57 protein-coding genes (2 of these 57 cut by a window edge) are annotated in these 55,477 nt (G+C 61.4%); 34 read left to right on the top strand and 23 right to left on the bottom strand.

What is annotated here, in order from left to right:
- From tusB to cobA, 12 genes are all read left to right on the top strand, one after another.
- Positions 1 to 77: the 3' end of a sulfurtransferase complex subunit TusB gene (tusB, locus tag AB3X39_RS00580; protein WP_369415404.1), read on the top strand. Its footprint begins 220 nt before the window's first position; only the last 77 of its 297 coding nucleotides appear in the window; the start codon falls outside the window, past its left edge; its stop codon occupies positions 75 to 77.
- A gap of 89 nt (positions 78 to 166) precedes the next feature.
- A complete protein-coding gene (locus AB3X39_RS00575; protein ID WP_369415403.1) occupies positions 167 to 502 on the top strand; it encodes a TusE/DsrC/DsvC family sulfur relay protein in 336 nt (111 codons plus the stop codon).
- A gap of 78 nt (positions 503 to 580) precedes the next feature.
- Positions 581 to 1,315, top strand: coding sequence for a respiratory nitrate reductase subunit gamma (locus AB3X39_RS00570; RefSeq protein WP_369415402.1), 735 nt, complete (start codon positions 581 to 583; stop codon positions 1,313 to 1,315).
- Between the two features lie 23 nt (positions 1,316 to 1,338).
- Positions 1,339 to 2,868: a sulfate reduction electron transfer complex DsrMKJOP subunit DsrK gene (gene dsrK, locus AB3X39_RS00565; RefSeq protein WP_369415401.1), complete on the top strand. Its 1,530-nt coding sequence runs from the start codon at positions 1,339 to 1,341 to the stop codon at positions 2,866 to 2,868.
- Positions 2,869 to 2,897: 29 nt separating this feature from the next.
- Positions 2,898 to 4,847, top strand: coding sequence for an NAD(P)-binding protein (locus AB3X39_RS00560; protein WP_369415400.1), 1,950 nt, complete (start codon positions 2,898 to 2,900; stop codon positions 4,845 to 4,847).
- A gap of 71 nt (positions 4,848 to 4,918) precedes the next feature.
- Positions 4,919 to 5,326 (top strand): hypothetical protein, encoded by a 408-nt coding sequence (locus AB3X39_RS00555; RefSeq protein WP_369415399.1) that lies wholly within the window; start codon positions 4,919 to 4,921, stop codon positions 5,324 to 5,326.
- Positions 5,323 to 6,063 (top strand): sulfate reduction electron transfer complex DsrMKJOP subunit DsrO, encoded by a 741-nt coding sequence (gene dsrO, locus AB3X39_RS00550; RefSeq protein ID WP_369415398.1) that lies wholly within the window; start codon positions 5,323 to 5,325, stop codon positions 6,061 to 6,063. The genes AB3X39_RS00555 and dsrO overlap by 4 nt, the downstream gene beginning before the upstream one ends.
- A 12-nt stretch (positions 6,064 to 6,075) precedes the next feature.
- A complete protein-coding gene (nrfD, locus tag AB3X39_RS00545; RefSeq protein WP_369415397.1) occupies positions 6,076 to 7,257 on the top strand; it encodes an NrfD/PsrC family molybdoenzyme membrane anchor subunit in 1,182 nt (393 codons plus the stop codon).
- Positions 7,258 to 7,305: 48 nt separating this feature from the next.
- Positions 7,306 to 8,325: a glycosyl transferase family protein gene (locus AB3X39_RS00540; RefSeq protein WP_369415396.1), complete on the top strand. Its 1,020-nt coding sequence runs from the start codon at positions 7,306 to 7,308 to the stop codon at positions 8,323 to 8,325.
- A 21-nt stretch (positions 8,326 to 8,346) separates the two neighbouring features.
- Entirely contained in the window at positions 8,347 to 9,885 is a 1,539-nt protein-coding gene (locus AB3X39_RS00535; RefSeq protein ID WP_369415395.1) for a cobyrinic acid a,c-diamide synthase CobB, read from the top strand.
- On the top strand, positions 9,882 to 10,244 hold the full coding sequence (locus AB3X39_RS00530) for a HesB/IscA family protein (protein WP_369415394.1): 363 nt from the start codon (positions 9,882 to 9,884) through the stop codon (positions 10,242 to 10,244). Before AB3X39_RS00535 ends, AB3X39_RS00530 begins: the two co-directional genes overlap by 4 nt.
- Complete coding sequence (gene cobA / locus AB3X39_RS00525; RefSeq protein WP_369415393.1) at positions 10,244 to 11,032, top strand: uroporphyrinogen-III C-methyltransferase; 789 nt, start codon at positions 10,244 to 10,246, stop codon at positions 11,030 to 11,032. The genes AB3X39_RS00530 and cobA overlap by 1 nt, the downstream gene beginning before the upstream one ends.
- Here cobA and AB3X39_RS00520 read toward each other — a convergent pair whose 3' ends face one another.
- Together AB3X39_RS00520 and AB3X39_RS00515 are read right to left on the bottom strand one after the other, a co-directional pair.
- A complete protein-coding gene (locus AB3X39_RS00520) occupies positions 11,033 to 11,740 on the bottom strand; it encodes a response regulator (RefSeq protein ID WP_369415392.1) in 708 nt (235 codons plus the stop codon).
- On the bottom strand, positions 11,737 to 12,840 hold the full coding sequence (locus AB3X39_RS00515) for a sensor histidine kinase (protein ID WP_369415391.1): 1,104 nt from the start codon (positions 12,838 to 12,840) through the stop codon (positions 11,737 to 11,739). Before AB3X39_RS00515 ends, AB3X39_RS00520 begins: the two co-directional genes overlap by 4 nt.
- Before the next feature lie 221 nt (positions 12,841 to 13,061).
- On the opposite strand from AB3X39_RS00515, the gene AB3X39_RS00510 reads away from it, so the two are divergent.
- Genes AB3X39_RS00510 through AB3X39_RS00485 form a run of 6 tightly spaced genes read left to right on the top strand, consistent with a single transcriptional unit; the run spans position 13,062 to position 19,969 of the window.
- Positions 13,062 to 15,977: a molybdopterin oxidoreductase family protein gene (locus AB3X39_RS00510; protein WP_369415389.1), complete on the top strand. Its 2,916-nt coding sequence runs from the start codon at positions 13,062 to 13,064 to the stop codon at positions 15,975 to 15,977.
- A complete protein-coding gene (gene soeB / locus AB3X39_RS00505; RefSeq protein WP_369415388.1) occupies positions 15,974 to 16,705 on the top strand; it encodes a sulfite dehydrogenase subunit SoeB in 732 nt (243 codons plus the stop codon). The genes AB3X39_RS00510 and soeB overlap by 4 nt, the downstream gene beginning before the upstream one ends.
- Before the next feature lie 15 nt (positions 16,706 to 16,720).
- Entirely contained in the window at positions 16,721 to 17,650 is a 930-nt protein-coding gene (locus tag AB3X39_RS00500; RefSeq protein WP_369415387.1) for a dimethyl sulfoxide reductase anchor subunit family protein, read from the top strand.
- Positions 17,651 to 17,655: 5 nt separating this feature from the next.
- Positions 17,656 to 18,615 (top strand): sulfite exporter TauE/SafE family protein, encoded by a 960-nt coding sequence (locus AB3X39_RS00495; protein WP_369415385.1) that lies wholly within the window; start codon positions 17,656 to 17,658, stop codon positions 18,613 to 18,615.
- Positions 18,616 to 18,644: 29 nt separating this feature from the next.
- Entirely contained in the window at positions 18,645 to 19,058 is a 414-nt protein-coding gene (locus AB3X39_RS00490) for a hypothetical protein (RefSeq protein WP_369415384.1), read from the top strand.
- Between the two features lie 38 nt (positions 19,059 to 19,096).
- Positions 19,097 to 19,969, top strand: coding sequence for a universal stress protein (locus tag AB3X39_RS00485; protein ID WP_369415383.1), 873 nt, complete (start codon positions 19,097 to 19,099; stop codon positions 19,967 to 19,969).
- On the opposite strand, the gene AB3X39_RS00480 is transcribed toward AB3X39_RS00485, so the two are convergent.
- The 6 genes from AB3X39_RS00480 to AB3X39_RS00455 all read right to left on the bottom strand — a co-directional run bounded on the left by AB3X39_RS00480 (position 19,887) and on the right by AB3X39_RS00455 (position 24,737).
- Positions 19,887 to 20,636: an OmpA/MotB family protein gene (locus AB3X39_RS00480; protein ID WP_369415382.1), complete on the bottom strand. Its 750-nt coding sequence runs from the start codon at positions 20,634 to 20,636 to the stop codon at positions 19,887 to 19,889. The genes AB3X39_RS00485 and AB3X39_RS00480 overlap by 83 nt on opposite strands.
- A 4-nt stretch (positions 20,637 to 20,640) precedes the next feature.
- Complete coding sequence (locus AB3X39_RS00475; RefSeq protein WP_369415381.1) at positions 20,641 to 21,792, bottom strand: hypothetical protein; 1,152 nt, start codon at positions 21,790 to 21,792, stop codon at positions 20,641 to 20,643.
- A gap of 121 nt (positions 21,793 to 21,913) precedes the next feature.
- Positions 21,914 to 22,750 carry a prolipoprotein diacylglyceryl transferase family protein gene (locus AB3X39_RS00470; protein WP_369415380.1) on the bottom strand — a complete coding sequence of 279 codons (837 nt, stop codon included), beginning with the start codon at positions 22,748 to 22,750 and terminating at the stop codon, positions 21,914 to 21,916.
- Between the two features lie 97 nt (positions 22,751 to 22,847).
- The gene (locus AB3X39_RS00465) at positions 22,848 to 23,966 is read right to left on the bottom strand and encodes a YeeE/YedE family protein (protein WP_369415379.1); all 1,119 of its coding nucleotides are present in this window, start codon (positions 23,964 to 23,966) and stop codon (positions 22,848 to 22,850) included.
- Positions 23,967 to 23,971: 5 nt separating this feature from the next.
- On the bottom strand, positions 23,972 to 24,427 hold the full coding sequence (gene dsrE2 / locus AB3X39_RS00460) for a sulfur carrier protein DsrE2 (protein WP_369415378.1): 456 nt from the start codon (positions 24,425 to 24,427) through the stop codon (positions 23,972 to 23,974).
- A 79-nt stretch (positions 24,428 to 24,506) separates the two neighbouring features.
- Positions 24,507 to 24,737 (bottom strand): sulfurtransferase TusA family protein, encoded by a 231-nt coding sequence (locus AB3X39_RS00455; RefSeq protein ID WP_369415377.1) that lies wholly within the window; start codon positions 24,735 to 24,737, stop codon positions 24,507 to 24,509.
- Positions 24,738 to 24,936: 199 nt separating this feature from the next.
- Between AB3X39_RS00455 and AB3X39_RS00450 the strand changes: the two genes are divergently transcribed.
- From AB3X39_RS00450 to AB3X39_RS00435, 4 genes are all read left to right on the top strand, one after another.
- Entirely contained in the window at positions 24,937 to 25,689 is a 753-nt protein-coding gene (locus AB3X39_RS00450) for a DUF3050 domain-containing protein (protein WP_369415376.1), read from the top strand.
- Positions 25,686 to 26,063: a S24 family peptidase gene (locus AB3X39_RS00445; RefSeq protein ID WP_369415375.1), complete on the top strand. Its 378-nt coding sequence runs from the start codon at positions 25,686 to 25,688 to the stop codon at positions 26,061 to 26,063. The genes AB3X39_RS00450 and AB3X39_RS00445 overlap by 4 nt, the downstream gene beginning before the upstream one ends.
- A gap of 33 nt (positions 26,064 to 26,096) precedes the next feature.
- Positions 26,097 to 26,453: a hypothetical protein gene (locus AB3X39_RS00440; RefSeq protein WP_369415374.1), complete on the top strand. Its 357-nt coding sequence runs from the start codon at positions 26,097 to 26,099 to the stop codon at positions 26,451 to 26,453.
- Between the two features lie 129 nt (positions 26,454 to 26,582).
- Positions 26,583 to 26,939, top strand: a complete 357-nt coding sequence (locus AB3X39_RS00435) for an ArsR/SmtB family transcription factor (RefSeq protein ID WP_369415373.1) — start codon at positions 26,583 to 26,585, stop codon at positions 26,937 to 26,939.
- A 32-nt stretch (positions 26,940 to 26,971) separates the two neighbouring features.
- On the opposite strand, the gene AB3X39_RS00430 is transcribed toward AB3X39_RS00435, so the two are convergent.
- The 5 genes from AB3X39_RS00430 to AB3X39_RS00410 form a co-directional block, all read right to left on the bottom strand.
- Positions 26,972 to 27,436: an OsmC family protein gene (locus AB3X39_RS00430; RefSeq protein ID WP_369415372.1), complete on the bottom strand. Its 465-nt coding sequence runs from the start codon at positions 27,434 to 27,436 to the stop codon at positions 26,972 to 26,974.
- A 36-nt stretch (positions 27,437 to 27,472) separates the two neighbouring features.
- On the bottom strand, positions 27,473 to 27,763 hold the full coding sequence (locus tag AB3X39_RS00425; protein ID WP_369415371.1) for a metal-sensing transcriptional repressor: 291 nt from the start codon (positions 27,761 to 27,763) through the stop codon (positions 27,473 to 27,475).
- A 61-nt stretch (positions 27,764 to 27,824) separates the two neighbouring features.
- Positions 27,825 to 31,190 (bottom strand): efflux RND transporter permease subunit, encoded by a 3,366-nt coding sequence (locus AB3X39_RS00420; RefSeq protein WP_369415370.1) that lies wholly within the window; start codon positions 31,188 to 31,190, stop codon positions 27,825 to 27,827.
- Between the two features lie 4 nt (positions 31,191 to 31,194).
- Entirely contained in the window at positions 31,195 to 32,301 is a 1,107-nt protein-coding gene (locus tag AB3X39_RS00415; RefSeq protein ID WP_369415369.1) for an efflux RND transporter periplasmic adaptor subunit, read from the bottom strand.
- An 81-nt stretch (positions 32,302 to 32,382) separates the two neighbouring features.
- Positions 32,383 to 32,532 (bottom strand): hypothetical protein, encoded by a 150-nt coding sequence (locus AB3X39_RS00410; RefSeq protein WP_369415368.1) that lies wholly within the window; start codon positions 32,530 to 32,532, stop codon positions 32,383 to 32,385.
- Between the two features lie 71 nt (positions 32,533 to 32,603).
- Between AB3X39_RS00410 and AB3X39_RS00405 the strand changes: the two genes are divergently transcribed.
- Both AB3X39_RS00405 and AB3X39_RS00400 read left to right on the top strand, forming a co-directional pair.
- Positions 32,604 to 33,647: an extracellular catalytic domain type 2 short-chain-length polyhydroxyalkanoate depolymerase gene (locus AB3X39_RS00405; protein WP_369415367.1), complete on the top strand. Its 1,044-nt coding sequence runs from the start codon at positions 32,604 to 32,606 to the stop codon at positions 33,645 to 33,647.
- Positions 33,648 to 33,680: 33 nt separating this feature from the next.
- Entirely contained in the window at positions 33,681 to 35,027 is a 1,347-nt protein-coding gene (locus tag AB3X39_RS00400) for an acetyl-CoA hydrolase/transferase family protein (protein ID WP_369415366.1), read from the top strand.
- Positions 35,028 to 35,042: 15 nt separating this feature from the next.
- Here the strand turns inward: AB3X39_RS00400 and gatA are convergent, their stop codons facing one another.
- On the bottom strand, positions 35,043 to 36,560 hold the full coding sequence (gatA, locus tag AB3X39_RS00395; protein ID WP_369415365.1) for an Asp-tRNA(Asn)/Glu-tRNA(Gln) amidotransferase subunit GatA: 1,518 nt from the start codon (positions 36,558 to 36,560) through the stop codon (positions 35,043 to 35,045).
- A 28-nt stretch (positions 36,561 to 36,588) separates the two neighbouring features.
- Positions 36,589 to 36,888, bottom strand: coding sequence for an Asp-tRNA(Asn)/Glu-tRNA(Gln) amidotransferase subunit GatC (gene gatC / locus AB3X39_RS00390; protein ID WP_369415364.1), 300 nt, complete (start codon positions 36,886 to 36,888; stop codon positions 36,589 to 36,591).
- Positions 36,889 to 37,122: 234 nt separating this feature from the next.
- On the opposite strand from gatC, the gene AB3X39_RS00385 reads away from it, so the two are divergent.
- From AB3X39_RS00385 to rodA, 5 genes are read left to right on the top strand one after another with little or no spacing between them, the layout of a single operon-like run.
- Positions 37,123 to 38,166 carry a rod shape-determining protein gene (locus AB3X39_RS00385; protein ID WP_369415443.1) on the top strand — a complete coding sequence of 348 codons (1,044 nt, stop codon included), beginning with the start codon at positions 37,123 to 37,125 and terminating at the stop codon, positions 38,164 to 38,166.
- A gap of 21 nt (positions 38,167 to 38,187) precedes the next feature.
- Positions 38,188 to 39,114, top strand: coding sequence for a rod shape-determining protein MreC (gene mreC, locus AB3X39_RS00380; protein WP_369415363.1), 927 nt, complete (start codon positions 38,188 to 38,190; stop codon positions 39,112 to 39,114).
- Between the two features lie 9 nt (positions 39,115 to 39,123).
- Complete coding sequence (mreD, locus tag AB3X39_RS00375) at positions 39,124 to 39,642, top strand: rod shape-determining protein MreD (protein ID WP_369415362.1); 519 nt, start codon at positions 39,124 to 39,126, stop codon at positions 39,640 to 39,642.
- A complete protein-coding gene (gene mrdA / locus AB3X39_RS00370; protein ID WP_369415361.1) occupies positions 39,639 to 41,687 on the top strand; it encodes a penicillin-binding protein 2 in 2,049 nt (682 codons plus the stop codon). The genes mreD and mrdA overlap by 4 nt, the downstream gene beginning before the upstream one ends.
- Entirely contained in the window at positions 41,684 to 42,844 is a 1,161-nt protein-coding gene (gene rodA / locus AB3X39_RS00365; protein ID WP_369415360.1) for a rod shape-determining protein RodA, read from the top strand. Before mrdA ends, rodA begins: the two co-directional genes overlap by 4 nt.
- Here the strand turns inward: rodA and AB3X39_RS00360 are convergent.
- Together AB3X39_RS00360 and AB3X39_RS00355 are read right to left on the bottom strand one after the other, a co-directional pair.
- Positions 42,841 to 44,289, bottom strand: a complete 1,449-nt coding sequence (locus tag AB3X39_RS00360; protein ID WP_407068945.1) for a sensor histidine kinase — start codon at positions 44,287 to 44,289, stop codon at positions 42,841 to 42,843. The genes rodA and AB3X39_RS00360 overlap by 4 nt on opposite strands.
- Before the next feature lie 81 nt (positions 44,290 to 44,370).
- Positions 44,371 to 45,042, bottom strand: coding sequence for a response regulator (locus tag AB3X39_RS00355; protein ID WP_369415358.1), 672 nt, complete (start codon positions 45,040 to 45,042; stop codon positions 44,371 to 44,373).
- A gap of 171 nt (positions 45,043 to 45,213) precedes the next feature.
- On the opposite strand from AB3X39_RS00355, the gene recA reads away from it, so the two are divergent.
- Positions 45,214 to 46,263: a recombinase RecA gene (gene recA / locus AB3X39_RS00350; RefSeq protein WP_369415357.1), complete on the top strand. Its 1,050-nt coding sequence runs from the start codon at positions 45,214 to 45,216 to the stop codon at positions 46,261 to 46,263.
- Positions 46,247 to 46,780 (top strand): recombination regulator RecX, encoded by a 534-nt coding sequence (recX, locus tag AB3X39_RS00345; protein WP_369415356.1) that lies wholly within the window; start codon positions 46,247 to 46,249, stop codon positions 46,778 to 46,780. The genes recA and recX overlap by 17 nt, the downstream gene beginning before the upstream one ends.
- Here recX and AB3X39_RS00340 read toward each other — a convergent pair whose 3' ends face one another.
- The gene (locus AB3X39_RS00340) at positions 46,781 to 48,388 is read right to left on the bottom strand and encodes a M48 family metalloprotease (RefSeq protein WP_369415355.1); all 1,608 of its coding nucleotides are present in this window, start codon (positions 48,386 to 48,388) and stop codon (positions 46,781 to 46,783) included. It lies immediately after the preceding gene.
- A 31-nt stretch (positions 48,389 to 48,419) separates the two neighbouring features.
- On the opposite strand from AB3X39_RS00340, the gene moaC reads away from it, so the two are divergent.
- Complete coding sequence (gene moaC / locus AB3X39_RS00335) at positions 48,420 to 48,932, top strand: cyclic pyranopterin monophosphate synthase MoaC (protein WP_369415354.1); 513 nt, start codon at positions 48,420 to 48,422, stop codon at positions 48,930 to 48,932.
- Here the strand turns inward: moaC and AB3X39_RS00330 are convergent.
- From AB3X39_RS00330 to AB3X39_RS00310, 5 genes are all read right to left on the bottom strand, one after another.
- Positions 48,882 to 50,537, bottom strand: a complete 1,656-nt coding sequence (locus AB3X39_RS00330) for a PglL family O-oligosaccharyltransferase (protein ID WP_369415353.1) — start codon at positions 50,535 to 50,537, stop codon at positions 48,882 to 48,884. The two genes, moaC and AB3X39_RS00330, sit on opposite strands and share 51 nt — an antisense overlap.
- A gap of 252 nt (positions 50,538 to 50,789) precedes the next feature.
- Positions 50,790 to 51,242 (bottom strand): pilin, encoded by a 453-nt coding sequence (locus tag AB3X39_RS00325; protein ID WP_369415352.1) that lies wholly within the window; start codon positions 51,240 to 51,242, stop codon positions 50,790 to 50,792.
- Positions 51,243 to 51,404: 162 nt separating this feature from the next.
- Positions 51,405 to 51,872, bottom strand: a complete 468-nt coding sequence (locus AB3X39_RS00320; protein WP_369415351.1) for a pilin — start codon at positions 51,870 to 51,872, stop codon at positions 51,405 to 51,407.
- Positions 51,873 to 52,116: 244 nt separating this feature from the next.
- On the bottom strand, positions 52,117 to 53,760 hold the full coding sequence (gene groL / locus AB3X39_RS00315; RefSeq protein ID WP_369415350.1) for a chaperonin GroEL: 1,644 nt from the start codon (positions 53,758 to 53,760) through the stop codon (positions 52,117 to 52,119).
- Between the two features lie 36 nt (positions 53,761 to 53,796).
- Positions 53,797 to 54,087, bottom strand: coding sequence for a co-chaperone GroES (locus tag AB3X39_RS00310; protein WP_369415349.1), 291 nt, complete (start codon positions 54,085 to 54,087; stop codon positions 53,797 to 53,799).
- Positions 54,088 to 54,310: 223 nt separating this feature from the next.
- On the opposite strand from AB3X39_RS00310, the gene AB3X39_RS00305 reads away from it, so the two are divergent.
- Together AB3X39_RS00305 and AB3X39_RS00300 are read left to right on the top strand one after the other, a co-directional pair.
- Complete coding sequence (locus tag AB3X39_RS00305) at positions 54,311 to 54,931, top strand: TetR/AcrR family transcriptional regulator (protein WP_369415348.1); 621 nt, start codon at positions 54,311 to 54,313, stop codon at positions 54,929 to 54,931.
- 50 nt (positions 54,932 to 54,981) lie between these two features.
- On the top strand, positions 54,982 to 55,477 hold the 5' end (the start) of the coding sequence (locus tag AB3X39_RS00300; protein WP_369415347.1) for an acyl-CoA dehydrogenase C-terminal domain-containing protein. 1,343 nt of this gene lie beyond the right edge of the window; 496 of the gene's 1,839 nt are visible here — the first part of the coding sequence; it begins with the start codon at positions 54,982 to 54,984; its stop codon lies off the right edge, out of view.

Here is a 55,477-nt window from a genome sequence, read left to right as displayed (position 1 = left end):
AGGGCGTCGAAGGCGTTGATTACGGCGGCTTTGTCGATCTGGTGGCCGAGCATCCCAACTGTCAATCTTGGTTGTAAGGCGGCCTGAGTCGGCGCCTCGCAATCTTGTTCGTTGCAACCCTGCACCTCCCCCCATTCCAACATTTCCCCATTTACGGAGACCATCCATGGCCACGATCGAAGTCAACGGCAAAAGCTACGAAACCGACGAAGAGGGTTACCTCGTCAATTTGGCCGAGTGGAATGCCGATGTTGCGAACTACATCGCCGGCACGGAGAGCATCGCCATGAGCGACCAGCACTGGGAAGTCATCAACTTCCTGCGCGGCTATTTTGATGAATACCAGATCGCCCCAGCCGTGCGCGTGCTGACCAAGGCCATCGGCAAGCAACTGGGCCCGGAAAAAGGCAACAGTCAGTACCTGTACGAACTGTTCCCTTACGGCCCAGGCAAGCAAGCCTGCAAGATCGCCGGTCTGCCCAAGCCGACCGGCTGCGTCTAAAAAAGACGCCCTCATCGTGCCGGCTGGGATCCCAGCTCGGCATGCCCATCCTTTCCTCTGCTTTTGCGGCGCTCAGTGATGACCTTCGCCAGTTATGCCTTCGCCGGTCTTTTCCTGCTGGCCACCTTGGTGCTCGTGGCCGCCTTGGCGTACCGGGTTGCCGATTACGTGCGTACTCCCGCGCCGCTGAAGATTCCGACCACACCTGCGCCGACCACAGCCAGCGGGGTGGTGTGGCGCATGGCGCGCGAAGTGCTGCTGTTTGAGAGCCTGTTCAAGTCAAATCTCTGGACTTGGGCGGCGGGTTGGTTGTTCCATGCGGGTCTGGCTTTGGTGTTGGTGCGACATCTGCGCTACGTCACCGAGCCGGTGTGGAGCTGGGTGGCCTTGATGCAAGGCCCGGGCATCTTGGCCGGTCTGGCCATGGTGGCTGGCTTGATGGGCTTGTGGCTGCGCCGCGTGGCGGTGGAGCGCATTCGCTACATCTCGACGCCCTCGGATCACCTGATGCTGGCGCTGTTGCTGGGCATCGGTTTGTCCGGTTTGGCGATGAAGTTTGTGGCGCACACCGACATCGTGGCCGTCAAACAATTCTTCCTAGGCCTGATGCGCCTGAGCTTGCAGCCCTTGCCGGCCGATGGGGTGCTGTACCTGCATTTGGGTCTGGTGGGCGTCTTGATGTTGATCTTCCCCTTCAGCAAGTTGCTGCATGTGCCGGGCATCTTCTTCTCGCCCAGCCGCAATCAGGTCGATAACCCCCGCGAAGTTCGGCATCAGGCGCCTTGGGCTGCCTTGCTCGACAACAAGCGCTGAAGACGAAAGAGATTTCTGCTGCCATGGCCACCAACCCCGTCAAAGCGCCCGATCTGCGCCCCTATCCCAGCGTGCCGGCACTCTTGCCGGGCTCGATGAGCGGTGTCGTGCCCTATGTGGCTAACGACAAGATCCAAGAAGCCATCGGTTTTCCCGGCCACTTGGAAGAAGGCTGGGAGCAACGGGCGGTGGCCAAGATGGGCGAGTTGCTGCAGAAGTACCGCTCGCTCAAGGTCTACTTGGACGCGTGCGTGCATTGCGGGGCTTGTTCGGACAAATGCCACTACTTCATCGGCACCCAGGACCCGAAAAACATGCCGGTGGCGCGTCAGGATTTGATGCGCAACGTCTATCGGCGCTACTTCACCCCCGCTGGCAAGTATTTCCCCAAGCTGGTGGGCGCCCAGGATTTCACCAAAGAAGTGCTGGACGATTGGTTCAAGTACTACCACCAGTGTTCGGAGTGTCGGCGCTGTTCGGTGTTCTGCCCCTATGGCATCGACACCGCCGAAATCACCATGGCGGCGCGCGAGATTCTTGATTCGATCGGCTACGGCCAGAAGTATTCGAACGAGATCATCGGCAAGGTGCACCGCATCGGCAACAACTTGGGTCTGCCCGGCCCGGCGCTCGAAGACACCTTGCTTGGCTTGGAAGAGGACGTGAAGGAAGAAACCGGTGTCGATGTCCGCTATCCCTTGGATGCCAAGGGTGCTGAGGTGCTGCTGGTGACGCCCTCGGCCGACTTCTTTGCCGAGCCTCATGTGGACAGCCTGATCGGCTACGGCAAGGTGTTTCACGCCGCTGGCATCAGCTGGACGCTCTCCAGCAAGGCCAGCGAGGCCGGCAACTTTGGCATGTTCATCGGCAATTACGATCAGCTGCGCAACATCGCGCTGCGGGTGCGCGAAGCGGCCCTTGATCTGGGCGTGAAGCGCATCGTCGTGGGCGAGTGCGGTCACGCATGGCGCGTCGCCTACAGCTTCTGGAACACGCTGGTGGGCATCGGCGCAGGCGGCAAGGATCCGTTTGCCATCGAACTGCAAAACCAGCTTGATCACCGCTACAAGCAGCCGATGCACATCTGTGAGCTGACCTGGGACCTGATCCAGCAGGGCCGGCTCAAGTTCGACAAGGAAAAGAACGACCACCGCATCATCACCTTCCACGATTCCTGCAACGTCGCCCGCGCTTCACGCATGGGGGATATGGCCGGCGGACAGTTTGAGATCCCGCGCAACATCATCCGCACCGTGGCCAACCACTACGTGGACATGCCTGCGGACACCACCCACGAGCGCACCTTCTGTTGCGGCGGTGGTGGCGGTCTGCTGACCGACGAGCTGATGGATTTGCGTGTCAAAGGGGCCTTGCCGCGCATGGAAGCGCTCAAGCACGTGGTCGATGAGCACGGCGTCAATTTCATGGCCACCATCTGCGCGATCTGCAAGGCGCAGTTCACCAAGGTGCTGCCGTACTACGGTCACAAGATGAATCTGGTGGGCGGGGTGCATCAACTCGTGAGCACCGCGATCCGCCTCGGCGAGCATTGAACCGGGCAGACCCGGACGGAGACAAAGCCATGTCAGACAAACCTGAAAACACCGCACCGTTGAATTTCCGCCGCTACAAGGATGGCGATACCAAGATCAAGTCTTGGCGGGACCAAATCTTTCAAGCGAGCCATTCGCACAAGTGCCCGACCTACATCCAGTCCACACCGCCGTGCCAAGGCAGTTGCCCGGCCGGGGAAGATATCCGGGGTTATCTGGCCATCGTGCGCGGTACCGAGAAGCCGCCGACTGGGCTGACGTGGCAGGAATACGCTTGGCGGCGCCTCACCAGCGCCAACCCATTCCCCTCGGTGATGGGCCGGGTGTGCCCGGCGCCGTGCGAGAGCGGCTGCAACCGCAATGAAGTCGAGGACCACGTCGGCATCAACTCGGTCGAGCATTTCCTGGGTGAATACGCCATCGCCAACAAGTTGGGGTTTGTGAAGCCCGAGACCCGCACGGATCGTAAGGTTGCGGTGATCGGCGGTGGGCCGGCGGGGCTGTCGTGTGCCTATCAGCTGGCGCTCAAGGGTCATGCGGTCACGATCTTCGACGATCACGCCTACCTCGGCGGCATGATGCGCTACGGCATTCCGGGCTTTCGTACCCCACGTGACGTCTTGGACGCTGAAATCCATCGCATCCTTGATCTCGGGGTCGAGACGCGTTTGAACTGCCGCATCGGCACCGACGTGACGATGGAACAGATCCGTGCTGAGTTCGACGCCGTGTTCCTTGGCATGGGTGCCCAAGCGGGGCGTTCGCTGCCGATCCCTGACGGGACAGCGGCCAACGTGGTGCCGGCCACGGCGTTCTTGCGTGCCTTCAACGACGGACGCTTGCAACACGTGGGCAAGCGCGTGGTGGTGGTGGGTGGTGGCGATACCTCGATCGACGTGGCCACCGTGGCGCGCCGTCTGGGTCATATCGAGCACGCCAAGCCGACCGATTTCGACGACGTCATCGGCGGGCGCATGGCGCACGACGTGGCCGAAGTTTCGGCCAAGCAAGGCTGCGACGTGGTGCTGACGTCCTTGTTCAGCGTGGACAAGATGCAGGCCAATAAGCATGAAATTGAGCAGGCCAAGGCCGAAGGCATCGAGATTCGGGGCGGTTTGGTGCCGGTCGGCTTGGTGCGGGACACCACAGGGCGGGCGACCGCTTTGCGGGTGGCGCGCTGTGAAGCCAAGATGATCGGTGCTCGTCTGGACATCAAAACCCTTGAGGGAACGGAGGAAGACATTCCCGCCGATCTGATCGTCTCAGCCATCGGTCAAGCGGTGGATTTCACGGGCTTGGAAATGTTTGACGCCGGCAAGGGCGGTGTGGCGACCGATCGCAACTACCAAGTTCAGGGCCATAAGGGTGTGTTTGCCGGTGGAGATGCACTGCGCCCCCACTTGCTGACCACCGCCATCGGTCATGGTGCGATTGCTGCGGATGGCATTGAGCGCTTTTTGGCCGGTGAAGAGCAGGGCAAACGGCCCAAGATCGACGTCCACGTCTTCGATTTGCAACGCAAGATGGTCGAGAAGGGTTTGCCGTTCAACGAAGCCCACGGTCCGATCCTCGGGACCGACAAAGCCGACATCGGGATCCACAACTTTGACAACCGCTCGGAGCGCTACGTCATCCCGCATGACGAGCTGTATCTGGGCCACTTCAACAACACGCCGCGTCTGCAGCGCAGCATCACTACGCTCGATAAGGAAAGCGCGCTCGGCAATTTCGAGGAACGCCTTGATCCGCTGAGTGAAAAGCAAGCCGTTGAAGAGGCCAAACGCTGCATGAGCTGCGGCATGTGCTTCGAGTGCGACAACTGCGTGGTGTATTGCCCGCAGACGGCGGTGTTCCGCGTCCCCAAAAAGCAGGCCACCTTGGGCCGCTACGTGGCGACCGATTACAGCAAGTGCATCGGTTGCCATATCTGTAGCGACGTCTGTCCGACGGGCTACATCCAGATGGGTCTGGGCGAGTAAGCCGAGGGGGTGGTGTGGAAAGCGTGAGCAGCAGCATCAGAGCCGGCGGCCTTCGGGCGAGTCGCCGAATCATGACGGGGGTGTGGAGTCTTGGTCTGCTCCTGTCGGCGGCCGCCGCCTTTGGCCAAGATCCGAGCCCGAGCTTGGCGTCAAGCCGGGTGCCGTCTCCGCATGTGGACGCGGCTCAAGGCGGAACTTGTATCCAGCCGCCGGCGGTGATGCGGCGCACGCACATGGAGCTGCTCAAGCACCAACGCGACCGCAGCGTGCGTGAAGGACATCGGGAGCCGAAGCTCAGTCTGAACGCCTGCATCGATTGCCACGCCAGTCGCAGCAACGCGTCGGTGCTGGGCTCTGAGCAGAATTTCTGCCAAGGCTGCCACAGCTACGCCGCCGTGACTTTGGATTGTTTCGAGTGCCATAACCCCAGGGCTTCGGCCAAGGGTGCCTTGGCTGCTGGGACAGGAGTGAAACCATGAGCTCATCCAATCCGTCGCGTCGCAGCGTGGTGGCGGCCGGCGCCACCGCTTTGGCTGGGGTGGTGATTGCCCCGGGGATCCGCTTGATTGATGTGGCTCAGGCCAGCAGTGGAGCTCCGACCGAGGGCAGCCGCAGCGTGCGCTGGGGCATGTTGATCGATGCCTCGCGCTGCGATGCCGGTTGCGACGCCTGTGTGCAGGCCTGTGACAAGGAAAACGCCTTGCAGTCGGCCGTGCCGATCAAGCAGCGCCCGCAATGGATTCGCAAGATCACCTTGCATGAGGTCAAAACCGAACGCCAAGTCAACTTGCCGATGATGTGCCAGCACTGCGCTGAGCCACCATGCGTCGATGTCTGCCCGACTGGGGCTTCGTTCAAGCGTGCTGATGGGCTGGTGTTGGTGGATCGGCATCGTTGCATCGGTTGCCGCTACTGCATGATGGCCTGCCCCTACAAGGCGCGCTCTTTTGTGCATGAGCCCTTGGCCGATCAGAATCCAGCCGTGCCGCGCGGCAAAGGCTGCGTCGAGAGCTGCACGATGTGTGTGCACCGCATCGACCAAGGCGGCACGCCGGCTTGCGTCGAAGCTTGTGCCAAGGCTGGGCATGCCGCCATCTTGTTTGGTGATCTCAACGATCCCCAAAGCGACATCGCCCAGCGTGTGCGCAGTGTGGCCAGCACCCAAGTTCGGGCCGATTTGCGGCTCGATCCGGGTGTGCGTTACCAAGGCCTTTGAGGGAGACCCACGATGTTTCAACGTTTGCAAACCTCTCCTCGGCTGGAGCTGCGCGCCTTTTTCGGGCTGCTCGCCCTCGGTGGCTTGGTGGTGCTAGCGGGTCTGTGGGCCGCCCATGGCATGGAAGAGCACGGGCATGTCATCACCGGCATGAACAATCAGATCGTCTGGGGCCTGCCGCATGTGTTCGCGATTTTCATGATCGTGGCGGCCTCAGGTGTACTCAACGTGGCTTCCGTCGGCTCGGTCTTTGGTCAGCCGATGTACAAGGCGCGGGCCCCGCTGTCCGGCCTGATGTCGGTGGCGTTGCTGGCGGGCGGCTTGATGGTGCTGCTGCTGGATCTGGGTCGGCCCGAGCGGGTGATCGTGGCGGCCACGAACTACAACTTACGTTCGATGTTTGCTTGGAACGTGGTGCTTTATTCGGGTTTGTTCACCTTGGTGGCGATCTACATGTGGACCATGTTGGAGCGACGCATGCATCGTTGGTCCAAACCCGCTGGGATCGCCGCTTTCATCTGGCGCTTCATCTTGACGACCGGCACGGGCTCAATCTTCGGTTTTCTGGTTGCACGCCAAGCCTATCAATCGGCGGTGTTGGCGCCGATGTTCATCGTCTTGTCGCTCGCTTGGGGCTTGGCCTTGTTCCTGCTGGCGCAGTGGGTGGTGTATCGCTGGAACGGGCGTGATTTGCCCGAAGAGGTGCAACGCCGTTTGGTGCGTCTGCTGACGGTGTTTATCTCGGCCAGCTTGTATCTGGTCGCGATTTATCACGGCACCAACCTGTACTGGGCCCGGCAAGCCGCCTTTGAGCGCTTCATCTTGCTCGAGGGCGGTGGGTTGACGCTGCTCTTTTGGCTCGGTTTTGTCATGGTTGGCAGTGTGCTGCCGTTGGCCCTGCTCTGGCTGCGCAGCCGATGCACCATGGCGGTGATCGTGGCTTGTCTGGGCGTGGTGCTGGGGGCCTTGGCTTTGCTGTACGTCTTTATCATCGGCGCTCAGGTCTACCCGCTGGATATCTTCCCGGGCTTCACGCTGCAGAGCACGTTCATGGACGGTCAGATCGACGTCTACACACCCACTCTGCGCGAGGCGCTGCTCGGTGTGGGTGGCTTGGGGATGGCCTTTGTGCTGGTGGTGCTGGGTTCGCGGTTGTTTGCGGTGTTGCCGGATGACCGCCACGCCAGTGTGTAACCAGCGTGTGATTTGACGTAGCCACGTCCCGAGATATATCGAGGTTTCATGGAAGAACATCCCTTCGCGGGCTATATCCGCGCCCTGGGTAAAGGGCCGCACGGCAAAAGGGCGCTGAGTTTCGACGAAGCGCGCCGCGCCATGCAGATGATTTTGGCGGGCGAGGTGCTGCCGATTCAGCTCGGCGCATTCCTCACGCTCATGCGGGTCAAGATCGAGACGCCGGCTGAAATCGCCGGTTTGGCCCAAGGGGCGCGGGACGCGATCGGGCTGCCGGCTCACCTCGGCCCACATCCGGCCGCTGTGCGTCTTGATTGGTCGGCCTACGCGGGCAAGCGTCGGCAGTTGCCGTGGTTTGTGCTCTCCGCCTTGCTGCTGGCGTCGCACGGTTTGCCGGTGTTGATGCACGGCACCGACGGCTATCAGGCCGACCGGGTGTTTGTGCCGCAAGCGCTCGAAGCCTTGGGTTTGCAGCCGGTGACGTCGCTGGAAGAGGCCAGCGCCGAGCTCGGGCGCTGCGGTTTTGCCTTCATCTCGCTGCGCCATTTGCAGCCGATGCTGCATGAGTTCATGGGCTTGAAGCCCATCATCGGGCTGCGCTCGCCGATCCACACCGTCGTGCGGCTGCTGAACCCCTTGCAAGCGCCGGCGATGCTCCAAGGCGTGTTCCATCCCGGGTATCACGACGTTCACCAAGAAGCCACGCGCTTGCTCGGTCAGCCGCTGGCCTGTGTGGTCAAGGGTGATGGCGGTGAAGCGGAGCGCAATCCCGATAACCCGTGTCGCGTCAAGTGGACCGTGGGCCAAGAGCAGTTCGACGAGGAATGGCCGGCGCTGTTCTCCACCCGGCACCCCAAGGACGAAGACATGAGCGTTCAGCGCTTGGCCGCCCTGTGGCGCGGTGAGTCCGAGGAAGAGTACGGTTTGGCGGCGGTGCTGGGCACGGCGGCGATCGCGCTCAAGGCCATGGGCGAGGCCGACAGCATCGAGGCGGCGCAGGCCCGTGCGACGGCGCTCTGGCAGCATCGGCCGATGGATTGGTTGGCCCATGCGGCCACCCGAGGCTGAGTGAGCGCAGGGGCTGAAGCCATGAGCGATCTTCATGCTTTACCCCGCGTCCTGATCTCGGCCGCCCACAAGTCTTCGGGCAAGACCACCCTCAGCCTTGGCTTGTGCGCGGCTTTGCGGGCCCAAGGGACGGTGGTGCAGCCCTTCAAGAAAGGCCCGGATTACATCGATCCGATGTGGCTCGGGCGGGCCGCTGGTCGGCCTTGCTACAACCTCGATCCGCACTTGATGAGCGCGGACGAGATCCGCGCCTTGGTGCTCAGCCGCTGTGTGGCGGGGGGGGGCGATTTGGCCCTGATCGAGGGCAACAAAGGCTTGTTCGACGGTTTGGCGCTCGACGGTAGCAACAGCAACGCGGCGCTCGCCCATCAGTTGGCGGCGCCGGTGGTGTTGGTGATCGATGCGCGGGGCATGACACGCGGTATCGCGCCCTTGTTGTTGGGCTACCAAGCCTTTGATCCGGCGCTGGCGCTGCGGGGGGTGATCCTGAACCGGGTGGGTGGTTCTCGTCATGAGTCCAAGCTGCGCGCGGTGATCGAGCATTACACCGACATGCAGGTGTTGGGCGCGGTGCCCGAAGATCCGCGTCTGGCGATGACCGAGCGTCATTTGGGCTTGGTACCGGGCAACGAGGCCGAGGAGGCCGACGCCGTCATCGCCCGCATTGCCCACGGCGTGGCTGCCAGCGTGGATCTGGCGGCGTTGCTGGCGTTGGCCCGAAAAGCTGTGGATGTCGCCCCGAATGCCCCCGCATGGTCGTGGTCCGGCTTGATCCAAGCGGCTGAAACGGCCCCGGCGACCAAGCTGCGTCGTGATCTGCGTATTGGTGTGGCCATGGACCGTGCCTTTGGTTTTTATTACCCGGACGATGCCGAGGCTTTACAAGCGCTTGGGGCCGAACTGGTGCCTTTTGACACCGTGAACGACACCAACTTGCCGCCACGGCTCGACGGCCTGTTCATCGGTGGGGGGTTTCCGGAAACCTCGGCCCATGCGTTGGCGGCCAATGCCGGCTTGCGCAGTCAGATCCGCCAAGCCATCGAAGCGGGTCTGCCGACTTACGCTGAATGCGGCGGCCTGATGTATCTGGCGCGCGGTTTGAGCGTCGATGGTCAGCGTCATCCGATGGTGGGGGTGATTCCGGGCGAGGTCGAGATGCATGCTCGTCCCGTGGGACGTGGTTATGTGGCCCTTGAAGCCAGCGCCGATCACCCTTGGGGCGTGCCGCAGGGGACGGCGGTTCGAGCCCATGAGTTTCATTACTCCAGCTTGCACTTGGCCGGGCCGGGGCCGACGCTCGAACACCCGGTGCGCTTTGCTTGGCGGATGCGTCGCGGTCACGGCATCGACGGTCAACAAGATGGCTTGGTCATCCACAATCTGCTGGCTTCGTACAGCCATTTGCGTCGGGTGGGTGGTTGCGACTGGCCGCTTCATTTCATCGCCAAGGTGCAGCAAGTTCGGGACGAGCGCGCTCGGGCTGAGCTCCTTGGCCCTTCGTTGTTCTCTCATTCGGCATCTCTTGCCTCTTTGGTTTCGCTGGAAGGAGCCCTTTCATGATCACTTTGACACCCGCTGCAGCCCGACAGATCCACGCGGCCTCGGAACAAAACACCATGGACGAGGGACTGGCCCTGCGGGTGGCGGCCCACATGGCGCATGACGGCTCAATCGAGTTCGGCATGGGTTTTGACGAACAGCGCGACGGTGACCATGCCTTTACCGACAAGGGGGTGAACTTGCTGGTCGGCAAGCCCAGTCAAGTTTTGCTTTCGGGCACGGTGCTCGACTTTGTCGAAGTCGAGCCCGGTGATTTCCGTTTTGTCTTCGAGGCGGGCGCTTGTGATGCCAGCGCTGCGACACCGTCCTCGGGAGGCGCTTGTGGCAGTGGTGGCTGCCAACGCTGCGGAGGTGCTTGATGACGAACAGCACGACGAACAGCACGATGGGCGAAGTTTTCTTGGTCGGCACCGGCCCGGGTGACCCGGATTTGTTGACCTTGCGGGCGCTGCGCTGCATGCAAGCGGCCGACGTGGTGCTCTACGACAACTTGGTGTCCGAGCCGATTCGGGCCCTTTTGCCCGAAGGCATTGAGCGCATCTATGTGGGCAAAGAGCGCGCCAACCACACCATGCGGCAGCAGTCGATCAACGAGCTGATGGTGGAGCTGGCCAAGAAGGGTCGGCGGGTCCTGCGGCTCAAGGGCGGCGACCCCTTTGTGTTCGGGCGTGGGGGCGAGGAAATCGAAACCTTGGCCGAGAACGGCGTGCCTTTTCAGGTGGTGCCGGGCATCACCGCCGCGTTGGGCGTGGCGTCGTATTGCGGCATTCCGCTCACGCACCGCGACCACGCGCAATCGGTAACCTTCGTCACCGGCCATTTGAAGGACGGTTCGATGGATCTGGACTGGATCGCCTTGGCACGCCCACGTCAGACGGTGGTGATCTACATGGGGCTGCTGGGCTTGCCGGTGCTTTGTGAGCAGCTCATTGCCCATGGCCGGCCGGCCGAGACGCCCGCTGCGGTGATTCAGCAAGGCACGCAGCCGAGTCAGCGGGTCGTGACCGCGACTTTGGGCACCTTGCCCGATCGGGTCAAAAACGAGGGGTTGGAGCCTCCGACTTTGATCATCGTTGGCGAGGTAGTGAGCCTGCACGACAAGCTCAAGTGGTTTCGCCCGGATCAAGCCCTCGATCAGCGCCTTTGATCAGAGCGGATGGTGATGGCTGGGTGGGGGACGCGGCGCGTCATGCAAGGGCGTGACCCCGTGCTCCACGGCGTAGACCGCCGCTTCCACGCGCGACGACAGATTCAGCTTGGCCAGAATGTGGCGCACGTGCAGCTTGACGGTGTCGTGGCTGATGTCGAGAGACTTGGCGATCGCCTTGTTGCTGCGCCCGCTGGCGAGGTATTGCAGGATCTCGCTTTCGCGCTCAGTCAGGCGCACCGCCTTGTTTTTGCTGGTGTCATGCTGGCCGTGACGCAGCAGGTTCGAAAGCTTGGCCGACATGGCTGGGGCCACGACCATCTCACCTCGGGCGCAGCGTTGGATGGCCGAGATCACATCGTCCGGATCCATGTCTTTGAGCAGATAGCCCCGAGCGCCAGCGCGTAGCGCTTCGCCCATGTCTTCTTGGGAGTCGCTCATGGTCAGGATCAGCACGGGGGTTTCAAAACCCTCGCTGCGGATGCGGCGCAGCAGCGACAAGCCGTCAAGCATCGGCATGCGCAGGTCCATGACGATCAAGTCAGGTTGGCGTTGTGTTAGCAGAGCCAAGGCCTCGTGCGGATCCCCGGTGGCGCCCAGAACGTTCATGCCGGCTTGGGCTTGCAACAGTTCGGTCAAGCCACGGCGGCACAGACTATGGTCGTCGATGAGAATCAGACTCAACGGGGCTTGGGGGGGAATCATCATGAGGTGTGGTCCACCAAAGCCAAGCGATGAGCGTTGGCCGGGATGAGCAGGCGCAGCCACGTGCCCCCTCCCGTTTGTACACGGCGGCCCATTTCGAGTTTGGCGCCGATGTGGTGGGCTCGCTCCAGCATCAAGTGCATGCCGTAACTGACCGAGGCGGCTTTGTCCTCTGGCAGACCCACGCCGTCGTCTTCCACGTGGATGCAGCACACCCCTTCGGGCTCCTCGGTGATCGTGATCCAACCGCTGCGCGCTTGAGCGTGCTTGACGATGTTGCTCAGCGCTTCGCGCACGATATGGAAGACCTGTCGTTCCTGTTCTGGATGCAGGCGCAAGTGCGGACTTTGGTTGTCGAGATGCAGTTTCAGATCGGAGAGTTCGTCGAGTTCTTCGATCACTTGGCGCAGCGCGACATCCAAACCGCGCGGATCCATGCTGGTGCGGAAATCGGTGATCAGCTCCCGAACACGGGTATGGGCCTCGGCCAAGGAGCTGTCGATGTCATCGATATAGCGTTCGGTCTGGCGGGTGTCTTGCTTGTTCAGGGCACCGCGCAGCATACGGGTGCGCATGCGCAACCAAGTCAAGGATTGGGCCAAGCCGTCGTGAACTTCGCCGGCCAGCATTTGACGTTCGCGGGTCAGGCTGTGATGGAGCACTTTCTCGGACAGGATGGCGTTGTCGATGGCCAGTCCCATCATGTCGCCCAAGGCGGGTAGCAGCAGCGACAAGGCTTCGGGGACCACGCCGTCGTGGTCGAAAAAGAGATTCAAAACCCCGCAAGGGATATCGCCATGGTGCAGGGGCAGCACAAAGATGCGTTCTTCGGCGGCATGGTGCAGATCCCGGGCACAGGCACAGGCACTGGGGGCGCTGCGGGCGGTGTCGTGGGTAAGGACGTCTTGGCAGACCCGGCAGTCATCACCGCCTCGCATGTGGTTTTGCAATTGAAGGCCTGCCGGGACGCCCACGGCGGCGATGAGATGCAGGGTGCCATCTTCGGGTTCGAGCATGCGCAAAGCGGCTGCCCGGGCTCCAGAGAGACTGACCACCGCGCGCAACAAGCGTTCAACCGGGACACGGAGATCCGGAGTATCCATAAATCACTACCTTGTGATGGTTTGAGCCGCCAACGACACCAGCCGCCGGATTCTCCGCATGAACACGATGGTTCCGCAATGTGGCTAACCCAGCCTACCCAAATGGGTAGGTTGTCAGGCTGCCCGTGACGGGCATAGACGCTGTGACAGCCTCTTGCGCCTAATGAGTGCCATTTCCCGGGTTTGTTTCTTCCTGCCGAAGTTTTTTCGAGCGTCACGCTATGCCCCTGCACGATCCGATCACACCGCCCTTGCCTGACGCGCAAACCGAGGTGAAAACCACCACTTGTTACATGTGCGCTTGCCGCTGTGGCATTCGGGTGCATTTACGCAACGGTGAGGTGCGCTACATCGAGGGCAACCCCGATCACCCGCTCAACAAAGGCATCCTTTGCGCCAAGGGCTCGTCGGGGATCATGAAGCAGTACTCCCCGGCGCGGCTGACCCAGCCACTGCGGCGCAAAGCAAGTAGCGAGCGCGGCGCGGGCGAGTTTGAGGCCATTTCTTGGGATGAAGCTTTTGACATCCTCGACAAGAAACTGACCCATTTGCGCGCCACCGATCCGAAGAAATTTGCGCTCTTTACCGGCCGCGATCAGATGCAGGCGCTCACCGGCTTGTTTGCTCGCCAGTTCGGCACGCCCAACTACGCAGCGCACGGCGGTTTTTGCTCGGTCAACATGGCTGCCGGGATGATCTACACCATCGGCGGCTCGTTCTGGGAATTCGGCGGGCCCGACTTGGAGCGCGCCAAGCTGTTCGTGATGATCGGCACTGCCGAGGACCATCACTCCAATCCGCTCAAAAGCGCCCTTGGGCAGTTCAAGCGCAACGGTGGCAAGTTCATCGCCATCAACCCGGTGCGCACCGGCTACGCCGCGATTGCGGATGAATGGGTGCCGATCAAGACTGGCACCGACGGGGCCTTGATGCTGGCCATCATCCACGAGTTGATTGCGCTGGGCCTGTATGACCGCGAGTTCTTGGTGCGCTACACCAACGCTGGTCAGCTGGTGAATCTGGACAAGGACAGCGATGAATTCGGCTTGATGATGCGCAACCCCGCAGGCGACATCATCAATCCGCTGCGGCCACACAACTTCTATTGGTGGGACCGGCATGGCGACAAGCCGGTGGCCGATCACACCGAAGGGGCCGATCCCAACTTGCTGGGCCATTTCATCATGCCCGATGGCACCGAGGTCAAGCCGGCTTTTCAATTGCTGGCCGATCGGGTCAAGAGCTGCACGCCTGAGTGGGCTGAGAGCATCACCGGGATTGCCGCTGACACCATTCGGCGCCTTGCGCATGAGATGGGCATCACGGCGCGCGATCAGAAGATCGAGTTGCCCATCGCTTGGACGGACTGCTGGGGCAAGAGCCACGCCACGGTCACGGGCAATCCGGTGGCCTTCCATGCCATGCGCGGGCTGGCAGCGCATTCCAACGGCTTTCAGACCATCCGTTCGCTGGCGATCCTGATGTCGCTGCTCGGTACCATCGATCGCCCGGGCGGCTTTCGCCACCGGGCGCCGTACCCACGTGCGGTGCCGCCCAACGCCCGGCCGCCCAAGGGGCCCGCTTCGGTCAAGCCCAACACGCCCTTGGACGCGCCACCCCTCGGCTGGCTCGAGTCCCCAGAAGATCTGTTTGTCGATGCGGCGGGTGAGCCTGTCCGGCTGGACAAGGGGTTTTCGTGGGAGCACCCGCTGTCGGTCCACGGCTTGATGCACAACGTCATCACCAACGCTTGGCGTGGTGATCCGTACCCGATCGATACCTTGCTGCTGTTCATGGCCAACATGGCGTGGAACTCCAGCATGAACACCTCGGCGGTGCGGCGTATGTTGGTCGATAAGCGGGCTGATGGCAGTTACAAGATCCCGTTTTTGGTGGTGTGCGACGCCTTCCATTCCGAAACCACCGCCTTTGCGGATCTGGTGCTGCCTGACACCACTTATTTGGAGCGCCATGACGTGATGTCGATGCTGGATCGGCCGATCTCGGAATTCGAAGGTCCGGTCGATTCGGTGCGCATCCCGGTGGTGCCCCCCAAGGGGGAATGCAAGCCTTTTCAAGAGGTCTTGATTGAATTGGCTGGGCGGCTCAAGTTGCCCGCCTTCACCACCCCAGAGGGTGGGCGCAAGTACAAGGACTATCCCGACTTCATCGTCAACTACGAAACGGCTCCGGGCTCGGGCATCGGTTTTCTGACCGGATGGCGCGGCAAGGACGGCGAGAAGGCGATGCGGGGTGAGCCCAACCCGCAGCAGTGGGAACGCTACGCCGAGAACAATTGCGTCCATCACCACCATCTCCCGCCGGCGTTGCAGTACATGCGCAACTGGAACCGCGACTACATGCAGTGGGCCCAGAGCGTGGGCATCCGGCGCGACAACGATCCGATCACCATCCATCTGTATTCCGAGTTTTTGCAGCGCTTCCGTCTCGCCGCCGAAGGCAAAACCCAAGGCAGGCAGCCGCCAGATCACTTGCGTGAGCGGGTGGCAACCTATTTCGATCCACTGCCTTTTTGGTATGAGCCGCTGGAAATGCGGCAGACCGATGCCACCGAATACCCGCTCAACGCGGTGACCCAGCGACCGATGGCGATGTACCACTCGTGGGATTCGCAAAACGCTTGGCTGCGCCAGATCCACGCCCACAACGCCTTGTTCGTCAACACCCGCACGGCCTTGGATCAGGGCATCCAAGATGGGGATTGGATCTGGGTCGAGTCGCCGTGGGGCAAGGTGCGTTGCTTGTGCAAGCACTCCGAGGCGGTTGAGCCGGGGACGGTCTGGACTTGGAACGCCATCGGCAAAGCCAAGGGCGCGTGGTCGCTCAGCCAGGACGCCAACGAGTCGCAAAAAGGCTTCTTGCTCAATCACTTGATCAGCGAAGAGTTGCGCGCTGATGATCAAGGACGACGTTTTTCCAACTCTGATCCGGTGACCGGCCAAGCGGCTTGGTACGACGTGAAGGTCCGCATCTGCAAGGCGGATGCTGAAAACCCGCTGCAAACGTGGCCGCAGTTTGACGCCCAGCCGAGCTATCCCGGCATGACGCAGGTCGTGCCGACGTGGCGCGCTTGGTTTGCCGGCAGCAGCAAAAACCGCGAAGGAGGCGCGCAATGACCCAACTGGCGCTCGTGATCGACCTGAACGTCTGCGTCGGCTGCCATGCCTGCGTGACCAACTGCAAGCAGTGGAATACCTCCGGCGCCGCTGGCCCGCTGGTCGATCAGAACCCCTACGGCAAGGACCCAACAGGCACTTTCTTCAACCGGGTGCAGACCTTCGAAGTCGGCGAGTTCCCGAACACCCAGACGGTGCACTTTCCCAAGTCCTGCCTGCACTGCGAGGATCCGCCCTGCGTGCCGGTCTGCCCGACCGGTGCGAGCTACAAGCGCAAGGAAGACGGCATCGTCTTGGTCGATTACGACAAGTGCATTGGCTGCAAATACTGCTCGTGGGCCTGCCCCTACGGCGTGCGTGAACTTGATGAGCAGCGCCAAGTGATGACCAAGTGCACGCTGTGCGTCGACCGAATCTACAACGAGGCCTTGCCGGAGGCTGAACGCAAGCCTTCGTGCGTGCTGGCTTGCCCGGCGGGTGCGCGGCTGTTTGGCGATGTGCACGATCCAGCCTCAGAGGTTTCGACCGCCATCCGTGAGCGCGGCGGCTATCCCTTGATGCCTGAGGCGGGCACCCAGCCGTCCAACCACTATCTGCCCCGTCGCAAGACGGTGATTCCGATCAAGGCGGATCAACTTTTGCGTGCCGACAACCCCCTGCATCTCGACGGTCACGCTCCCGCTCTTACGGGCACCGGGGCGCCTCTGGACGCCGATTGGGAACATTGAAGCGAGAACTCTGCGATGCATCCTGCGTTTTCTGTGGTGTTGCTCACCACCTTGATCGGTGCCGCCCAAGGCCTGATGTTGGGTTTGGTGGGGATCGAATCTTTGGCCCGATTGCGTGCCGATGTCTTGCCCCACGCTTTCTTGATCGGGGGCAGTGGCCTTGCGTTGGTGCTGGCGGGCTTGGGTTTGCTGGCCTCTTTTTTCCATTTGGGCCACCCGGAACGCGCTTGGCGGGCCATCGCTGGCTGGCGTACCTCGTGGTTATCGCGTGAGGTGATCGTGCTGCCGGCCTTCATGGGCATGACGGCGCTTTACGGTTTTGCCCATCACGTGGGTCTGGGGCCCACCTTGGGTTTGGGTGCGGTGGTGGCCCTGCTGGCGCTGCTGCTCTTTGTGTGCACCGGCATGATTTATGCCGCCGTGAAAGTCATCCGTGAGTGGGCCAGCGTTTGGACGGTGATCAACTACACCGTGCTTGGGATGACGTCAGGGTTGTCGCTTGCTGCGGCCTTGGCCGCTTTCACAGCGCCCGTGCTGGTGCCCGGACTCAGTGCTGCGGCCTTGGCCAGTTTGTTGCTCGGGGCCTGTACACGGGCGGCCTCCCTGTGGCGCAATGCGCATCTGAAGCCCAAGAGCACGCTTCAAAGCGCTATCGGCGTGCGGCACCCTCGGATTGTGCAAAAGAGCCAAGGCTCGATGGGCGGCTCGTTCAACACACGCGAGTTTTTCCACGGGCGACCGAGGGCTTTTGTCCAAGGGGTGTTTTGGTCAGCGGTTTTGGCGGCGTTCGTGCTGCCAGCGCTGCTCTTGGGCAGCGGCATCACCTCCGCCGCTGGCTTGGTGATGATCTTCGGGGTGCAGTACGTGGGTTTGCTGGCCGAGCGCTGGTTCTTTTTCGCTCAAGCCAATCACCCGCAAAACCTCTACTACCAATCGGTGGCCTGATGACGATGCCGTCACGTCCTCTGGGTTGGGGTCTGCTTGGTGTCATGGCCGTTCTAGCGTTTACCAGCTCGGCGGCCGTGGCGGCCGTGGCGGCTGTGAGCGTGCTATCGACTGCTGATGGATCTTGGTGGCTTTGGCCGCTGGGCTTGTTTGTGGTGTGCTTTTTGCTGGGGATCGTGGCGGTGCCTGCGGGGGTGGGTGGCGGCGTGCTGTTCGTGCCGATCGTTGGTGGCTTCTTCCCGTTTCACCTTGATTTTGTGCGCGGCGCAGGTTTGCTGGTGGCGTTGGCCAGCGCGTTGGCTGCGGGGCCTGATCTGTTGCGCGGCGGCTTGGCGAGCTTGCGATTGGCCTTGCCGCTGGCCCTGCTGGCTTCGGTCAGTTCCGTGGTGGGGGCTTTATGTGGGTTGTCCGTGCCAGCTGCTACGGTCAACATCCTTCTCGGCGCGACCGTGCTTGGGATCGTGCTCTTGATGTGGATGGGCAAGAAGGATGATGTGCCCCATCGACACGATCAAGACGCCTTCTGGCGTCCTCTGAATATTGCGGGCCTTTACCATGATTTTGCGCGTGGGAAGGATGTGGCATGGCGAGCTTCAAATATAGGGTTGGGCATCGTTTTATTTGCAGGGATTGGTTTTCTCGGCGGCTTTTTTGGGGTTGGGGCCGGCTGGGCCAATGTGCCGGCCCTGAATCTGGTGATGGGGATCCCCATCAAGGTTGCTGCTGCCACCAGTGGTTTGATCTTGGCCTTATCGAGTTCGAGTGCCACATGGTCGTATCTCAGCGCTGGTGCAATCATGCCGATCATTGCGGTTCCTGCTGTGGTTGGCATGATGCTGGGTGCCCGGATCGGTGTTCGATTGCTGACCGTTTTGGGCGCCTCCCGGATTCGACAAATGGTGATGGGCTTGCTGCTCTTTGCCGGGCTACGCGCGCTGTTCAAGGGTTTGGGTGTTTGGGTTTAAGCAACCGATAGGTCAGGAAGGGTCCAGAGATGAAGAAAAACGTATATGCCTCCCCCGAGCAATTACGCTATGCCGACATCTTGGGGCGAGGGACGTTGATCGGACTGTTGGGTTTGGTGGTGCTTTTTGGCCTGTACACGATGGGCTGGATCACACCACATGTGCCTCTAGAGCAGCTGCCACAGCTTTGGAACTTGCCGGTACGTCGTTATCTGGCTGCCACCGGACAGGCCCCGGGATGGGACTGGCTGCACTTGATTCACCGAGGCGATGTGATCAATTTGCTGGGCATCGCTTGGCTGGCGAGCGTTTCCTTCCCGGCCTTGCTGGCGATCTTGATCATGTCTGTGCGGCGGGGTGATCGTGCTTTTGCGCTCATGGTTGCGCTGGAGATGGGGGTGCTGGCCTTGGCCGCATCCGGTATCTTCGGTGGCCCACATTGAGGGGGATTATCCTTGCCGATCTTCAGGAGTCCGGAGCGATGAGTCACCCCTTCATGCGTCCTTTGCTGGCAACGGAACATACCGAGTACGACGAGGGTGCTGAGCGTTTAGCCATCGCCTTGGCTGGACGCTGCGGGTTGGATTTGCGCGTGGTCATCCCGGTGGTCAGCAATCCAGAATACGAAACCATCGCACCCTTGCTGGCCGCACAAATTGAGCACGAAGCAGCGATCAAGCTCCGTGCCATCCGCGCGCGCGGTGAAGAAGCGGGCCTCACCCTTGAAACCGTCGCCAGACGCGGCGAGGAGCCGTGGCGTGAGATCGTCGCCGAAGCTCAGTTGTGCGGCGCCGATCTGTTGATTACTCGCCGGCGTGGCCGACGGGGTGTGTTGGCCAACCTGTTGGTGGGCGAGATGGTGAGCAAGGTGGCGGCGCATGCGCCGTGCTCGGTGTTGATGGTGCCGCGCACCGCCCGCCTTTGGTCAAAGCGCGTCTTGGCGGCGGTGGATGGCTCAGCGGTGTCGGCCAGTGTGGGCCGCGCAGCGGCGGGTATCGCCGCTGCTTGTGGGGTGCCGGTGAGTTTGTTGGCGGTGCTGAGCGATGAACGCGATGATGAACGTGCTCGTTTGCAAGCCACCTTGGATCAGGTCCGGGCGTGGATGGTGCGGGATCATCCCGGGCTTGAGGTGAACGCTGAATGGCTGATGGGTCGTGCCCATGAAGTGATCTTGGCCCAAGCTCGGGCGAGCGGCGCTGATCTGATCGTCATGGGCCGACGGGGTGAAACAGCCTTGGAGCGTGAGCTGCTGGGACGTACTGCCGAGCGGGTCACGGGGCTAACGGAGGGAGCGGTGCTGTTGGTGCGGTATGGATCGCACATTGACCAAAATCCACGTTCGTCGGTGTGGTGAGTACGGGATGTTGTTCGCCGACGCCAAAAAACTCCAAGCGAATCTCAACCCGGCGGCTTTCTTCCGCTGTTTTCTTGCCGTCGTTGAAGGAATATCCCCCGACGACAAACAGATCGCGCACCTGGAGTTTTTGCGAGTCGCTCAAAAGGGCCTCGCCTTTCTCGGCAAACAAGGCGCACAGCACCCGCTGGCTGCGTTGTAAGCTGAGGTTGATGTTGCTCAGATAGGTGCCGGTGGTGTCGGTATAGCCCTCAATCACGATTTTTTTCAGCAAACCCCGACTCTGTGGCGCATCGGCCAGGTTGAGTATTTCGGCGGCGAACTGGCGCAGCACCCCTTCTTGACTGGGGCTCAGCGTGGATTGCGCAAAAGGGAATCGGGCCCGTTCACCGAAATTGACGATATGCCGACCTTTGTCCACCTGCACGCCTTCGTGCTCGTCGAGGGATCGGCTCAGCTCATCCATGAATTGGCTCAAGGCTTGGGCGTGTTTTTTCTCTTTCTTCTCTTGGTCGTTGATGGGTTTGGTGATGACCAGCAAAGCGGCCATCATGGCCACCATGAAGAGCACCATCAAGGCGGTCATCAGGTCGGAAAACGAGATCCAGAAGGGCTTTTCGGCTTCTTCCCGACCTCGGCGTCGAACCGCAACGTGGGTGTTGAACATGATCTCAGACGCGGTTTTTATCGACAGCGGCTGGACCCAGATCACCCAGCGAAGTTTGCAGGCGCTGATGGGCCTCGGTTTGAACGGCGACTCGGTGACGCAGGTTTTCGATAAAGGCCTGATGCTGGGCGTTGATGATTTCTTGGCGAGCGTTCATTTTTTCCAGCGTCTCAGAAATACGCTGGCCAAAGCCCGACATCACATCACTCAGCATCTCCGTGCTCACGCCTTGGGACTGCTGGCTGCTGACGGCCACGGTCAGCGCATCGAGAGAGCTTTTGAGGTTCACCTGCAAGCTGCGATCAATCGAGTGGCTGATGCCAGAGCCACTTTTCTCGGTGGCTTCGATTTGCTGGCGGATGAATTCTTTCTGGTGATCCAGCAGTTGTACGTTGTATTCACGCGTGACCTTGATTTGGGTGATGGTTAATTCACGCAAGATATTTTTAAGGTCATGGATCAACGCATCTTTAAGTATTTTGGATTGGTGCGCTGAATCTTCAGAAGCTTTGACCAAGCGTGCTAAATATTCTTCGCCAGCACCCGATTCAAACTGAGCATCGATGAAGTTGGCAATTTCATCGGTGATGCGATACATGGACGATAAAAGCAGTTTCTCAAGGAATGTCACCACCATCGCTATACTGATGGCCGCCGCCGAAACATTGAAGGCATCCCCCACCGATTTGGTCAGGGCTTTGAGGCCTTCCTGCATTTTTTCGGGGTCACCGGGGTTGAATTTCTCCAGCCCATCGATCAGGCCGAAGAATGTGCCGATGATGCCGATGCCGGTGAAAATCCCTGGGAGATGCTTGAAGAATTCGGTGCTGAGGCGGCTGTCGATGACGGCTTGGGTGTTGAAGTAAACCTCAGCGGGCACCGTGGCGCGATAGCCAACGATCTTGGGTTGACCATCCCAGTCTTCGCGTACTTTATGCAAGGAGTCCGCATACTCTTTCCAGATATGGGCCATTTCAGCATCTGCCGAAAAGATCTTGCGCAACTCACCCGGATGGGTTCTGCCTTCGATTTTTTTCAGTTGTTGCCAGATTTGCCACAGGCGTAACCAATGCAACACACCTGGCAAAAAGAAAAGACCGAGGAAGACAGCCGCAAGGACAAAAAGACTGACGGCGGTGACAACAACGATCAACATGACACGGGTCATTCCCTGGATTCGAGATATTTCATTATCCCGAGTCAAAGCGGCGCTGCGTGTCGCGTCCCCGGTAGTTGTTGCACAAGTTGACGACTGAACCGAAAACCGGCGAAGAGTTTCAGGGGTGAGCGTGCATTGTGCGCAGTTGATGCTCCAAGGCAACACCCGATAAGTCGCCCATGTGGCGATCGATCAGCTTGCCATGGGCGTCGAAATAGACCGTGGTGGGCAGGCCTGCTGAACCCAAAGCGGGCCCGAAGCTGGATATCGGATCCAGCAGCACGGTGTCGAAGTTCAGACCATGCTCGCCCAAAAAGCGTTGTACGGTGGCGGCATCTTCGCCTTGGTTGACCAAGATGAAACGCCACTCCGGGTGCCGCAGTTGCGCGTCGGCAAAGGCTGGCATCTCACGCCGGCACGGCGGGCACCAACTGGCCCAGAGGTTCAGCACCACCGGGCGCGGATCGGCGCTGCGTAAGGCCGCAAGCTCAGCAGGGCGCTGGTCGAGTTGGCGCAGCTTGGCCCAAGGCAGGGCGTCGAGTTGTTCGGGCGTGCCCAAGGCGCTCAAGGCTGTCAGCGCACCCCAGACAAAGGTGCCGCTGCTCAAGCCGCCCAGCAAAGGGCGACGTAGTGAGGCATGGCGCCAAGCAAAGCCCAGCACCACCAGCATGCTGACGCCCAAGCCGGGCAGGATCAGCAAGCCCCCATCGCGCAGATTGAGGATGTCGATCGGCGCTTGCAGGTAGCGCTCGGGTGTTGTGGCGATGAAAGCGAGGCGAGCGGCCAGCAGACCCACCCCCAGTGCGGGCCAAAGGACCCGGCCCAAATCGGGCCGCGCTTGGGCGGGAGATCGCCACCAGCGCTGCTCACCCACCCACAACGTGGTGATCAGTGCGACCAGCGCGATCAGTGGAGCCACCGGCAGGGCCAAGGGACCGATTGCGATTGAAATCAAGGCGAACCTCCTTCCCAGACGAGAAACCCGCCGGTGCTCCATGAGCGCGCGGCGGGTGGACCATGCGGGACGGTGATCTGGCTGCGCAGCCTTCGCCTCAGTCGTCCTTCATGGCTTGCCAATACTCCCACTTTACCGTCAAGGCGGCGCCACCGACGATGGCCAAGAAAGTGATCATGGAGCCGATGGAGAGCGTTGAGACGCCGCTGATGCCTTGGCCGACCGAACAACCCATGGCGGTGACGCCGCCAAAGCCCATCAAGATCGCGCCGATCAGATGGCGGCCCAGATCGCTGGCATTGGCAAAGCTTTCGATGCGGAAGTTGCCCGTGCTCAGCGCGTGGGCAGCTGAACCGGCAATCACACCCAAGGCGGTGGCGATGCCGAAAGTCACGATCTTGGTGGTGTCGCTCCAGAACATCAGTAGCTCCACCGTGTAGGCGTAAGGCGCGATGAAGCTCATCGATTCGGCTTTGCCGCTGGTGGTGCCGATGAAGGCTTCTTGGAGGGTTTCGGGGTGTTCGGCCACGAAGCCCATGTGCCCGGTCACGTACCAGCCTGCAGCGGCGATCAGGCCAATCATCAGACCACCCAAGAGCGGCTCGGCCCGGCGTGCTTGCGGGTGGGCCAAAGCGAAAAGCACCGTGCCGCCGCCGATCACGGCCATCAAGGCCATGAGCATGCTGTTGCGACTCATGCTCATGGCTCCACTGAGGACCGAGGCCAAATCTTGCGGCGTGCTGAGGGTGATGGCCACACTGTCGAGCCACTGCACCCGCCAGACGCCAAACAGGCCCTTGAGCGTCATGTAGGCGGCCATGGCCACAAAGACGAACACCACGATCGACTTCAGGTTGCCGCCACCGATGCGGATCAGGGTTTTGCTGCCGCAACCCCCCGCCAACGTCATGCCGATGCCAAACAGCAAGCCGCCGACGATGTGTGACAGCCAAACCAGTTTCGGCGCGGTATAAATGGTTTTGCTGGCATCAAACAGACCCGCCAGTTGCAGGCTCCCTGTGACGAGCACCGCCACACCGAGGGCCAGCAGCCACATACGCATGCGAGTCCACATTTGCATGTTGACGATGTCGGCCACCGCACCCATGGTGCAGAAATTAGTGCGGTTGGCGACGTAGCCGAACACGGCGCCAAGGCCAGCACCCCACCAAGCGATGGTGGAGGCGGCAACGAGTTGAGCTTCAGCAGCGGCCATGGGGATCAGACGAACAGACAGATATCGGTCTTGCCGGCGAATTCCATGAACATGGACGCGCCGCCGTATTCGACGTTGGGAATGAATTCAGCCTTGTCGAACTCGAACAGATCCACGGTCATCTGGCAGGCGATGAACTTGACATCGGCCTCAAGGCACAGATCACGCAACTCTTCGAGCGAGGCCACGCCCTTGTCCTTGATCTTCTTTTTCATCATCGCCGTGGCCATGGTTTCCATACCCGGCAGCATCTGCACCATCACCGGCATCGGGATCGGCATGGGCATGGCCGGATTGGCCAGCGGGCTGATTTTGACGTCCGAGAGATCTTTGCGCAGGAGTTGTAGCCCGTAGAAAGTGAAGAACACCTGCACTTCATAGCCCAGTGCGGCGGCCGTGGACGCAAGGATGAAGGGCGGGTACGCCATGTCGAGCGTGCCTTTGGTGGCGATGATAGCCATGCGTTTCGGTTCCACGGGCGGTCTCCGGGTTGTTGTGTGGTCCAGGGCGAATCAGAGCAAATCGGCGTGTTCAGGGGCCTCAGCCGCCTTTGCGCAGATAGAAAACAAAGGCGCTGCCAGCAGTTTCACTGGCAACCAGCGGATTGCCGGTTTGGTTGGCAAAGGACTCCATGTCCTTGATGGCGCCAGCGTCGGTGGCGATGACCTTCAGGATCTGGCCTGGGGTCATGTCGTTGAGCGCCTTGCGGGTCTTGACGATGGGCAGCGGGCAAGACAGTCCGCTGGCATTCAGTTCCTTGTCGTGGTTCATCGAGAGCTCTCCGTTGCAGAAAATTCGGGGGTGCGATTGAAGCCGTGATGGCTCCATCGTCCGGCCATGATTGGGCGCGGAGTGGTCCATGGACGTCTATTACCGCCATGGGGGATGGCGTGCTAGCCCATCCGGGGGATCTTGGCTGCGTCGCATCCCGCCACAATCACTGCGGACTTTTCGAAGGATGTCTGCACCCATGACCGATTTAGCGCTTGCATCTCACCCGCTTTATGGCCGTTTGAGAACCGTGACCGATGTGCGGCGTTTCATGGCCTGCCATGTGATGGCGGTCTGGGATTTCATGTCGCTGGTCAAATCCTTGCAGGCGGTCTTGGCGCCAACCGCTGTACCGTGGATGCCTCCGGTGGGTGGTGACCCGGAGTTGCGGCGGTTCATCAACGCCTTGGTGCTTGAAGAAGAATCAGATTGGGCCGATCCGCAAGGTCTGACGCACGGCAGTCATTTCGAACTCTATCGCCGCGCCATGCAGGAAATCGGGGCTGATCCGGCACCCATGGATCGTTTTTTGGTGGAGGTGCGGCGGGTGGGGATTGATGCGGCTTTGCTGAATGGCGAGATGCCGGCGGCGGGGCGGCGTTTTGTGCGTAGCACCTTTGATGTGATTGCCACGGCCAAGCCTCACGTGATGGCTGCTGCATTGGCCCATGGGCGTGAGCAAGTCATTCCACCGATGTTTCGCGCCGTGCTGGCCGAGATCGGCGTCGGGGAAGAGGTGGCGCCGACTCTGCATTTTTATCTTCGCCGGCATATCGCCTTGGATGAAGATTTTCACGCCCCGATGGCGCTGCGCATGGTCGAGCATCTCTGCGGGTCCGACCCCCAGCGTTGGGCCGAGGCTGAGGTTGCTGCGACCGATGCCTTGCAGGCGCGGGTGCGTTTTTGGGATGAGATTGCCGTTTATGTCGATGACAAAGGAGCCCGTGTATGAGTGCATCAGCGCGTCGCATCATTCCGATTCAACCGCTCAGCGAGCCTGCACCTGACGAAGGTGCTTGCAGCAGCGGGGAGTCCTTTGCCCTGCGGGTGCTGGGAGACTCCATGTTGCCGGAGTTTGCCGAAGGCGACATTGTGATCATCGAGCCCGAGGGAGTGGTGCGCGAAGGGGCCTTTGTGTTGGCTGAAACCGCAGAGGGCTGGACCTTGGGTCAATTGGCACGCGCCGGTGACACTGATTGGTCGTTGACGGTCCTCAATCCAGCCTACCCGAGCTGGCCTTTGGCCTCATTTGAAGCCATTGCCGGTGTCGTGATTCAGAAGGTCAAACCGGGCCGGCGGCGTCAGACGCGTTGGTATGTCGAATAATCAGCCGGTGCTGATGATTTCAAGGAGTTTTCGATGCGACTTTTTACGGGCTTTGTTTCGACCGTCGTGACCATGATGGTCGCCGTTGGCAGCGGCGGCTCGGCCATGGCGCAGACCGAACCAGCTCAAGGTGTGTCGATGTTCAAGACCGCCGATCTCAAACACGGTGAGCATCTGATCGATGAGCTGGCCTGCGATGAATGCCACGCCCGTCGTGTGGGGGGCGATGGTCACGCCATCTATCGACCCAAGGGCCGGATCAACAGCCCGGCGGCGCTGCGCGGCATGGTGCAGTACTGCGCGACCCAACTCAACCACCCGTTGTTCCCGGAAGACGTGCTCGATATCGCTGCGGTGTTGCAACGCGATCACTATCGATTCAAGGATTGATGCGGATCAGGGGGTCGCGCAATATCGTCAACCGCCTTTCTGCGTGACCGTGCTTTCCTAAGATCTTTATCAGTTAGTGCGCATAAAATCGACACCAAACAATTTCGATGATCCATCAAAGGTTTGGCCATGACACCCAAGACTGCCGAGGACGTGGTGTTCGACTCGGTCGCCGAGTTGTTCTCCATCCTCTCCACCCCGATTCGCCTCAAGATCATCAGTGCCTTGTGCAACGGTGAGAAGAATGTTTCACAACTGTTGTGTGAGATCGACACCACCCAGCCGAACATGTCGCAGCACTTGGCCACGCTGTATCGCGCCGGGGTGCTGGGTCGGCGGCGCGATAGCACGCAGATCTACTACAAGCTGCAAAACGAGCGTGTCGCGTCTCTGTGTCGTGCGGTGTGTACCCAAGTCGCCATTGAGTTTGAGCCGGGCTCACCGGTCAAAGTCGGTGAGCGTCTAGCGCCCATGGTGGCGCGCTGACACCACCCACCACCACCGGGGGACTCCCATGCTTAGGCGGGGGGGAGACTGCCGTGCAGGTGGGCACCGCTGAGGTCATACACCGCCACGGTGACCGGGATGCCTTGACGGATGCTTTCTGTCACGGTGCAGAACGCTTCAAATTGCGCCAGCACCCGATCAAGGTGTTGGAGGCTGGCGGCCTCAACACCCAAGTGCAGCTTGGCGTGAATCCCCAAAACACGTAGACGCTTGTCGGCATTGCGACCGACTTCTGCGGTCACTTCGGTGCGCAGGGGATCGGGGTTTTGTTTGTATTTACGCAAGGCAAACAGCAGCGAAGCTGAGAGGCAGTTGCCCACAGCCGTGGCCAGCAGTTGAACCGGTGACGGGCCCAAACCTTGGCCTAGCGGTGCAGGTTCATCGACGCGCAAGGGGGCCACATCGCCGCCAAACTGAACGTCGAACTGATAGTCATGCTGCTGCGCGAGCGTGATGGTGACGATGGGATCACTCACGGTGGATGGCTTTCTTCGAGGAAGGGTTTCAGAGGCTCAGCGGACCTTGCCAAGGAGCGTTTGCACGTCTTCCAGCATGGGTGCCAATTGGCTGAGTTGTGGGCTGGACTGACCCAACTGGCTGGTCAGCTCTTGTTGCATGTAGCAAACGGTCATGCGCACATAGGCGCTATCCAAGGCCTTGCGCACGGCCGCCATCTGGCTGGCGACATCCAAGCAGGCTTGGCCTTCTTCGATCATGCGTTGAATGCCGCGCAGCTGGCCTTCGGCGCGCTTGAGCCGATTGAGCAAGTCCTGACGGCTGGCCGTGTCTTCGATGTTCACCATGGGGCAATCCTGGAGCGTTCTCATACGCGTGTGACGAAATAGTGCCCGCATTGTCCTCGCTTCAGCTCGGTGTGGAACGTTCGCTGGCGTCCTTGCGATACAGGGCGTAATACAACACCGGAATCACGATCAGCGTGAGCAAGGTCGAGACCAAGATGCCGAAGATCAGCGAAATCGCCAAGCCGTTGAAGATCGGGTCGTCCAAGATGAAGAAGGCGCCGGTCATGGCGGCCAAGCCGGTCAAGGCAATCGGCTGCGCCCGCACCGCTGCGGACTGCACCACCGCGTCTTTGAAGGCCATGCCTTCGCGCACTTGCAGCTCGATGAAGTCCACCAACAAGATGGAGTTGCGCACGATGATCCCGGCCAGCGCGATCATGCCGATCATCGACGTGGCAGTGAACTGGCTGCCCAGCAAGGCGTGGCCCGGCATCACGCCGATGATGGTCAGCGGAATCGGCGCCATGATGATCAGCGGCGTCAGGTAGCTCTTGAACTGCGCCACCACCAAGAGATAGATCAGCACCAAACCGACGGCGTAGGCTGCACCCATGTCGCGGAAAGTGTCGAAGGTGATCTGCCATTCGCCGTCCCACTTGAGGGCGTACTGGCGGTACGGGTCGCTGGGCTGGTGGATCCAGTATTCGCCCAAGCTGCCGCTGTCGGGCAAGGCCGCTTCAGCCAGATGCGCGCGGATGGCGAACAGGCCGTAAAGCGGTGAATCAAGGCGTCCGCCCATATCGCCCATGACGTAGCTCACGCCTTGCAAGTCCTTGGTGAAACGCGGCTTGTCGATCACGCTGGTTTCGACGCGCACCAGCTCAGACAGGGGCACCAAGCGGCTGGAGCCGTCGGCCAACGTAGCGCGCATCGGCAGGGCCAGCAAAGTGTCGAGTCCCACTTGGGATTCACGCGGCAGTTGCAGGCGCACGGGCACCGGCACCTTGGACTGATCGTCGTGCAGGTAAGCGGCGTCCATGCCCGAGAGCGCCCCTTGCACCGTCTGGGCGATGGCGGCCACCGAGATGCCCAGCGATTCAGCCCGCTGGCGCTGGATGCGCAGGAAAGCGCGCGGGGCATCTTCCTTGTTGCTGGTGTCAGTGCCGATGATGTCGGGCGTGGCGCTGAAGGCCTTGGCCACGCGGTCGGCAAGTTGTTGGCGACCGGCCTCGTCAGGGCCGTAGATTTCAGCCACCAGCGGGCTCATCACCGGCGGGCCTGGTGGCACTTCCACCACCTTGACGCGCGCGCCGTGGGCCACACCGATCTTTTCCAGCTCGGGGCGCAAGCGCTGAGCGATGGCGTGGCTCTTGTCGTGGCGATGGTGTTTGTCCACCAAATTGACCTGCAAATCGCCTTGCTCGGCTTCGCTGCGCAGGTAGTACTGGCGCACCAAACCGTTGAAGGTGATCGGGCTGGCCGTGCCAGCGTAGGCTTGCAGATCGCGCACTTCGGGCTGCTTGGCCAGCAACGCGCCCAAATCTTGCAAGGTGGCCGCCGTGGCTTCCAGCGGTGTGCCGGCCGGCATATCGACGATGACTTGGAATTCGCTCTTGTTGTCAAAGGGCAGCATCTTCAGCACCACGCCGAAGATAGAGCCGGGCATCAGCGTCAGGCTGACCGACAGCAGCATCGCGCCGGCAATGCCTACGCCGAGCAAGCGGCGCTTGCGCTGGCTGTCCAGAAACGGTGTGAGCAAGCGGGTGAAGATCCGCGCCAAGCGTCCTGGCTTGGCGGTATGAACGCCGTGACTGCCGCTGTGACCGTCGCCGTGATCGCCATGCGCCCCCGCGTGATCCTTCATCAACCGGCCAGCCAGCCACGGAGTGATCGAGAAGGCAATCGCCAGCGAGATCGCCATGCCGAGGCTGGCGTTGATCGGGATCGGGCTCATGTAAGGGCCCATCAGCCCCGAGACAAAAGCCATCGGCAGCAAGGCCGCGATCACGGTCAGCGTGGCCAAGATGGTGGGGCCGCCCACTTCATCGACCGCCCCGGGGATCAGCTCCTTCAAGGAGCGACCCGGGTGAAGCTGCTGATGGCGGTGGATGTTTTCCACCACCACGATGGCGTCATCGACCAAGATGCCGATGGAAAAGATCAGCGCAAACAGCGAGACGCGGTTGAGCGTGAAACCCCAGGCCCAGCTGGCAAAGAGTGTGGCCATCAAGGTCAGGATCACGGCGGCCCCGACGATCACCGCTTCGCGCCGGCCCAAGGCCAAGCCGACCAAGAGGATCACCGAGCCGGTGGCAAAGGCCAGCTTGCTGATGAGCTTGTTGGCTTTTTCAGCGGCGGTTTCGCCGTAGTCCCGCGTGACGCTGACTTCGATGTCGGCCGGGATGACGGTGTTGCGCAGTTCATCAAGGCGTGCGCGGGCTGCCCGCGAGACATCGACCGCGTTCTGGCCCGGCTTCTTGCTCAGGCTCAGGGTCACGGCCGGATGCACGCCGCCCCCTGCCACGCTGCTTGCTGCGCCGCTGGCCGCCTCGCCTGCTGCATAGGCCGCGCCGGGGGTGAACCAGACTTGTTGTTGCAGCTGGGCCGCGCCCTTGTCGATCTGAGCCACTTCGCGCAGGTAGACCGGGTGACCGTTGTTCACGCCGACCACCAAATCGCCCACGTCTTCCGCGCTGCGCAGGAACTCGCCGGTCTCGACCGTGAGCATGCGGGCGTTGCCGCCTTCGGGCTGGAGCACCGCGCCCGCCGGCATGCCGAAGTTGGCTGAGCGCAGGGTTTGAGTCAGGCGCAGCACATCGACGCCGCGTTCACGCAGGCGTGAGGGGTCAAGGCTGACTTGCACGGCTTGGCCGGGGCCGCCGATGGTTTGCACTTCGCGGCTGCCGGGAATGCGCTTGAGTTCGGCCTCGACCGTGCGCGCCACGCGCTCCAAGTCGAGCGCCGAGGCGGTGTCCGAGGCGTTGTCGCGGTGCCAGAGGGTCACGCTCAGCACCGGCACGTCGTCGATCCCTTTGGGCTTGACGATCGGGGTGAGGGTGCCCAAATCACGCGGCAGCCAGTCTTGATGGGCGTTGAGCACGTCGTAGAGCCGCACCAGCGCTTCGGTGCGCGGCACGCCGACTTGGAACTGCACGGTCAGCACCGCCAGACCCGGACGGGCCACCGAGTAGGTGTGCTCGATGCCGGCGATCTGCGCCAGCACCTGTTCAGCCGGGCGGGCCACCATCGCTTGGACATCACCGCTGCTGGCCCCGGGGAAGGGGATCAGCACGTTGGCCATGGTCACGTTGATCTGCGGTTCTTCTTCGCGCGGCGTGACCAGCACGGCGAACAGGCCCAGCAGCAGCGCCAGCAGCGCCAGCAGTGGCGTGGTGGCGTTGGACTGGAACATCCGGGCCATGCGGCCCGAAAAGCCCAAAGCCATCTTGGTGCGTTGCCCGTGGTTGGAGGAAGGGGTCGTTGTCATGATCTCAGGGCGCAGGCACAGCGTGGGTCAAACCAGCACGGATGGGATCGCGGGCAATGCGTTCCCCGGCTTTGAGGCCAGCCAGCACCTCGATGCCCGCCTGACCTTGATCGGCCCCGGTGCGCACGGCGGTGAGGGCAAAGTGGCCTTCACGCACCACGTAGACCGCGCTCAGCTCGCCGCGTCGCAGCAAGGCGTCCGCCGGGATCAACAGCCGCGCAGCGTTGCGATCTGCTGCGGGGGTGGGCGCACCGGCAAAGCGCACACGCACCGTTTGGCCGGGCTGCATCGTGCCAGCGTCGGTGAGCGGCAAACGCCATTCCATGGTCTGTGCGATCGGGTCGGTGCCCGGCAGGCTTTGCACCGACTTCGGTGCCACCCAGCGACCGTCGGGCAAACGGAGCTGGATCTGCGTGGCGTGCTTGGCGGCTTCTTGGCGGGAAGCGCCCACTTGCACCACGGCGCGCAGCGCGCCGGGCACGTACAAGGTCAGGATCGGCCGGCCGGGGGCGGCCAAGTCACCTTGGTCCAGATGGGTGGCGAGCACCACGCCGTCAAAGGGCGCGTTGACTTGGGCAAAGCCCCGTGCCAAATGCGCTTGGCTTTGCGAGGCCTGTGCGCCCTTGAGACTGGCCTCAGCTGCTTTGAGCTGGGCTTCGGCTTGATCAAGCGCGCCTTGGCTGATGTAGCCCTGGCGGTGCAGATCGCGGGTGCGCTGGGTTTGGAGCTGGATGTTGTTCAGCTCGGCTTGGGCTTGGGCCACGCCGGCTTCGCTGCGGCTCACGCCGGTTTGGGTGTCGCGTTCATCGATGCGAGCCAGTTTTTGTCCGGCATGCACCCGGTCGCCAGCGCGCACCGCCAGCTCCACCACACTGCCGCCCACTTGCGCGGCCACCGTGGCTTGGCGCACCGCCTGGATCACGCCGTCGGTTTCAAAGCTGCTGGCGCTGATGCCGGCTTGAACCGTCAAGGTCGGGACCGAGAGGGTGTTCTCAGCGGCCATCGCCAAACCGCTGCCCCAGCTGGCAGCCGTCAAAACCATCGTCGCCAGCCTGATGCTGCGGTTGCGGCGGCGAGCCAAGCGCGTCAAATCAACGTCGAGCGTGTGCATCCATGAACCCCAAAAAATACCACTATGGGTATGCTAACACATACGGTATGGGGTATAAAAAGGAAGGGATTTGGCGGCGATTTAGTCCTCACTTGGCCAAACAAACACCCAGATCGCCGCCGCCATGGCGCCGATGAGACCCACTTCCCAGAGCATGGGGTAGGCGTAGACCATGCCGCACAGCAGCAGGAACCAGACGATGTAGGCCTTGCCGGATTTGAGAGGTTTCATGCGCAAGTTTCGGGTTATGTTGCGGCGCAACAATGGGCCTCTTCATGGAATCAATCAGAGGGTGGTTTGCGATGCAAAAACGAACGTTGTCGGGATTGTCACGGGTGGCGGGTCTGGTGCTGGTCTGGGGACTCGTCCTTCAAGTCCAAGTCCAGGCTCAAGCGGCCGAGAAGCTGCCTGCTTTCAAGGTCGATGCCACGCAGACCACGGTCTCGGGCTTGTCCTCGGGGGCCTTCATGGCGGTGCAGTTGCAAGTGGCCTATTCGGCCAGCATCAAGGGTGCCGGGGTGGTGGCGGGTGGGCCGTATTACTGCGCGGCGGGCAACATGCTTTATGCCGGCATCTGCATGGGGCAAGTGATGTTCATGCCGCCCAACCCGGCCTTGATGGTGAATGCTGCCAAGCGTTTTGCCGCTGCCGGGCAGATCGATACCTTGAGCCACCTGAAAAAGCGCCATGTCTACGTGTTTAGCGGCACCAAAGACACGGTGGTGCTCCAACCTGCGGTGGACGCCACCGTGGCGTTCTTCAAGCAAGCGGGGGTGCCGGAGGCCAACCTCAAATACGTCAACCACGTGCCCGCCGGTCACGCGGTGATCACGCCCAGCTTCGGCGGCAACTGTGAAGCCAACGCCGCGCCCTACATCAGCCATTGCGACGTGAACGGCCAAGGCTACGACCAAGCAGGGGATCTGCTGTCGCATCTCTACGGCCCGCTGCAACCCAAGGCCTCCAGCCCAACCGGCCGTTTGGTCGCTTTCAACCAACGTGCTTTTGCCGCCCCCATGACCAGCATGGCTGAGGAGGCGTACCTTTACGTGCCCCAAGCCTGTGCGGCCGGCGAAACCTGCAAAGTCCACGTCGCGCTGCACGGCTGCATGCAATCGGCCGAATCGGTGGGCAACGAGTTTGTGACCGACACCGGCTACAACGCTTGGGCCGACACCAACCACCTCTTGGTGCTCTACCCGCAGGTCAACAAATCCACCATGCCCTTCAACCCCCAAGGCTGCTGGGACTGGTTCGGCTACACCGGCACCAACTACGCCACCAAGTCCAGCATGCAGATGCTGGCCATCAAGTCGATGGTGACGGCGCTGGGGAAGAGAAAATAAGCCGCTGTGGCATTTCACGGAAGTAGAAGCATCATGGGCCGAACCCTCAACGAGCAATACATCGAAAAGCGCTGCACCGCCGAACAGGCGGCTGCGGTCATCCAGTCGGGCGACGTCGTTTTCATGGGCGAGTTTGCCCAGGGCGTGGAAGCGTTTGACGCCGCGCTGGCGTTGCGTGCTGGTCAGTTGCGTGAGGTGGTGTTGATCACCACCACACGCGCCAAGCCGCTCAAGTGCGTTGAGGCCGACCCCACCCGCTCGGCCTTCATCTGGAACGACTGGCACTTCTCCGGCTTGGGCCGCAAGTACGGCGAAAAGGGGCTGGCCAGCTACATCCCCCTGTGCTACCACCAGGGGCCGCAGAGCGTGGAGCTCTACGAGGAGCCTGACGTGGTGGTGGTGCAGGTCACACCCATGGACGCCAAGGGCTTTTTCAACTTCTCCACCAGTTGCTCGATGACCCCGAGCTACTGCCGCAAGGCGCGCCGAATCATCGTCGAGGTCAACACCCAAGCACCGCGCTGCTTGGGCGGGCTCGACGAGTCGATCCATATTTCGAAGGTGGACCGGGTGGTGGAGGGCCCCAACAGCCCGCTGCTGCAACTGCCCGCCGCGCAGGGCAATGACGCCGATCGCCGCATTGCCGAGCACGTCATGGCGCTGCTGGAAGATGGCTCCACCATCCAGCTCGGCATTGGGGCGCTGCCCAATATCGTGGGCGCGATGATTGCGCAAAGCGACCTCAAGGACTTGGGCGTGCACACCGAGATGCTGGCCGACTCGTATGTGGACATGTACGAAGCCGGCCGCATCACTGGCCGGCGCAAGGCGATCGATCGCGGCAAGATGGTCTACACCTTCGCCTTGGGGTCACAAAAGCTCTACGACTTTCTCGACAACAATCCGGTGACCGCCATCTTCCCGGCCTCGTACACCAACGATCCGGCCGTGATCGGGCGCAACCCCAAGGTGGTGGCGATCAACAACGCCATCGAGATCGATCTGTTCACCCAAGTGGCCAGCGAGTCGGCTGGGCCGCGCCAGATCTCGGGCACGGGCGGGCAGCTCGACTTCATCATGGGCGCCTACAAGTCGGAAGGCGGCAAGGGCCTCATCTGCATCAACTCGACCTACCGCAAAAAGGACGGCAGCATCGGCTCACGCATCGTGCCCACGCTGTCGGCCGGCACCATCGTCACCTGCCCGCGCTCGGTGGTGCATTACGTGGTGACCGAATACGGCTGCGCGCAGATGAAGGCCAAATCCACCTGGCAACGCGCCGAAGCCCTGATCAACATCGCTCACCCCGACTTCCGTGAGCAGCTGATCCAAGACGCTCAAGCCTTGGGCGTCTGGCGTCAGTCGAACAAGCGGGTGTAAGGGTCACACGACACGTCACACGCCGGCTGGTGCTTTCAGATGCCAGTCGGTGACCTGTTGCAGCGCGTGGCCGGTGTGCAGCAGGGTGCTTTCTTGCCAGTAGTTGCTGATCAGTTGCAGGCCCACGGGCAAGCCATCCGCGCCGAAACCGGCGGGGACGCTCATGCCGGGCAGGCCGGCCAGCGAGGCTGGCAGGGTGAAGATGTCGGCGAGGTACTCGGCCACCGGGTCTTTTTGGCTGCCGATGGCGCGAGCCACGGTCGGGGCGACGGGGCCGGCGATCAGGTCGCACTGCGTGAAGGCGGCTTGGAAGTCGTCGGCGATCATGCGGCGCAGTTTTTGCGCTTGCAGGTAATAGGCGTCGTAGTAGCCGTGGCTCAGCACGTAGGTGCCGATCATGATGCGGCGCTTCACTTCGGCGCCGAAGCCTTCGCTGCGGCTTTTGCAGTACATCTCGTTCAGGTCTTTGTACGCCTCGGCACGGTGGCCGTAGCGCACGCCGTCGAAGCGGCTCAGGTTCGAGCTGGCTTCGGCCGGGGCGATGATGTAGTAGACGGGGATCGACAGCTCGGTGCGCGGCAAGCTGACATCGACCAGCGTGGCCCCGAGTTTTTCAAGCTCAGCCAGCGCGGCGCGGGTGGCGCTGAGCACATCGGCTGAGACGCCTTCACCGAAGAATTCTTTCGGCAGACCGATGCGCAGGCCCTTCAAGGGCTGGGCGGCGCTGGCCCCGGCGCGCAGGGCGGTGGTGGCGCCGACAAAGTCGGGCACGGCTTGCTCCGCGCTGGTGGCGTCGCGGGGGTCAAAGCCGCTCATGGCTTGCAGCACGTGGGCGCAGTCCAAGGCGGTGCGCGCCATCGGGCCGGCTTGGTCCAAGCTGGAGGCGAAAGCGATCATGCCGTAGCGCGAGCAGCGGCCGTAGGTCGGTTTGATGCCGGTGATGCCGGTGAGCGCAGCCGGTTGGCGCACCGAGCCGCCGGTGTCGGTGCCGGTGGCGGCCGGCAACAGGCGAGCGGCCACGGCGGCGGCGCTGCCGCCTGAGGAGCCGCCGGTGATGCGGCTGGGGTTCCACGGGTTGCGCGCCACGGCGTAGGCCGAGTTTTCGTTGGCCCCGCCCATGGCGAACTCGTCGCAGTTCAGCTTGCCCAGCGTCACGGTCCCGGCTTCAGCCAGACGGCTCACCACGGTGGCGTCAAAGGGGCTGCGGTAGCCGTCGAGCATCTTGGAGGCGGCGGTGCTGGGAAAGTCGCGCGTCACAAAGATGTCTTTGTGGGCGATGGGGATGCCCAGCAGGGTATGCGCCGGGCCGTGCACGCCCTTGGCCCGCCATGCGTCAGCAGCGGCCGCTTGGGCCAAGGCGATGTCTTCGTTGACACATAGAAAAGCGCCGAGGGCGCTGTGCTGGCTGATCCGGTCAAGCAGGTGACGTGTCAGCTCCACGCTGGAGACCTTGCGCTCGTCGAGCATGCGGGCCAGGGTGGTGACATCAAGCTGATGCAAAGAGAGATGCAGAGAAGTCGAGGTCGAGCTCATGGGGCGGTGGGCAGCAGACGGCAAGAGGTTATTCGATCACGCGGGGGACGAGGAACAAGCCGGCTTCGACCGCCGGGGCGCTGCGCTGGTTGTCAGCGCGCTGGTCGATTTCGGTGACGTCGTCTGGGCGCAGGCGCAAGGCCACGTCTTGCACTGCCGACAGCGGGGTGTACAGCGGCGCAACACCGCTGGTATCGACGCTGCGCATTTGCTCGACGATGGTGAAGAAGTCGTTGAGCTGGCCGAGTAACTCAACCTGTTCTTGGGGCTTCAGTTCCAAGCGTGCCAAGTGGGCGATGCGGCGCACATCCTCAGGGCGGAGTGACATGGGTGGACCTTCAAAGAAGTAGCAGGGGGCAATTCAAGGTGTTTTGTACAGGGGCCTCACCCGGATGAGGGTCCGCCAAGGGCGAATTTGACCGGGTTCATAAGGTCCATAAGGTATTATCACCGGCTGACTCAAGAGTCCGAGCGCAAAGCCGGAATCCCAAGCTGAACCCTTCCCCGTGCTGTGGAGCACCCTCCGCAGCCTCGATCTAACTCCGACCAGTCCAAACAGATGCTGTACGGATCGCTGCGCCGCTATTTTTCTACCGATCTCGCGATCGATCTTGGGACCGCCAACACGCTGATTTATGTGCGTGGGGTGGGCATTGTGCTGAACGAGCCTTCGGTGGTTTCGATCCGTCATGAGGGCGGTCCTCACGGCAAAAAGACCATCCAAGCGGTCGGGACTGAAGCCAAGGCCATGTTGGGCAAGGTGCCCGGCAACATCGACGCCATTCGGCCGATGAAGGATGGCGTGATCGCCGACTTCACCGTGACCGAGCAGATGCTCAAGCAGTTCATCAAGATGGTGCACCCGCGCTCGCTGTTCCGGCCGAGCCCGCGCATCATCATTTGTGTGCCCTGCGGCTCCACCCAAGTGGAACGTCGTGCCATCCGTGAATCGGCGCTCGGCGCCGGTGCGTCGGATGTGTACCTGATCGAAGAGCCGATGGCCGCAGCCATCGGTGCCGGTCTGCCGGTCAGCGAAGCCTCGGGCTCGATGGTGGTGGACATCGGCGGCGGGACCACCGAAGTGGCGGTGATTTCGCTCGGCGGCATGGTCTATAAGGGCTCGGTGCGCGTCGGTGGCGACAAGTTCGACGAAGCCATCGTCAACTACATCCGGCGCAACTACGGCATGTTGATCGGTGAGCCCACGGCTGAAACCATCAAGAAAGAAATCGGTTCGGCGTTCCCAGGCTCCGAAGTCAAGGAGATGGAAGTCAAGGGCCGCAATCTGTCGGAAGGCGTGCCGCGCAGCTTCACGGTGTCGAGCAACGAAATCCTCGAAGCCCTGACCGAGCCGCTCAATCAGATCGTCTCCAGCGTCAAGCGCGCCCTCGAACAAACCCCGCCGGAGTTGGGGGCTGACATCGCCGATCGCGGCATGATGCTCACCGGCGGCGGCGCCTTGCTGCGCGACTTGGACCGCCTGCTGGCTGAAGAAACCGGTTTGCCGGTGCTGGTGGCCGAAGACCCGTTGACCTGTGTGGTGCGTGGTTGCGGCATGGCGCTGGAACGCATGGAGCGTCTGGGCTCCATCTTCACGTCCGAATAAATGACCTTGCACTGATTCGCCATGCCTCAGGGCGCCCTCGACCGGACACCACCCCCGTTTTTCCGCCAAGGCCCTTCGGCTTTCAGCCGATTGGTGGTGTTCGCTTCGATGGCCGTTTGCCTGATGGCTGCGGATCGTCGTTTGGCCTTGATCCGGCCGGTGCGTGCCGCTGTGGCTGTGGTGCTGTACCCGGTGGAGCAGCTGTTGCTCACACCTTTGTTGGCCTGGCAGCAAGTCCAGACCTACTTGGGCGGGATTCATGCGGCCCAAGATGCCGAAGCTCAGGCGCGCGCCGCCCTGACGCTGCAAGCCCAGCAGGCCCTGCTGACCAAGCCCCTCTCGGATGAAAACGCTCGTTTACGGGCCTTGCTCGATTTGCGTGCGCGCCTAAGCACCCCCGCTCGTGCGGCCGAGGTGCTTTATGACGCTGCCGATCCCTTCACGCGCAAGATGGTCATTGACCAAGGGGCTCTGCAAGGCATTGAGCTGAGCTCCCCGGTGGTGAACGAAGCGGGTGTCTTGGGGCAGGTGACGCGGGTCTATCCTGCGACCTCTGAAGTGACCTTGCTCACCGATCGCAATGCCAGCATTCCTGTCCTCAATTCCCGCACTCAGCAGCGCAGCATTGCGGTGGGTGATCCGGTGGCTGGCGGCATGGAGCTGCGCTTTTTGGCGGCCAACGGTGACGTGCAAGTGGGCGATGTGCTCTCCACGTCGGGCGTCGATGGGGTCTATCCCGTCGGCTACCCGGTGGCCAAGGTCACCCATGTGGATCGGCGTGCCGACAACACCAACTTCGCTAAGATCCAGCTTGAATTGATGACCCGCCCCGATGGGGTGCGCCATTTGCTGGTGCTGGTGCCGCTGGGCAAGCAATTACCCCCTCGCCCTGATGAACCTGTGGCCAGCGCCCCAGCGCTTGGGCGCAAAGCCAGTGGCCGGCATTGAGCCGGGGACATGATGCGTCGCAGCCACGATCAACTCCTGTTGCCGGTGAATCCACTGTTCATGTGGTTCTCGCTGGTGATGGCGCTGTTGATCAATTTGTTGCCCTTGGGCCGCCTGCCGGCAATGCCCGATATGGTCGCCTTGGCGCTGGTGTTTTGGAACGTGCATCAGTCGCGTCGGGTTGGCGTCGGAGTGGCTTTTGTTTTCGGGGTGATGATGGACGTGCATCAAGGAGCCTTGCTGGGGCAGCACGCACTGGCCTACACCTTGTTGGCCTATTTCGCGATTTCCATGCACCGTCGCTTGCCTTGGTTTGGGGTGATGGAGCAAGCCTTGCACGTGGCGCCCTTGTTTGTCGTGGCCCATGTGGTGGTCTTGGTGACGCGCCTGATCACCGGGGATGTGTTCCCGGGCTGGACCGTTTTGCTGGCGCCGATGGGTGAAGCGGCGCTGTGGCCGGTGGCCAGTTTGTTGTTGCTGGCACCGCAGCGTCGAGCCCCTGATCCTGATGAAAATCGGCCGCTGTGAGCACCGAACTCCGTAATCTTGAGCTGGAACTGGATCGGTTCCGCAGTCGCTTGTTGGTGGCTGCGGGTTTCGTGCTGTTTTGCTTTGCGCTGTTGATCGCTCGGCTGGTTTATCTGCAAATCATTGCCCACGAGGAACTGGCGACCCAAGCGGAAAACAACCGTATCGCTGTGGTGCCGATCGTGCCCAACCGGGGCTTGATCGTGGACCGCAACGGCGTGGTGCTGGCCAACAACTACTCGGCCTACACCTTGGAAATCACCCGGGCGCAAACCCAGCAGGAGTTGGAAGAACTGATCGATCAGTTGGCCGCCGTCTTGCCGATTGAGCCCCGCGACCGGCGGCGTTTCAAGCGCCTGTCGGGCGAAAGCAAGAGTTTTGAGTCGGTGCCGATTCGCACCAAGCTCACCGACGAAGAGGTGGCCCGTTTTACGGCGCAGCGTTTTCGCTTTCCGGGGGTTGAGATCAAGGCGCGTTTGTTCCGCAACTACCCTTATGGTGATCTGGCCAGCCATGTGTTGGGCTACATCGGCCGCATCAATCAGCGTGACAAGGAGCTGATGGAAGAATGGGAAGACGAGGATCAGGCCAATTACCGGGGCACTGAATACATCGGCAAGCTTGGCATCGAGCAGCAGTACGAGCACGAGTTGCACGGCATTGCTGGGGTGGAAGAGGTCGAAACCAGTGCGGGCGGGCGGCCCGTGCGGCGTCTGCGCTCTGATTCAGCCACCCCCGGCAACACGGTGCGGTTGACGCTCGACATCCGCTTGCAATCGTTGGTGGAGACGCTCTTTGGCGAGCGGCGCGGGGCCTTGGTGGCGATCGATCCACGCAACGGCGAGGTGCTGGCTTTTGTCAGTAAACCCGCCTTCGATCCGAACTTGTTTGTCGATGGCATCGATCAAGAAAGCTGGAAAGATCTCAACGAGTCGCTCGACAAGCCTTTGCTGAATCGCGCCTTGCGTGGCACCTACCCGCCAGGTTCGACCTACAAGCCCTTCATGGCGATTGCGGCGCTGACCACCGGCAAGCGCACTGCACACCAGATCACCTATGACAACGGTGCTTTCATGTTCGGCAATCACCGCTTCCGCAGCCACGGCGATACGGCGCTCGGGGCGGTGGATATGTACCGCTCCATCGTGCATTCGAGCAACGTCTACTACTACGCTTTGGCCAACGACATGGGTGTCGATCTGATCCACGATCAGTTGGAGCCCTTCGGTTTTGGGCGCAAAACGGGCATCGACCTGGAAGGTGAAGTGACGGGCGATTTGCCTTCCACCGAGTGGAAACAACGCAAGTACCGGCGGGCTGATCAGCAGCGTTGGTACGCCGGTGAGACCATTTCGTTGGGCATCGGGCAGGGCTATAACAATTTCACCATGCTGCAACTCTCCAGCGCCTTGGCGACGCTGGTGTCGGGGGGGAAGCGCTTTGAGCCGCGTTTGGTGCATGAGATCGAAGATGTGATCACGCGTCAGACGCGGCCGGTCGAGCGTGAGGCGCTGGAGCCGTTGCCGCTCAAGCCCGAGGACGTCGAGGTGGTGCGGCGGGCGATGTACGGCGTGACGCAAGAAGGCACCTCCACCCGAGTCTTTATCGGTGCTCCGTATCAAAGCGGAGGCAAGACGGGCACGGCTCAAGCCGTGACGATCCGCCAAAACGAAAAGTACAACGCTTCGCATTTGTCCGAGTACCAGCGCGATCATTCGCTTTACACCGCTTTTGCACCGGTGGACAACCCCCGGGTGGCTTTGGCGGTGATCGTGGAAAACGCGGGCTTTGGCGCCGAAGCGGCTGCGCCCATTGCCCGCCGAGTGCTGGATTACGTCCTGATGGGGCGCTACCCCAGCGATGAGGACATCGCCTTGGTGCAGCAAGGGCACGGCGCATCGCCCATCGGCGCGGGCCGCAAGGCGGTGGATGTGCCTTTGCCGACCCCGCGTGGTGGCACGGGTTTACCGCCACCGCTGTCTTCGGCCTCCGATGCCTCGGTGGTCGCTGCGGCCGCCTCCGCTGCCGCTGGAGCTTCGCGATGATCACCGCTTTGAACGTGGACTGGCCTTATGTGCGCCAGAAACTTAAATCGGCCTTTGCAGGTTTTGATCTTGGGGTCTTGGCGGCTTTGCTGGTGCTGTGTATGGCCGGCTTGGTGATCATGTACTCAGCCGGCTATGCCTTCGGGAGCCGTTTCTTGGACCACGCCCGCAATATGTTGCTGGCAGCGATGGTTCTCTTTCTTGTGGCGCAGGTGCCGCCGCAGCGTTTGATGGCGCTGGCGGTGCCGCTTTACACCGTGGGGGTGGTGCTGCTGTTGGCCACGGCGCTGTTTGGTTTGACCAAAAAAGGGGCGACACGCTGGCTGAATATCGGGGTGGTGATCCAACCCAGCGAGATCCTGAAAATCGCCGCACCCTTGATGCTGGCTTGGTGGTTCCAGCGCCGCGAAGGCCATCTGCGCATGCCCGACTTTTGGTGGGCGGGCTTGATCTTGATGGTGCCGGTGGCCTTGATCGCCAAGCAGCCTGATTTGGGCACGGCGATTTTGGTGTTTTCGGCCGGCTTTTACGTCATGTTTTTTGCCGGTTTCCCGTGGAAGTTCATCCTGCCGGTGGTGGTGGTGGGTGTGGTGGGTGTGGTGGCTTTGGTGATTGCTGAGCCCACGATCTGTCAGCCGGATGTGGTTTGGCCGTTGCTGCGGGCCTACCAAAAGCACCGCATTTGCACCTTGCTCGATCCGACGCAAGATCCGCTGGGCAAGGGCTTTCACATCATCCAAGGCATGATCGCCATCGGCTCTGGGGGGGTCACTGGCAAAGGCTTCATGCAAGGCACCCAGACGCACTTGGAGTTCATTCCTGAGCGCACCACCGACTTCATCTTTGCCGCCTATTCGGAAGAGTTCGGACTGGTCGGCTGCTTGCTGCTGGTGGTGGGGTTTGTCGCCCTGATCCTGCGCGGGTTGGCGATTGCTGCCGATGCCCCCACGGTGTTCACACGGCTCTTGGCGGGGGCCGTGACCTTGAGCTTTTTCACCTACGCCATCGTCAACATGGGCATGGTGAGTGGGATCTTGCCGGTGGTGGGTGTGCCCTTGCCCTTCATCAGCTATGGCGGCACGGCGATGGTCTCGCTGGGACTGTCGCTGGGCATGTTGATGTCGATTGCCAAATCCCGGCGCTTGGTGCAGAGCTAAGGCGTGTTCGGTGCGGGCGTGGCCCCGATATTTTCGGGGGGTAAAGCCTTGATGCAAACAGTGATGCGCACGCCCGGACCTTCTCCGGCAGGGATCTGATCGGCGGTGCGAGCGTCGTCCAACGTGATGGTGCCTTCGTGCTGGCGGGCAATTTCTGCCACGATCGCCAGCCCCAAACCAGAGCCTTCAACGGCGGTTCCCAAGGCGCGATAGAAGGGCTGAAAGACCAAATCGCGCTCCGCCGCCGGGATGCCTGGCCCGGAATCTTCCACTTGAAGAATGACCGCGTCACCGGCCGCATCGGGGTGGATGCGGACGGTGACCGCGCCTCGGGCCGGGGTGTATTGCAGGGCGTTATCGACCAAATTGGCGATCATTTCGCGCAGCAACAGGGGATGCCCATAAACGCAAGCTTGACCGCAAGGGAACGTTGGCGTGTCTTCAGTGGGGCCTTCGTAGCCCAAGTCGATGCCCTTATCCAAGGCCTTGGGGACGAAATCACGCACCACGTCCAAGGCCACCTGTTCGAGATCGACGCGTTGGCGCACCGGGTCTTGGGCTTTGGCGTCGGCCCGGGCCATGGAAAGCAGTTGGTTGACCATGTGGGCCGCACGCTGGGAGGCATCGGCCATCTGGTCCAGGGACGCTTTGAGTTGCAAGGGGTCACGCTGGCCCGCATCGATGTCGCGCACCGCCAGTTCAGCTTGCATGCGCAGCCCGGCCAGCGGGGTTTTCAGTTGATGGGCGGCATCGGCCAGAAAGCGCTTTTGAGTTTGTAGGAAACCATGTTGACGGGCCAGCAGCTCGTTGATCGCTTTGACCAGGGGTGAGACTTCTTCGGGCACTTCGCGGTCGTCGATGGGCGACAGATCGTCGCTATCGCGTTCGCGGATGCGGCGGTGCAGGGTGTTGAGCGGTACCAAGCCGCGCACCAAGGCCATCCAAACCAGCAGCACGGCGATCGGCAAGATGACAAACTGCGGCAGGATCACGCCCTTGATGATTTCGGTGGCCAGCCTTGAGCGCTTGTTGAGGGTTTCGGCCACTTGCACCAGCACCGGGTGCTGCGCTTCGGCGATCAGCACCCACTGCGAGGCGATGCGCACACTTTCGTTGTGCACCTCGTCATCGCGCAAACGGGCCTCACCCAGCGCCTGCTCGTCGCTCTGCGGTGGTCGGGGGAGTTCCCGATCCCCGCCGATCCATTGGCCTTGGGCATCCATGACTTGGTAATAGATCGAGTCGATATCGTCGGCACGCAGCAGTGGGGCTGTTTCTTGGGTGACGTCAAAGCGCACATGATCGTCGTGCAGTTCCAACCGCTGTGCCAAGACTCGGACCGATTCGGTCAAAGCTCGGTCATAGGGCCGGTTGGCGATGCCCTGCGCCACCAGCCACGTCAACGCTAGGCTCATCGGCCACAGCAAAAGCAGCGGCGCGAGCATCCAGTCAAGGATCTCGCCAAACAAGGAGCGTTGGACGTGGTGGGCCAAGATGGGTCGGGCTAGAGCGGCTTGAGCGGCTGATTAGCCGGGGATTTTTTCGAGGCAATAGCCCAAGCCGCGCACGGTGGCGATGCGGATGGGGCCTTCCTCGATCTTTTTACGCAAGCGGTGGATGTAGACCTCAATGGCGTTGTTGCTGACCTCTTCACCCCATTCACACAGACGTTCAACCAGCTGATCTTTGCTCACCAAGCGCCCAGCGCGTTGCAGCAGGACTTCCAAGAGACTCAGTTCACGAGCGGACAAATCGATCATTTGATCGTTGATGTAGGCCACCCGACCCGTGGCGTCAAAAGTGAGTGGGCCATGCTTGATCAAGCTGCTGGCGGACCCGAGACCCCGACGGGTCAGGGCGCGCACGCGGGCTTCGAGTTCTTGCAGCGAGAACGGTTTGGCCATGTAGTCGTCGGCGCCGAGGTCGAGCCCCTTGACGCGTTGTTCGATGCTGTCGGCGGCTGTCAGGATCAAGACGGGGACGGCTGAGCCGCGCGCCCGCAATTTACGCAGCACCTCAAGGCCGTGCAGTTTGGGCAAACCCAAGTCAAGGATCAGCAGATCGAACTCGTGAGCCGCCAAAGCAGCGTCGGCTTCCGAGCCGTTGCCGACCCGGTCCACAGCGTAGCCAGCGCTGCGCAGGCTTCGCAACAGACCATCGGCCAGAACTTGGTCATCTTCGGCGATCAAAATGCGCATCGCGTTGTCTCCTTATGTTGCATGCACGGTCAAAGCGTAAGCTGTGGATTGTAGGAAGTGCGGATGCTTTCCGTTGTCTTTAGAAAATTTAAGGTGTGTATCGACGCGGCAAACACTGTACAAGCATCCAGTCTTTGCCATAATGCAACGATCATTTCCAGGAGATCCATGATGGAAGCCACCAACCGATCCACCCTCAGCACCGAAAAAGCCAAGGCCTTGCAAGCGGCTCTCAGCCAGATTGAAAAGCAGTTTGGCAAAGGCTCCATCATGCGTTTGGGTGAAGGCGAAGTGGTTGCCGACATTCAAGTGGTATCAACCGGGTCCTTGGGGCTTGATATTGCCCTCGGTGTGGGTGGCTTGCCACGGGGGCGGGTGGTCGAAATCTACGGTCCTGAGTCCTCGGGCAAAACCACGCTGACCTTGCAGGTGGCCGCTGAGATGCAAAAGCTCGGTGGCGTCTGCGCCTTCATCGACGCTGAACACGCGCTCGACGCGCAGTACGCCCAAAAACTGGGTGTCAATCTGCAAGATCTGCTGATCTCGCAGCCTGATACCGGCGAGCAAGCGCTGGAAATCGTCGATGCCTTGGTCCGCTCGGGCTCGGTCGATTTGGTGATCATCGACTCTGTGGCGGCTTTGACCCCTAAGGCCGAACTTGAAGGCGAGATGGGCGATTCGCTGCCGGGTTTGCAAGCGCGTCTCATGAGCCAGGCGCTGCGTAAGCTCACCGCGACCATCAAGAAGACCAACTGCATGGTGGTTTTCATCAATCAGATCCGCATGAAGATCGGCGTGATGTTTGGTAGCCCCGAGACCACCACCGGCGGCAATGCGCTCAAGTTTTACGCCTCGGTGCGTCTTGATATTCGCCGCGTGGGCAGCATCAAAAAAGGCGATGACGTCATCGGTAACGAAACTCGCGTCAAGGTGGTCAAGAACAAGGTGGCCCCGCCCTTCAAGACCGCCGATTTCGACATTCTTTATGGCGAAGGCATCAGCCGCGAGGGCGAAATCATCGACTTGGGCGTGATCGCCAAGGTGGTGGATAAGTCGGGGGCTTGGTACGCCTACAACGGCGAAAAGATCGGCCAAGGCAAGGACAACTCGCGTGAGTTCCTGCGCGAGAACCCGGCTTTGGCGCACGAGATCGAAAACAAGATCCGTGCCTCGCTGGGTGTTTCCGCTTTGCCAGCAGCAGGTGGTGCTGAGGCCGAGTGATGCGTGGCCTTGCGCGGCTGAACTTGGCGCGGCGGTGATGGCCAGCCCAGAGCTTTCTCTCAAGGGGCGTGCCTTGCGTTTGCTGGCCGGGCGGGAGTACTCGCGCCAAGCCTTGCAACGCAAACTCTTGCCGCACGCGCCCAGCGAAGACGCGCTGGAACAAGTGCTTGACGCGTTGACGGCTGCGGGCCTACTCAGTGAGGTCCGTTTCGTCGCTTCGGTGGTGCACCGCCAAGCACCGCGTTTTGGGGTGGCGCGCATCCGGCGCGATTTGCAGACCCAAGGCATTGATGCCGAAGACTGCGCCGAGGCCTTGGCTGATTTACGTCAGACTGAAGCCGTCCGGGCGCAGGCAGTGTGGCAACGCAAGTTTGGCGCTTTGCCCACCGATGCCCGTGAAATGGGCCGACAAGCACGCTTTTTGATGGGGCGAGGGTTCAGTGCTGAGGTGGTGTTTCGTCTGTTGCGCAGCACCGAGACCCTTGGCGTGTCAGATGCTGTGGACGACGAGGTCTGATCAGGTCCCGGCGTTTTGATCGGCGCGTTCGGCTTGCAGTTCGTGGCTCATTTGCTTCAGGCGGCTGTCGATGATGCTCAACTCGATGAAATCCGTGGCGCTCATGTGGGGCAAAGCACGGGCCCATTGTTGGGCCGCGCGCATCTTTTCCGTCGCGCCCCGGTGATCTCCTTCGTGCCAGCGGGCCTCAGCTTGGGCTCGCAGGCTTGACAGCATGAAACCCCGGCGTTCTTCCACTTGGGCCAAGGCCTGCCAAGCGGCTGCATCGGTGGTGTGTTCGGCCAACCAAAGACGCAACTCTTCGCTCAAGGGATTGAGCTGTGCCACGGGCCCTGGGGACACCAACAAGGCTTGGGCTTTCAGGAGCAGGGCTGGACGGCTCTGATCCGGACGCCAAAGGGCCATCGCGGCCTGAGCTTGGGCACCGCGTTGGTTTTCAATCAGGAGTTCAACGTGCAGATAGTCCAAGGCATGACCCACAGCGGCTTGTGCCACGGGATCGCTTTGGACGAGTTGGCGCGCTTGGGCGAGTGCGGTTTCAGCGGCCGCAAATTGGTGCTGTTTCATGGCCGCCATAGCGGCGCTGTAGGCCCGGGTGAGGGCGGCAGGGCCTGTTTCCTGCGCCACGGGTTGTTGCTCGATCAGGCGGTTTTGTTCATCGATGCGGGGGTCCATCAGCGCCTTGGCGCGGCCACGCATCAAGGCATGCAACCACATCGCTGAGGCGCCACCGGAGGTGGCCCCGAGGTGTTCGGTGGGGCCCAACCGGGCTCGAGCTTCGCCGATGCGCTCGGTCGTCAAGGGATGGGAGCGCAGATAGGGATACTGCTGGCTATCCACCAACCGCGAGGCATGCTGCAACTGATCGAACATGGCGGTCATGCCTTCGGGGGCAAAGCCAGCTTGGGTCAGGACACCAAAGCCAATGCGATCGGCCTCGCGTTCCATATCGCGTGAAAAGTTGAGCTGTCCCTGTGCCGCCGCAGCTTGCCCGCCCATGATCATGGCGTTGGCAGCGTTGGGTGAGCGCGTCACGGCCAGCAGTCCGAGAACGATGCTCAAGGCGCCGACCATGGAGCTGGTCTTACCCGCCCCCATCCGGCGCGCGATGTGGCGCTGGGTGACGTGCGAAAGCTCGTGGGCCAAGACCGAGGCCAACTCGTCGCGTGAAGCGGTCATGGCGATCAGACCCAAATGGACGCCGATATGACCGCCCGGTAGGGCGAAGGCGTTGACGCTGCGGTCGCGCACCAAAAAAGGGGTCCAAGCGTAGTGGGCATCCAGCTCAGGGGTGATCTCGCCGCGCGTTCGTGCCGCCATCAGCAAGGGCTGCCAGAGGCTATCGATGTAGTCCAGCAATTGGGGATCTTCGATGACATCGGCGTCGCGGTGCAACGCTTGCATGATCTGTTGGCCCAGTCGCGCTTCGCCGGCAACGCTCAGGTCTTCTGAGGCCGGATCTCCCAAGGCGGGTAGGTCGTTGTGCTGGGCCCAAGCGGTGGGCGTCCAAGCCATCAGCTGCGCACTGCACAGCAGTGCCACCAGCGCTTGGCGTGATGCATGGCGAAGGGTTGATCGACGGCGGTAGGGTGGATGGGCGGCAAACATGCGTCCTATGATGCCCGCTTTCGCAACTTGGATGAGGACCCCCGACGTGTTGACCCATTTTGATGCTCAAGGCCAAGCGCACATGGTCGATGTGGGTGAGAAGGCCCATACCCATCGTGTGGCGGTGGCCACGGGCTCTATCCGCATGCTGCCAGCCACGCTGGCGTTGATCGAGGCCGGTTCGGTCAAAAAGGGCGATGTGCTGGGTATTGCCCGCATCGCCGGCATCCAAGGCGCCAAACGCACAGCTGACTTGGTGCCACTGTGTCACCCCTTGGCGCTGACGCGTGTGGCTTTGGATTGGCGCATCGACGCTGCTGCCAGCACGGTGCATTGCCAAGCCACCGTCGAGACCCGAGGCCCCACCGGGGTGGAGATGGAAGCCCTGACCGCTGTGCAGGTGGCTTTGCTCACGGTCTACGACATGTGCAAGGCCGTGGATCGCGGCATGGTGATCACCGATGTGCAGGTGCAGGCCAAGCGCGGTGGCAAGTCAGGGGACTGGTCGCGAGGCGGCTTGCACCAAGAGATCTTGGGCGCGTAACCCCGGATCGGGGTCGCACTGGAAGGGTCTTGGCCCGCTGGCTGGTTCGGGGGCTTGTAGGCACGGGGCGAAAAACTCGGTCGAGGCCGGGTTATGAAATTCTTTCAGGCGCGCCGCGATGTGACGTGCTTTATCCCGTTCGCCCCGTCCGGCCCATGCTTGGGCGTAAGCCATCATCAGCCGGGTATCGATGAGGTGGAACAGCGGACGCTCAAAGGATGCAAAAACTTCCTCGGGCTGATCGGCCATGGTGACGTCAGCGTAGTCGGCGTGTTGACCAAAGAGCCAGCTGTGTTGGCCTTGCTCGATGCGTTCTTGCAGCGGGGCCACCCGACCGATGGCGAGCGAGGGTTCAAAGATGATGACCACAGCGTGGTAGGCGTAAGTGGCCCAGAGCGTGCCGACCAAGGCCAGTGCCCCCGCCCCTTGCAGTATCCAAGTTTTGCGGGATGTGGTCACTGTTGCCTTGGGTGTCGAACGCGACACGTTCAGGGTTTTGAGGTCGGCCAAGCCCGTGAGCCAGCCCAGCATCACGGCCATGGGCAGCAGGAAGTAGATGTACCAAAGGGGGTACTCCAGCATGCTGTGCACACCCACCAAGGCCAGCATGAACAAGGCGGTGCGGGCTGAGCGGGCGATGGTGTCATCGCTGTGGAACAAGGCTGAGCGAGCTTGCCAAAGCGCGCCCCCCAAAAGACCAAGGATCAACAGGGCCATCGGGATGCCGAACTCCGCCGCCAACTGCAAGGGCAGGTTGTGGCTGTGATCGAAGAAGGCAACGGGGCGATCCGGAAAAGGCGTCATTGTCCAGACGAAATTGAAGGCCCCTGCACCGGTGCCCGCCCATGGGTGGGCGGCGATCATCGCCAAAGTGTTCGACCAGATCTTGCCGCGCGAGCTGCTCGGGTCACCGTGCAGGGTCTTGTTGACCTGATCGTTGCCATAGAACGCATCGCCTGAGATCGCTGCCCAATGTTCCATGCCCCACCAGCCGAGCAAATAGATGGGCAGGGCCGCGATCAGCAGCCAGCGCACTGTGCGCGGCCAGCGGCGGTCGATCAAGCCCCAAAGGCTCAGCATCACCACCCCCACCGTGCCGGTGCGTGAGGCGGTGAGGACGACCGAGAAAAGGGTCAGCACCAGCAAGGCCGCGATCCAGCCGCTGGCCCAGCGTTGCACCACGCCCCACCACAGCAAGGCCACGCTGCCCCACAGCAGCAGCGTTGAGAGCTGATTGGGTTGGCGCACGTTGCCGATGGCACGGCCTGGTGTGGTGGGATAGGCGACGATATTGCCGTCAGCCCAAGAGGGCATGAAAACTTGAACCAAGCCGACGATCACACTGCCCAGCGCTGCGATCATCAGCGCGCGCATCAAGGGAGCGGCCAACAGCTCCTCAAAACCGAGCCGCACGGTACGGGCCGTGCCCCATGTCAACAGTCCGGCCAAAAGCAACGTGGCTGTGGGCACGATCCGTTGGCCCCATGGTGTGGGTGTGGTCAGGGAGAGTTGGGCCAAGATAAGGACGCCCCACATCAGCAAGGCTAAGCGGGTGCTTGAACCCGATGGGCCGGTGTCGATGGCCTCGGGATATCGGTGTGCCATGAGCCAGAGCCAGAGACCAAAGCCCGCAAAACAAAGAGCCTGACTGAGAAAAGTCGAGGTCGGTGGTGCGTTGGGCGCCAGCAAAAAGGGAAGGGCAACGGCCACGAGGGCCGTCCAGCTCAGGGCACTTGGAAGCTTCACCATCGACACAACCATCTCATGCTGAAAAGACAAACGCGGACTGGTTTGCACCAGCCCGCGCCGCAGAGCCTGTGAAAAAGCTACAGGCTTGGGGTTGACGGCATTATCCGATCAGCGGCAGACCGAAGGAAGATACTTGGGCAGCATGGTGCTCTTCGCTTTGCAATCCCAGACGATTGCAGCGGCCGGCACCGCACCACCGGCAAGAGCAGCCCCATTCAAACCAGCTGTCGGCACGAAGACCACAGTGTTCTTTCCGGCCGTCGCACCCGCAGCTGTCTGGTAGGTGATCGTAATTTCACCGTTGGTCGCATTGATTGCCACGGAAGCCACGTTGTTGGTGGCGCCCGGCGGGGTCCAACCCAGATCCAACGTACCTGCGCCATTCATGGCGTTTTCAGCCACGGCGGTCTTGGCACCGGAGGCCAAGCTCAGGCCTTCAGAAACCTTGGCGCGGACGGTGTAGTCCTGATAAGCGGGCAGAGCCACGGCAGCCAAAATACCGATGATGGCCACGACGATCATCAATTCGATGAGGGTAAAACCTTGTTGAACGCGTTTCATGAAGGACTCCTTGAGTGATGGGGGTGCCCAACTTAAAGCACAAGTCGTGCCAGCTTATTCATGCGTTCTCGGGGGCTGTCATCGTCCCCAAAGTGACCATTTGTGCACTTTTTGGGCGATCACAAGGGGGTTGTAGTGACAAAAAGCGTCACATGACTCGATTTATAGGCGGCAAGTGCTGGGTACGTAGGCGTTGTGTTGGGCGGTACTGACTTGGCATGTCCAAGCGATCCCTCCACCTGTTGTGCTGTTGCTGAGATTTTCGCCGCTACCACCCACAAGAGCACCGATGGTGGGTGTGAGAGCAAGGGTGATGCCCTTGGCGGCCGTGTTCATGACCACGGTAATCACACCGTTGGCATCGTTGCACTTCAGATCAGCGACGTTACCGCCTACGCCTAAGGTGGCGCCGGTGCAGTTGCCGCTCGCGAGCGGGGTGCCACCGCCGAGGGTGAAGATGTTTTCCGCCACCGTGACTTTGACGCCAGCGGCCAACCCGAGTCCCTCGGTGACCTTGGCACGCACGGTGTAGTCCTGATAAGCCGGCAGGGCCACGGCCGCCAAGATGCCGATGATGGCGACGACGATCATCAGCTCAATCAGTGTGAATCCGTGGGGAGTGCGGCGCATGCAAGTCTCCGACTGTGGTTTTTATCGAAGCTGCATTGTTTCTAAAAAGTAAATGTTGGGTGGCTTGTCTTAATAAATATCAAGAAGGATGTGTGACATCGTTGGCTCAGAAAAGGCGTGTGTGGCGACAAAAGGACACACCTTGGGCGGCTGACAGTCCGCGGCGAATAAAAAAGGCCCCCTTGCGGGAGCCTTTTTACAGCGTGTTTGAGCGCTTAGAGCGCCCAAGACAGCACGGACAAATTTACATGCCCATGTCCATGCCGCCCATGCCACCCATGCCGCCGCCCGGCATGGCCGGAGCGTCATCCTTGGGGGCTTCAGCGACCATGCACTCGGTGGTCAGCATCAGCGAAGCGACCGAAGCGGCGTTTTGCAGCGCGGTGCGCGTCACCTTGGTCGGGTCCAAGATGCCCATGTCGATCATGTCGCCATAGGTGTCGTTGGCGGCGTTGAAGCCGTAGTTGCCCGAACCGGCCAAGATGGCGTTCACGACCACGCTCGGTTCGCCACCGGCGTTGGCGACGATTTCGCGCAGCGGCGCTTCGATGGCCTTCAGGACCAGCTTGATGCCGGCGTCTTGGTCAGCGTTGTCGCCAGCGATGGCACCAGCAGCTTGACGGGCACGCAGCAGCGCCACGCCACCACCGGCCACGATGCCTTCTTCCACCGCAGCGCGGGTCGCGTGCAGGGCGTCTTCGACACGGGCCTTCTTTTCCTTCATTTCGATCTCGGTGGTCGCGCCCACCTTGATCACGGCCACACCGCCGGCCAGCTTGGCCACGCGTTCTTGCAGCTTTTCACGGTCGTAGTCGCTCGACGCTTCTTCGATCTGAATGCGGATTTGCTTGACGCGCGCTTCGATGATGTCGGCTGTGCCGTGGCCGTCGATGATGGTGGTGTTTTCCTTGCCCACTTCGACGCGCTTGGCTTGACCCAAGTCAGCCAGCGTGACCTTGTCGAGGGCCATGCCGACTTCTTCGGCGATGACCTTGCCGCCGGTCAGGATGGCGATGTCTTCCAGCATGGCCTTGCGGCGATCGCCGAAGCCCGGAGCCTTGACGGCCACGACCTTCAAGATGCCACGGATGGTGTTGACCACCAAGGTGGCCAGCGCTTCGCCGTCCACGTCTTCAGCAATGATCAGCAGCGGGCGGCCAGCCTTGGCCACTTGCTCCAGCGTGGGCAGCAGGTCACGGATGTTGGACACCTTCTTGTCGTACAGCAGCACGAAGGGGTTGTCCAGCAAAGCGGCTTGCTTTTCCGGGTTGTTGATGAAGTAGGGCGACAGGTAACCCCGGTCGAACTGCATGCCTTCGACGACGTCGAGTTCGTTGTTCAGGCTCTTGCCGTCTTCAACGGTGATGACGCCTTCTTTGCCAACCTTGTCCATCGCATTGGCGATGATTTGGCCGACGTCGGCATCGCTGTTGGCGGAAATGGTGCCGACTTGGGCAATTTCCTTCGACGTGGTGGTGGCCTTGGAGGCCTTCTTCAGTTCGATGACCAAAGCGGCGACAGCCTTGTCGATACCGCGCTTCAGGTCCATCGGGTTCATGCCGGCGGCCACGTACTTCATGCCTTCGCGCACGATGGCTTGAGCCAGCACGGTGGCGGTGGTGGTGCCGTCGCCAGCGTTGTCGCTGGTCTTGGAAGCGACTTCCTTGACCATCTGCGCGCCCATGTTCTGAAGCTTGTCCTTCAGTTCGATTTCCTTGGCGACCGACACGCCGTCCTTGGTCACGGTGGGGGCGCCGAACGACCGCTCCAGAACCACGTTACGACCCTTGGGGCCCAGGGTGACCTTGACCGCATTGGCCAAGATGTTCACGCCTTCGACCATGCGGTGACGGGCGTCTGCGCCGAAAATGACGTCTTTAGCTGCCATGTGAATGCTCCGAAATCTTGAAATTGAGGGGTTGAATTACTTGGCGACCACAGCGAAGAGGTCTTCTTCGCGCATCACCAACAGCTCTTCACCATCGACCTTGACTGCTTGGCCGCTGTACTTGCCAAACAGCACGCGATTACCCACAGCCACGTTCAGGGCGACGAATTCGCCCTTGTCATTGCGCTTGCCCGGACCGACCGCCAGCACTTCGCCTTGATCAGGCTTTTCGGCGGCGTTGTCGGGGATGATGATGCCCAAGGCGGTCTTGGTTTCTTGTTCGAGGCGCTTGACGATCACGCGATCATGCAGGGGACGAAGTTTCATGGAACCTCCAAATTCGGGATGGGTATGAACCCGGTTGAGTCGGGTATCGACTAACTCGACTAGCACTCGACACCATCGAGTGCTAACAGACCCAATTATAGGAACGCATCTCGCCTTTTCAAGGGCTGAGGTGATTCGAAGCTTGCAACGGGGTCACAACCGCGCCACACGGATCGAATTTGATGCAAAATAGAACGATCGTTCGTTTTATATCGGAAGACCCGTGGATCCCCTTCATCGACCCAAAGGCCGTCAGACCCGTGCATCGATCTTGGATGCTGCGTTGGGTTTGGCGGCGCATGTCGGTTTAGAAGGGCTATCCATTGGGGTGTTGGCCGAGATCCTCGGCATGAGCAAGTCAGGCGTCTTTGCCCACTTTGGCTCGCGCGAAGCGCTCCAGATCGCGGTGATTCAGACGTATCACCAACGCTTCGAAGCCGAAGTCTTTCGTCCGGCCATGCAACACCCTCGGGGTCTGCCACGCTTGATGGCGCTTTTGGACCATTGGGTGGCGCGGGTTTCGGTCGAAGTCGATGCCGGTTGCCTCTATATCAGTGGTGCCGTCGAGTTCGATGACCGGCCCGGTGCCGTGCGCGAGGCGCTGGTGGATATGGTGCGTGCTTGGCACGCGGCCATGCGCAAGGCCCTTGAGCTGGCTTGCGAGGCGGGCGATCTACGCCCCGACACCGATGTTGATCAAGTGCTTTTTGAGCTGCACGGACTCATCCTTGCGTTGCACCACGACGCACGTTTCCTGCGCAGCAGCCATGCGGTGGAGCGTGCCCGCAGCGGTTTTAAACATGTGTTGCAACGTTATGCCACCCAAACCCTTGTTTGGGCTTGAAGCTTCCCCAGCTGTTCCACGCGTTCCACGACCAAAACCAGGAGACTGTCATGCCCCGTTACGTGCCCCCTTTGCGTGATCTGCAATTCGTTTTGCACGAGTTGCTAGACGTGACCCCCGCTTTGCAAGCGCTCCCCGCACACGCCGATTTGGATGTTGAAACCATCAATGCGGTGTTGGAAGAAGGGGGCAAGTTCGCCGCTGAGGTGGTTTTCCCGCTCAACCAAAGCGGTGACGAGGCGGGTTGTCATTGGGACCGAGAGACGCATGCCGTGACGGCCCCAGCAGGCTTCAAAGCCGCCTACGCCCAGTACGTTGAAGGCGGTTGGCCGGCCTTAGCGGCGCATCCTGAATACGGCGGACAAGGCCTGCCGCACACCGTCAACCAGTGCATCTACGAGATGCTCAACAGCGCCAATCAAGCTTGGACGATGTATCCCGGGCTGTCACACGGTGCGTATGAATGTCTACACGCCCACGGCACGCCCGCGCAAAAAGCGCTCTATCTGCCCAAGCTCACCAGCGGCGAGTGGACCGGCACCATGT

The organism is Leptothrix ochracea (assembly GCF_041083635.1).
GTDB lineage: Bacteria > Pseudomonadota > Gammaproteobacteria > Burkholderiales > Burkholderiaceae_C > Sphaerotilus > Sphaerotilus ochraceus.
Note: the sequence above shows the minus strand (reverse complement) of the source record. Positions and strands in the feature narration are given on the sequence as shown.

Coding starts and splice junctions, on each gene's coding strand:
- AB3X39_RS00540 (WP_369415396.1), top strand. CDS start 7,306: ATGGAAGAACATCCCTTCGCGGGCTATATCCGCGCCCTGGGTAAAGGG.
- AB3X39_RS00415 (WP_369415369.1), bottom strand. CDS start 32,301: ATGCACACGCTCGACGTTGATTTGACGCGCTTGGCTCGCCGCCGCAAC.
- mreD (WP_369415362.1), top strand. CDS start 39,124: ATGATGCGTCGCAGCCACGATCAACTCCTGTTGCCGGTGAATCCACTG.
- rodA (WP_369415360.1), top strand. CDS start 41,684: ATGATCACCGCTTTGAACGTGGACTGGCCTTATGTGCGCCAGAAACTT.
- AB3X39_RS00405 (WP_369415367.1), top strand. CDS start 32,604: ATGCAAAAACGAACGTTGTCGGGATTGTCACGGGTGGCGGGTCTGGTG.
- AB3X39_RS00310 (WP_369415349.1), bottom strand. CDS start 54,087: ATGAAACTTCGTCCCCTGCATGATCGCGTGATCGTCAAGCGCCTCGAA.
- recA (WP_369415357.1), top strand. CDS start 45,214: ATGGAAGCCACCAACCGATCCACCCTCAGCACCGAAAAAGCCAAGGCC.
- AB3X39_RS00410 (WP_369415368.1), bottom strand. CDS start 32,532: ATGAAACCTCTCAAATCCGGCAAGGCCTACATCGTCTGGTTCCTGCTG.
- moaC (WP_369415354.1), top strand. CDS start 48,420: ATGAGGACCCCCGACGTGTTGACCCATTTTGATGCTCAAGGCCAAGCG.
- AB3X39_RS00425 (WP_369415371.1), bottom strand. CDS start 27,763: ATGGTGAACATCGAAGACACGGCCAGCCGTCAGGACTTGCTCAATCGG.
- AB3X39_RS00555 (WP_369415399.1), top strand. CDS start 4,919: ATGACGGGGGTGTGGAGTCTTGGTCTGCTCCTGTCGGCGGCCGCCGCC.
- AB3X39_RS00500 (WP_369415387.1), top strand. CDS start 16,721: ATGCATCCTGCGTTTTCTGTGGTGTTGCTCACCACCTTGATCGGTGCC.
- AB3X39_RS00320 (WP_369415351.1), bottom strand. CDS start 51,872: ATGCGCCGCACTCCCCACGGATTCACACTGATTGAGCTGATGATCGTC.
- AB3X39_RS00465 (WP_369415379.1), bottom strand. CDS start 23,966: ATGGCCGCTGCTGAAGCTCAACTCGTTGCCGCCTCCACCATCGCTTGG.
- AB3X39_RS00510 (WP_369415389.1), top strand. CDS start 13,062: ATGCCCCTGCACGATCCGATCACACCGCCCTTGCCTGACGCGCAAACC.
- AB3X39_RS00360 (WP_407068945.1), bottom strand. CDS start 44,289: ATGCTCGCGCCGCTGCTTTTGCTGTGGCCGATGAGCCTAGCGTTGACG.
- AB3X39_RS00490 (WP_369415384.1), top strand. CDS start 18,645: ATGAAGAAAAACGTATATGCCTCCCCCGAGCAATTACGCTATGCCGAC.
- AB3X39_RS00435 (WP_369415373.1), top strand. CDS start 26,583: ATGACACCCAAGACTGCCGAGGACGTGGTGTTCGACTCGGTCGCCGAG.
- AB3X39_RS00520 (WP_369415392.1), bottom strand. CDS start 11,740: ATGATGATTCCCCCCCAAGCCCCGTTGAGTCTGATTCTCATCGACGAC.
- AB3X39_RS00450 (WP_369415376.1), top strand. CDS start 24,937: ATGACCGATTTAGCGCTTGCATCTCACCCGCTTTATGGCCGTTTGAGA.
- groL (WP_369415350.1), bottom strand. CDS start 53,760: ATGGCAGCTAAAGACGTCATTTTCGGCGCAGACGCCCGTCACCGCATG.
- nrfD (WP_369415397.1), top strand. CDS start 6,076: ATGTTTCAACGTTTGCAAACCTCTCCTCGGCTGGAGCTGCGCGCCTTT.
- AB3X39_RS00480 (WP_369415382.1), bottom strand. CDS start 20,636: ATGTTCAACACCCACGTTGCGGTTCGACGCCGAGGTCGGGAAGAAGCC.
- AB3X39_RS00455 (WP_369415377.1), bottom strand. CDS start 24,737: ATGAACCACGACAAGGAACTGAATGCCAGCGGACTGTCTTGCCCGCTG.
- AB3X39_RS00495 (WP_369415385.1), top strand. CDS start 17,656: ATGCCGTCACGTCCTCTGGGTTGGGGTCTGCTTGGTGTCATGGCCGTT.
- mreC (WP_369415363.1), top strand. CDS start 38,188: ATGCCTCAGGGCGCCCTCGACCGGACACCACCCCCGTTTTTCCGCCAA.
- AB3X39_RS00530 (WP_369415394.1), top strand. CDS start 9,882: ATGATCACTTTGACACCCGCTGCAGCCCGACAGATCCACGCGGCCTCG.
- AB3X39_RS00330 (WP_369415353.1), bottom strand. CDS start 50,537: ATGGCACACCGATATCCCGAGGCCATCGACACCGGCCCATCGGGTTCA.
- soeB (WP_369415388.1), top strand. CDS start 15,974: ATGACCCAACTGGCGCTCGTGATCGACCTGAACGTCTGCGTCGGCTGC.
- AB3X39_RS00400 (WP_369415366.1), top strand. CDS start 33,681: ATGGGCCGAACCCTCAACGAGCAATACATCGAAAAGCGCTGCACCGCC.
- AB3X39_RS00340 (WP_369415355.1), bottom strand. CDS start 48,388: ATGTTTGCCGCCCATCCACCCTACCGCCGTCGATCAACCCTTCGCCAT.
- AB3X39_RS00515 (WP_369415391.1), bottom strand. CDS start 12,840: ATGGATACTCCGGATCTCCGTGTCCCGGTTGAACGCTTGTTGCGCGCG.
- cobA (WP_369415393.1), top strand. CDS start 10,244: ATGACGAACAGCACGACGAACAGCACGATGGGCGAAGTTTTCTTGGTC.
- AB3X39_RS00535 (WP_369415395.1), top strand. CDS start 8,347: ATGAGCGATCTTCATGCTTTACCCCGCGTCCTGATCTCGGCCGCCCAC.
- AB3X39_RS00485 (WP_369415383.1), top strand. CDS start 19,097: ATGAGTCACCCCTTCATGCGTCCTTTGCTGGCAACGGAACATACCGAG.
- dsrE2 (WP_369415378.1), bottom strand. CDS start 24,427: ATGGCTATCATCGCCACCAAAGGCACGCTCGACATGGCGTACCCGCCC.
- AB3X39_RS00560 (WP_369415400.1), top strand. CDS start 2,898: ATGTCAGACAAACCTGAAAACACCGCACCGTTGAATTTCCGCCGCTAC.
- AB3X39_RS00445 (WP_369415375.1), top strand. CDS start 25,686: ATGAGTGCATCAGCGCGTCGCATCATTCCGATTCAACCGCTCAGCGAG.
- gatC (WP_369415364.1), bottom strand. CDS start 36,888: ATGTCACTCCGCCCTGAGGATGTGCGCCGCATCGCCCACTTGGCACGC.
- gatA (WP_369415365.1), bottom strand. CDS start 36,560: ATGAGCTCGACCTCGACTTCTCTGCATCTCTCTTTGCATCAGCTTGAT.
- dsrK (WP_369415401.1), top strand. CDS start 1,339: ATGGCCACCAACCCCGTCAAAGCGCCCGATCTGCGCCCCTATCCCAGC.
- AB3X39_RS00355 (WP_369415358.1), bottom strand. CDS start 45,042: ATGCGCATTTTGATCGCCGAAGATGACCAAGTTCTGGCCGATGGTCTG.
- AB3X39_RS00575 (WP_369415403.1), top strand. CDS start 167: ATGGCCACGATCGAAGTCAACGGCAAAAGCTACGAAACCGACGAAGAG.
- AB3X39_RS00420 (WP_369415370.1), bottom strand. CDS start 31,190: ATGACAACGACCCCTTCCTCCAACCACGGGCAACGCACCAAGATGGCT.
- AB3X39_RS00325 (WP_369415352.1), bottom strand. CDS start 51,242: ATGAAACGCGTTCAACAAGGTTTTACCCTCATCGAATTGATGATCGTC.
- AB3X39_RS00440 (WP_369415374.1), top strand. CDS start 26,097: ATGCGACTTTTTACGGGCTTTGTTTCGACCGTCGTGACCATGATGGTC.
- AB3X39_RS00475 (WP_369415381.1), bottom strand. CDS start 21,792: ATGTTGATCGTTGTTGTCACCGCCGTCAGTCTTTTTGTCCTTGCGGCT.
- dsrO (WP_369415398.1), top strand. CDS start 5,323: ATGAGCTCATCCAATCCGTCGCGTCGCAGCGTGGTGGCGGCCGGCGCC.
- AB3X39_RS00570 (WP_369415402.1), top strand. CDS start 581: ATGACCTTCGCCAGTTATGCCTTCGCCGGTCTTTTCCTGCTGGCCACC.